This window comes from Rhizobium cerradonense (assembly GCF_030182455.1).
GTDB lineage: Bacteria > Pseudomonadota > Alphaproteobacteria > Rhizobiales > Rhizobiaceae > Rhizobium.
Genome location: NZ_JAQJCK010000013.1, coordinates 57050 through 112289 on the forward strand (window position 1 = coordinate 57050; position 55240 = coordinate 112289).

Sequence of the window (55240 nt, forward strand, 5' to 3'; positions counted from 1 at the left end):
GAATCGAATGGACGAATTCATCGGCGGAACGCTGCGAAAAGGCCCGGTCGAAGGGATATTCAATGACGGCGTTGAAGCCGATCGCCTCGAGAAGCCGCGCCTTCAGCGGCGCCGGCGTCAGGCGGAAAACCGGCTGATCAGGCCTGAAGACGGTCCGCGGATGTGGCTCGAAGGTTAGGACCAGCGCCGGCACGCCGCGCTCCCTGGCAATCTCCAGCGCGCGATCGAGCACGGATTGATGGCCGCGATGCACGCCGTCGAAATTACCGATGGCAATGACGCCGCCTTTCAGATTGTCCGGCAGCGGTTCGCGGGTCTCATTGCGATGGAAGACGGTCATCGGCTACCACTCTCCTCAGACAAGGCGCGGCATCCACCACTTCGGCGACGCCTGTTCGCGCGCCAGGAAGGCGCCAAGCGCTGCCTCGTCGGTGTGGCCGTCGACGACATATTCGCGGGCATGGATACCATGGCTTATATAAAGAAGATCGAGTCCGTAATCGAGCGCGCCGCGCACATCGGTCGGCATGCCGTCACCGATGGCGACAACGCGCGACATCGGGAATTCGCCGCGCGCTTCGCGGGCGGCTGCGATCGAGGCATCGTAGATCGGCTGATGCGGCTTGCCGGCAATCCGCGTCTCGCCACCGAGCCGATCGTAATAAGCGGCCATGGCACCGGCGCAGGGGATCATGCGGTGCCCGCGCTCGACGACGAGATCGGGATTGGCGCAGATCAGCGGCACATTACGGGCCGACCAGGCCTTCAGCATGTCGGTATAATCGTCGGGGGTCTCGGTTTCGTCATCGAAGAAGCCGGTACAGACGATGCTCTCAGCCTCATCGGCCTCGACGCGCACAACGTCCAGCCCCTCGATGATAGCGATATCGCGCTCAGGACCGAGCAAAAATACTTTCTTCGGGCCCTCGGCAATCAGGCGGCGGGTCACGTCGCCGGAAGTAACGATGCGGTCATAGGCGCTGTCGGGAACGCCGATCTGGCGCAATTGCTCGACCACTTTCGGCGCCACGCGGGGAGAATTGGTGATGAGGACGACGGTCAGCCCGTCGCCGCGCGCAGCTTCCAGCGCAACCGGCGCGTCCTCATATACCGACACGCCGTTGTGCAGCACGCCCCAGACATCACAGAGCGCGACATCATAAAGTTTGCCGATCTCGCGGAAGCTTTCGATACGCTTGCCCATGCAGTCCTCGTGGTCAAAGAAATCACGGGCTGACATTGCAAACCGGCCGGCAAATTACAAGAGCGGAGTGCAGGTTTTTGCACCGCACATAGACCGCTTCCGATTCATCCGGCGAAGCGCAGCAGGCAACCGGCCAAGGCAGATATACCGAGTACGGTTGCCACCCCTGCCCGATGACGGAAGACGAGCACAGTGGCGAGAATGAAAAGCAGCAGCGCGGAAACATCAAGCGTAGTCCAGACCGGCCAGGCAATGCCGGCGATCGGAACGTTGGCATAGTCCCCACCCTGAATCTTGACGCGGTGGCTCAAAAGAACGAGCCGCCCGGTATCGGCGAAGAGCACATGCAGGCCAAACCAAACCGACAGATTGGCCATGACGCCGACGATCGCAGCCGTTATCGCGGCAAGAGCCGCCGACAGACCGGCGTGACCGCGCAGACGCTCGATGAAAGGGGCGCCGGCGAAAATGAAAAGAAAGCTCGGTGCGAACGTCGCCCACGCCGCGAGGCTGGCGCCGAGGAACCCTGCCGTCAAAGGATCCAAGCCGAAGGGATTGCGGAAGCCGGCCATGAAGCCGACGAAACAGAGGACCAATACTAGCGGTCCTGGCGTCGTCTCCGCCAGCGCCAGACCATCCAGCATCTCGCCCGGCCGCAGCCAGGCGTAATGCTGGACAGCGGTCTGCGCGACATAGGCAAGCACGGCATAGGCGCCGCCAAAGGTAACCACTGCCATGCGGGAGAAGAAGGAGAAGATGGCGCCGAAGACATTTGTGCCGCCACTTAGCGTTTCGGCGACAATATCCTTGGGTCCATTTATGACATGGATCAGCAACAGCGGCGCCTGCCAGATCGCCAGCCAGCATAAGAGCGTGACCGCAGCGGTCCGCAGGCGGCCACTTCGCAGCGCTCCGATGCCGATATTGGTAATGGCAAGCCGAGGCAGTCGCGGCCGCCAGTGATCATCATGATAAGCGCGATAGAGAACCCGACCATAACCCGAGAGGCCGGCCAAAAGCACCACCAGCGGAAATGGCAGATCGAAGACGAAAAGCAGAGTGAAGCTTGCGATCGCAACGGCAATATGAAAGCGGGTTCTCAGCGCCCGGCCGCTCAGCCGGATCAGCGCCTGCAGCACGATCGCCAGCACACCGGCCTTAATGCCAAAAAAGACGGTCGCAAGCAGGGTGGTATCGTGAAACAGGGCGTAGAAGGCCGATAGCGCCAGGATAACGGCGAAGCCCGGCACGATGAACAGAAGCCCCGCGATCAGGCCGCCACGGATGCCATGCAGCAGCCAGCCGATATAGGTGGCGAGCTGCTGCGCCTCCGGTCCCGGCAGCAGCATGCAATAGCTCAGTGCATGCAGAAAGCGCTCTTCATCGATCCAACGCTTCTCATCGACGAGGATGCGATGCATCAACGCGATTTGCCCGGCCGGGCCTCCGAAGCTTAATACGCCAACGCGCGCCCATACACGCGTGGCCTCACTGAGGGATGGGGTCGCGGCGAGATCGTCAACCAAAACGGTTTCACTCACGATTTTTTAGCTCCATGCGATACCCAGTCATGCTTTTCCTGCGTCGCGTCGCGCGCCCAGCGATAAAGCGCGTCATAACACAACATCCCTGCATCCAACTGTTCAATATCGTCAGCACACATGCGCGACAATCCGAGCGAGACGGCAAGCAAGCCGGCCGCCTGCGGTTCGAGGTCGAGCCTGTTGGTATCGGCGCCCCTGACGATGCGGGAAAGATGATGAAGCGCCGGGAGTTCGAGCCGGAATTCCTTGACCATCGTATCGAAAGTGCAATCCTCGTCGCGATGGCTCCAAAATACCCCTTCCACGTCGAAGGGCGTCGCGCCGAAACGTTGGGCGACGCCGTCGACTTCCTGAGGCGTGACAAAGAGAAACGACGCATCGGGATCGACGAAGCGGCGGATCAGCCAGGGGCAGGCGATGCGATCGATCTTCGGCCGGGCGCGGGTCACCCACACGGTCGCACCCGACGCATTGGCCCCAGGCAGAATCGAAACCGGGATCAGCGGCAATCCCGCCGCCCGCCAGGCATCGAGGCCACCATCGAGGATTTCCGCCGCAGTACCGGCCAGCCGCAGCCAGGCGGCGACACCTTCGCTGAGCTTGCCGCCATGTTGACAGAGGCAGACGACATTGCGGCCGCGAAATTCGGCGGCCCAAGCCTGAACGTTCTCATGATCCCGACGTCGCGAGGCCGGCAGCAGATAAGGATCGGCCTCAAAATCATCGGCGTCTCGAACATCGAGTATTGCGGGCGCTTTCGGCGTACCCAGCAGACGAAGAAGCTTTTCGGGAGTGATGGCGTTGAACGAAGTCATGTTACGTCCCTTCCAAAAGAGATGGACGCGAAACTCCGGCATGACGCCTCGTGGGGTATTCGCAAACCCCATATTGAAGATTTTCCGGCAAAAGCTGCGGCAAGTCAACGAAGAGCTGTCCGAAAAAATTCACGGACACATTCTTGACTCGTTTAGCGCCCAATCCTAAATCACCGTCCGTTAGCACTCGCCGAGGCAGAGTGCTAACAAAGCCCCATACGGATCCCCCGCTGATCCGTGAATGTCATTTGATCGAGGGATTAGACAATGGCAAGCACCAATTTCCGCCCCCTTCATGACCGTGTCGTCGTTCGTCGCGTCGAGTCGGAAGAAAAGACCAAGGGTGGCATCATCATTCCGGACACCGCCAAGGAAAAGCCGCAGGAAGGCGAAATCGTCGCCGTCGGTTCTGGCGCCCGTGATGAATCCGGCAAGGTCGTAGCACTCGACGTCAAGGTTGGCGATCGCGTTCTGTTCGGCAAGTGGTCCGGCACCGAAGTCAAGCTCAACGGCGAAGACCTTCTGATCATGAAGGAAGCCGACATCATGGGCATCATCGGCTAATCCAGCCGATTTCCCCTTTTCCGATAAAGCTGACGGGCCATAAACCCGGACAACGCGAATTCAGGAGTTTCAAACATGGCAGCTAAAGAAGTAAAATTCGGCCGCAGCGCCCGCGAAAAGATGCTTCGTGGCGTCGACATCCTCGCTGACGCAGTGAAGGTCACGCTCGGCCCGAAGGGTCGTAACGTCGTTATCGACAAGTCCTTCGGCGCTCCGCGCATCACCAAGGACGGCGTCACCGTCGCCAAGGAAATCGAACTCGAAGACAAGTTCGAAAACATGGGCGCACAGATGGTCCGCGAAGTTGCTTCGAAGACCAACGACATCGCCGGCGACGGCACGACGACCGCAACCGTTCTTGCCCAGGCCATCGTTCGCGAAGGCGCCAAGGCCGTTGCAGCCGGCATGAACCCGATGGACCTGAAGCGCGGCATCGACCTCGCCGTTGCCGAAGTCGTCAAGGATCTCCAGGCCAAGGCCAAGAAGATCAACACCTCGGAAGAAGTCGCACAGGTCGGCACGATCTCCGCAAACGGCGAAAAGCAGATCGGTCTCGATATTGCTGAAGCCATGCAGAAGGTCGGCAACGAAGGCGTCATCACGGTTGAAGAAGCCAAGACCGCCGAAACCGAACTCGAAGTCGTCGAAGGCATGCAGTTCGACCGCGGCTACCTCAGCCCCTACTTCGTGACCAACCCGGAAAAGATGATCGCCGACCTCGAAGACGCGTTCATCCTCCTGCACGAGAAGAAGCTCTCGAACCTGCAGGCCATGCTTCCGGTTCTCGAAGCTGTCGTGCAGACCGGCAAGCCGCTCCTCATCATCGCTGAAGACGTCGAAGGCGAAGCTCTTGCTACGCTCGTCGTCAACAAGCTGCGCGGTGGTCTGAAGATCGCTGCCGTCAAGGCTCCGGGCTTCGGCGATCGCCGCAAGGCCATGCTGGAAGACATCGCCATCCTGACGGGCGGCACTGTCATCTCCGAAGACCTCGGCATCAAGCTCGAATCTGTCACCCTCGACATGCTCGGCCGCGCCAAGAAGGTTTCGATCTCCAAGGAAAACACCACGATCGTCGACGGTTCGGGCGCTAAGTCCGACATCGAAGGCCGCGTTGCCCAGATCAAGGCCCAGATCGAAGAAACCACCTCCGACTACGACCGCGAAAAGCTGCAGGAACGTCTTGCCAAGCTCGCTGGCGGCGTTGCCGTCATCCGCGTCGGCGGCTCGACGGAAGTCGAAGTCAAGGAAAAGAAGGACCGCATCGACGACGCTCTGAACGCGACGCGCGCTGCTGTTCAGGAAGGCATCGTACCGGGCGGCGGCACGGCTCTGCTGCGCTCCTCCGTCAAGATCACCGCAAAGGGTGAAAACGACGACCAGGAAGCCGGCATCAACATCATCCGCCGTGCTCTGCAGGCTCCTTGCCGCCAGATCGCTGAAAACGCTGGTGATGAAGCCTCCATCGTTGTCGGCAAGATCCTCGACAAGAACGAAGACAACTGGGGCTACAACGCTCAGACGGGCGTCTATGGCGACATGATCTCCATGGGCATCGTCGACCCGGTCAAGGTCGTTCGCACGGCTCTGCAGGACGCAGCTTCGGTTGCTTCGCTGCTGATCACCACCGAAGCCATGATCGCCGAGCTGCCGAAGAAGGACGCTCCGGCTGGCATGCCAGGCGGCATGGGCGGCATGGGCGGCATGGACATGATGTGATAGGGCGTCAGCCCGATCACAGGAATGTCCATAAAGCTTCGCCCATGCATCTTTGATGCTTCAGGCCGCCAAGCGGCCTGAAGTGGCGGCATGGACATGATGTGATAGGGCGTCAGCCTTATTGCGACTGTTCGTTCCGGCATCCGGAATTGACGAAGGGCGGCCCTCGGGTCGCCCTTTTCATTTATGATGAACCTGCCGCCGCGCAAGGTTCGACAGATTTTGTAACTGCGCAAATTTACGCAAATTGCCCCATTGCCGTTTTTATAAAAGCTCCTATAAATCGCAGCGCAATGACGTTCGGGGGGACTGTTGCAGAGCACACAAATTTTACTTGATTTCGGCCCACCTTATCCGCGGGCAAGCACCGTCATAACCTTTTGGATAGATAGTTCAGGTAGAATCATTACTTGAAGTGACTTGAAGCATTCAATTGACGATCCGGAAGCACGCCCGGGGGGATGGGTTCAGCGAGGATGCCTTCGCGATCCATAGCTGTGCAATATACGGAGCCACGCTCTGATCAATAAGGCATGGAATTCGATTGAAGCGCGCGCAGGGGAACCCGCGCCTCAAGCTGGGGAATATCTTGTTCAAGATCGCCAAAGCCAATCTTGCTGCACCTTTCGCTCCGGGGTCATTGGAGTTCAGTGGACATGACCCTGATCTTCTGGCGCAGTTCTGTGTCTCCGAGGGATGGACCGGTGATTTATCGAGCGGCATCATCAAGCTCGGTCAATGGGGCACGATGCTGCACGGGTTGACTTCGTCCGAATGCGGCCTGTTGAGCCTGATGCATTGCTACGACGCCCATGACCGTGCCCGCATCCTCGACCTGTTCGAGCAGGCAGCAACCGCCTCGTCCAGCTTCTGCTACTCCACCACCGCACTCGGCGTCGGGGGCCACCGCCAACCGATCTTCTGCGTCGGCGAATCCATCGGCACGGAAGGAAAACACGCCGGCAGCATGGTGGGCGTCTTCCTGTTTCCGCGTTTCAAGCTCGAGCCGGGCAGCCAGTTGGCGAGCCGGCAGTAGATCCTAAACGCAAAAGGCCGATCCTTTCGGACCGGCCTTGCATCTTGCGCGGAAATACTCGCGATCAATCCCGTTTCGGGATGTTCAGCCCGCGTTGGCTCGCCGGGCGAGCGATAGCGCGTTCAAGCCAATCCGTGACCGCCGGGAAACTTGCGAAATCGAGAACTTCCCGGCCGCCGTAAAAGACATCGACGCCCCGGACCCACGGAAAAGTGGCAATGTCGGCGATGGTATATTCGTCGCCCATGATCCACTGGCGGCCCTGCAGGCGGCTTTCCAAGACGCTCAACAGGCGCTTGCTTTCATCACGATATCGCTCGACCGGATAGGCGTTGTTGGCGACCTTGTCGGCGGCGAATTTGAAGAAGTGGCCGAACTGTCCGAACATCGGGCCAATGCCGGCCATCTGGAAGAACACCCATTGCAATGTTTCATAGCGCCCGGCCGCATCCCGGGGCATCAGCTTACCTGTCTTTTCGGCGAGATAGACGAGGATGGCACCCGATTCGAACAGGCCGATCGGCTTACCGTCAGGGCCGTTGGGATCGATGATCGCGGGAATGCGGCCGTTGGGATTGAGCGAGACGAATTCCGGCGACTTCTGGTCGTTGGTGCTAAAGGAAATCAGATGTGGCTCATAGGGAAGGCCAAGTTCTTCGAGCGCAATCGATACCTTGACGCCGTTCGGCGTCGGCAGTGAGTAGAGCTGGATAATATCCGAATTGCTGGCAGGCCAGCGCTTGGTAATTGGAAATGAAGACAGATCGGCCATGGGGCTTCCTTCTGAAAATCATGATTTGGCGAATGAATTCGCGCCAACATAATCGATATGGAGCATATGGGAAGATGTCGACCGCAGGGAGATTGTTCAACAATTGTGAACTAATCGTGCGCACTTGTTTATCTTTCCAATCGCACTAAAATCGCGAATAACGGGTCTCAGAAATTGTCGCTCGCGGCACTCACCACCTTTACAGGAGACCGTCATGTCCAACACCAATAACATCATCATCCTTGTGGCGCGCATCCTGCTCGCCTTCATGTTTATCTTCGCCGGCTTCGGCAAGCTTGCCGATCCGTCAAGCACCGCAGGCATGATTGCCGGCGCCGGCATGCCTGCCGCCACGCTTCTCACCTATCTCGCTGGTGCCTTCGAATTCGTGACCGGCGTCTGCGTTCTCGTCGGCTTCCAGATCCGCATCGTCGGCTGGCTGCTCGCCCTGTTCTGCGTCTTCACCGGCATTGTCTTCCACCTGCCGACCGTCAACGTTCCTGACTTTCCGGCTGCCGCCAATGGCTGGATCAACGGCCTGAACTTCGTCAACTTCCTGAAGAACGTCACGCTCGCTGGCGCCTACATCATGCTCGCCACCAATGGCCCGGGCGCCTATTCGCTCGACGCACGCCGCGGCGCCTACGCAGCCGCCTGATCGCTCAAGGCCTCCCAAGCATCAAAAACCCGCCGGAATTTCCGGCGGGTTTTTTGTATCGTCAAACAGATCGGCAAATATCAAAGCGCGCCGCGTACGGCGACGATGATGCGCTGAACCAAGGGATCGCTCTCATGGCTTTCCTTGCGCGCCCGGACGAGGCAGGCCTCGGAGCGCAAGATGATCCCATCAGACAGAACCTTCAGATGGTTCGCCCGCAAGGTCGAGCCGGTGGAGGTGATGTCGACGATGATGTCGGCCGAGCCGGAAGCGGGTGCTCCTTCGGTGGCGCCGAGGCTTTCGACGATGCGATAGAGCTGGATGCCGTGCTGGCTGGAGAAGAACTGCTGCGTCAGCCGCCAATATTTCGTCGCGACCGTCAGCCTGCGACCATGACGGGCGCGGAAATCGGCGGCGACGTCGCCGAGATCAGCCATGGTATCGACATCGAGCCAGATATCCGGCACCGCGACGACGACATCGGCATGACCAAAACCAAGCCTTGCGCAGAATTCGACACGGCGATCGGCCTCCGCCATGCCTTCGCGCACGAGATCTTCGCCGGTAATGCCGAAATCGACGCTGCCGTTGCCGATCTCGCGCGAGATTTCCGAGGCCGACAGGAAAGCGATCTCGACGCCGTCCCAGCCTTCGACACGGCCGCGATAGGAGCGATCATTGCCGACGGCGACGATGGGCATGCCGGCGCGCTCGAAGACCGCCGAGCAATCGTCCTTCATGCGGCCCTTGGAGGGAAGCGCTATGGTGATGGTCATCAGGCGGCCCTCGCGGTTTCGATGCGGTCGAGCCAGAGCGCGAAGCCGACGGCCGGAATGTGGTCCTTGGCGCCGAGCAGTGTCAGCAGCCGGTCAAAACGGCCGCCGCCGGCGAGCACTGCCGGCGATCCTTCCACCATCACCTCGAAGACGAGGCCGGTGTAATAGTCGAGCGGACGGCCGAAGGCGGCGCGATACTCGATCTGGGCAGCGTTGACGCCGGCCTTGGCAAGGGCCGCAACGCGGGCATCGAAACGCTCAAGCGCAGTTCCGAGCTTCAGCCCGGCCGCATCGGCAAAGCCGGCCAGCGCGGAAGATGCCTCGGCGAGCGGCAGGCGGAGCGACAGGAATTCCTCCAGGACACCGAAAGCGGCATCATCGAGCCGCGTTTCCGAGAGAACCAGCTTTTCGCGAAGACGGCGGGCGATCTCCTGCGGCGAGCGGCTGGCATTGGTGGAATAGCCGGTCGCCTTCATGGTGCTGTCGATATGCTTGACCAGCCCCTGCTCGTCGCCGCGCGTCAGAAAATCAAACACATGCGGATCAAGGCCAGTGACCGGCTGCGGGCTTGCGAGCCGTGCCAGCAGCGTTTGGAGCTGCGTCATATTGCCGAAGGCATGCACCAGGCGCTTCTGCCAGCCGGAGGGCAGACCGAGCGCCTGCACGACGGCCTCGAAAACAGCTTGATCGCCGAGCGTCACCGATAGCGCCCTGCCCGGCACCAGCCGATTGAGAATGCCGATGGCATCACCGATGAGGCGGGCGTCGGCGCCGGCGATATCGCGGTCGCCAAGATCTTCTATTCCCGCCTGATAGAATTCATTGCCGCCTTCGCGGCGCTGGCGGAAGATCTCGCCAAGATAGGAATAGCGCTTCGGCGTACCGGTCGCGGTCTCGATATGACGCAGGCAGACAGGAATGGTGAATTCGGGACGCAGGCAGAGGCTGGCACCGGTCTCGTTCTCCGTCATGAAGATACGGCGGCGCAGGTCTTCGCCCGCCATGTCGAGAAAGGGCTCGGCCGGCTGGATGATCGGCGTATCCACCCGCTCCGTTCCGCGGGCACCGAACTCGGCTAGGAGATCGCCGGCAAAATCTGGGAGGTTGATCAGGGGCATGGGAGTACCTCCTCCTTCTCCCCGGCGGGGAGAAGGGAATAGACGCATCTTCCATCGCCCTTCAACCTCGTGAAGATCGACAGGGCGCGACACAAGAGGTCGTCCCCTCGCCCCGCCTGCGGGGAGAGGGCTAGGGTGAGGGGCAAGGCCGCACACTCAGACATTGCCGGCCGCCCTCTTGCGGTCTTCCGCCTGCGCCGCCAAAATCTCCTGCACCTTGGTCACCAGATCGGCTTCCGGCGCGGTTTCCTGCGCGACGCGGGCCTCGCGCCAGCTCGCATTGTCCTCGATCTCGCCGGAGAGGCGCTTGCCCTCGATCAGATCCTTGAGTTGCACGACACCTTGCGCGCGCTCGTCGCCGCCCTGAATGATGGCGATCGGGCAGCCGCGGCGATCGGCATATTTGAGCTGATTGCCGAACTTCTTCCAATTGCCCTGAAACATCTCGGCGCGGATACCGGCGGCGCGCAATTGCTGCGTCATCCGCTGATAGCGGCCCATCGCCTCGACATCGCCGTCCATGACGGTGACCAGGACGGGGGCGATCACCTCGTCCTGACCGAGCTTGCCAAGATTCTTCAAGGCCGTCATCAGGCGCGAGACGCCGATGGAGAAGCCCGTGGCCGGAACCGGCTGCCCCATGAAACGTGAGACGAGTCCGTCATAACGGCCACCGCCGCCAACCGAGCCGAAGACGACCTTTTCGCCCTTTTCATTGGTAACGTCGAACAGGAGCTCGGCTTCGTAGACCGGGCCGGTATAATATTCGAGGCCGCGCACGACGGACGGATCGATCTTGATGCGATCGGAATGATAGCCGGCGCTGGTGACGAGCGAGCCGATCAGGTTCAGCTCCTCGACGCCTTCGCTGCCGTTGGACGTGCCGGCGACAAGCTCAGCAAGCCGGACGGCACTTTCGGCATAATCCTTGATACCGACGAAGAAGAGCACCTTCTCGATTTGGTCGGCGTTCAGCCCGGCACCCTTGGTGAAATCGCCGGACTCGTCCTTGCGGCCCGGCCCGAGCAGCAGCGCAACACCTTCCGGCCCGAACTTGTCGAGCTTATCGATGGCGCGCAGCACGTTCAGCCGCTGGCCCGCCTTGTCGTCGCCGCCGAGACCGATCGCCTCGAGCACGCCATCCAGAACCTTGCGGTTGTTGACGCGGACGACATAGTCGCCGCGCTTAATGCCAAGCGACTCCAGCGTGTCGGCCATCATCATGCACATTTCGGCATCGGCCTGCACGCCCGGCGCGCCGACCGTATCGGCGTCGAACTGCATGAACTGGCGGAAGCGGCCCGGGCCTGGCTTCTCGTTGCGGAAGACATAGCCGGCACGATAGGTGCGGTAGGGAAGCTGGATTTCGTTGAAATTCTCCGCGACATGACGGGCGAGCGGCGCCGTCAGGTCGTAGCGCAGCGACATCCACTGCTCGTCGTCATCCTGAAGCGAGAATACGCCCTCGTTCGGACGATCGCTATCGGGCAGGAACTTGCCGAGCGCATCGGTATATTCGAACAGCGGCGTTTCGACGGGATCGAAACCATAATGCTCATACACGGCCCGGATCTTGGCGGTCATTTCGTTGACGGCGCGAATATCGCTCGCCGAACGATCGACAAAGCCACGCGGCAAGCGGGCCTTGAGCTTCTGCGGTTTCTTTTGTTTATCGCTCATTTGCAGGATAATCCGGTACGGGAACAGTGGCGGTTAACTAGCGGATAGCGCGGGATGCGGCAAGGATTGTGTATGTTCTCATCTGACAAAACTGACAGTGACAGACGGACCTGAAGCATCTATATTTGGGATACACGCATCCCGACTGTTACAGGGACCAACTTTAATGAGCAAGCAGACAGCTATCCGTTTGCCAGATGAGACCTATGAGCGCCTACAGGCTCTGGCCGAACGCACCGGTCGTACAGCAACCTACTATATCCGGCAGGCGATTGAAGCACATCTGCAGGACCTGGAGGACGTGTATTTGGCTGAGCGGGCCATGGAGCGGATTAAGAAGGGCGAAGACGAGATCGTAAGCTCCGAGGAGTTCTGGCGTGGTCTGGACGATTGAGTACGCCCGATCTGCTCGCAAATTCGTTGAAAAACTCGACCCAAAGACACGCAGGAGAATAAGGGACTTTCTGGAAGAGCGTCTTCCGAGCCTGCACGATCCGCGCCAGGTCGGCGACGCTTTGCAAGGTGCAAAACTCGGAAACTATTGGCGTTATCGGGTTGGCGACTATCGGATCATTTGCGATCTGCAGGATAGCCGGCTGGTCGTGTTAGTCGTCGAAATCGGCAACCGTCGCGACATCTATCGTTGAGCGCCCCTTACTGCGGTGTGCGTGGGAATTTGAGCGGACGACCCGGACGTGGAAACCATGCCCTATGCGATCAGCCTGAAATCCACCAACAATACGGCGTTGCCTGTCCTCGATCTCTGGCGGCAGGCCAGCGCCTTTGAAACCGTGCCGTCGATGCAAGGGCTGAACTATCCTCCGCATCTGACCTTTGCCATCTACGAAGATATCTCGCCAGACCGTCTCTGCGAGGCCGTTCGCAAGGCTTTTCACGAGATTCCGGCAATGTCCGTGGAATTCTCAGGCATCCGGCACTTCAGGCATGACGTGCTGGTACTTTGGGCGCGTCCCGTCGATGATAGCGCCTTGCGACACGCCCACGAGGCTGTTCACCGAGAAATCGATCCTATCCTATGTGATGAGCATTATCGTCCCGACCATTGGCAACCTCATTGCACGATCGCGATGAAAATCCCGATGGCATCGGCCGAAACAGCGCTGACCTGGGCTGCGGAAACGCCGGCCAGGTTTACCGTGACGTTCGATGTTGCCGATTGCGTGAGATATCCTCCCGTCGAGATCCTGAGCGCGGTCAAACTGGCGCCTCGCTATGCTGCCGGGGGCCCTTGAGCCCAATCAAGTACGGCAAGTAAGTCAGAGAGTGGAGGCGGCTCTATGCCGCTTCTTTCATTGTTCGAGATGCGTACGGCGAAATACAGTATCCAACCAATCGGAAACGGCTCGGATGCGAACGAGGTGGCGAAGCTCGGCGTGTATGAGCAGCCATATCCCACGCGTCGGCGGGTTTCTGTCGCCGCTATCGACGCGACAAAGCCCATCGACATTGTCGGCCAGAATTTTCGGCAGGAGCGCGCGCCCTAATCCTGCAACAGCAGCCTGAAGCAGAGCTTCGGCATCGTTGACCGCAAGCGGACTGGAACGGCCGGATTTTTCCGCCTGCACTCAATTCATAATATCAGGCAGGCGTGCCGCCAGGAGGTCTATGACCGCACGCATCTTCAACGAGAGCTGCGGCACCTGCGGCCAAACCGCGTAGACATTGACGGCTCGACTGGAAACATTCTTCAGCGCCGGCGTGAGCGTGCCGGCAGCCACGTAGTCACGCACCAGCCAGCAAGGCAGCCACGCGATCCCCATCCCGGACGCCGCCGCGTCGGCAAGGACCTCCAGATCATCGAAGCGCAGACGCGTTTCGGGAAAATAATCAACGGCCGTGCCGTTCTCCTGCAGGAAGGTCCATTTCTTCGTTTCGCCCGATCTCGCATAGACGATGAGGTCATGGCCGGCGAGGTCGTCGATGGCCTGCGGCGCGCCTCTTGCGGCAAGATAATCCGGCGACGCGCAGAGCGTCATGCGATGAAGGGCGACCTTGCGGGCGGCAAGGCCGGCTTCATCGCGCAGCACGCCGTTGCGAATGGCCAGATCGAACCCCTCCTCAAAGAGATCGACCACCCGATCACTGAAGGAGAGATCCAGTTCGAGCTTGGGATGCATGCGGGCTAGTTCCAGCAGCAGCGGCGCGGCACAGCGGCGGCCGAAGAGGACGGGCATGGAGATGCGCAGGCGCCCCGTGACCTCGCGCTTTCCCGATTCCAGCATGGCCTCGCCCGACTGTATCTCGTCCAGTGCCCGGCGGCAGCGCTCGTAAAAAGCCTGGCCTTCATCTGTCAGGCTCTGCATGCGCGTGGTGCGATGAAACAGGCGAGTGTTCAGGCGCCTCTCCAGTCTTGCGATGGCCTTGCCGATCGCCGAGCGCGACAGATTCATGCGCGCCGCCGCCGCCGAAAAGCCGCCGGCTTCGACTGCCTCCACGAATTCCGGAATGCCGTTGAGCATGTCATTCATGACGATTGCTTCCTCATAGGAACCAGTTAGCGGAATTTATATCGCCACTGACGATCAAGAGGCAACGATATAGTGGCTCCATTGCTTCCAATTCCTCACAGGAGATCATGATGACGAAGATTATGAAGCGCTGGACCCTCGAGACAATCGCCGTCGGCGCCCCCTTGAACCTCACGGAAACAGCGGTTCCCACGCCTGCCCGCGGCGAAGTCCTCGTGCGGGTCAAGGCGGTTTCGCTGAACTATCGCGACAAGCTCGTTCGCGAGACCGGCATGGGCCTGCCGATCCAATTTCCCTTCGTGCCGGCTTCCGACATGACGGGCGTCGTCGAAGCGGTGGGAGACGATGTCACCAGATTTTCGACCGGCGATCGTGTCATTTCGACCTTCCACCCGGGCTGGATCGACGACAAGCCGCTCGGCGATGCCCGCAATCCTCCTTATAAGACGCTTGGCGGCTTCTATCCCGGCGTTCTCTCCGAATATATCGCCGTGCCGCAGGACTGGCTCGTCTCGGCGCCCAAGAGCCTCAATGACGCCGAGGCAAGCACACTGCCTTGCGCCGGTCTGACGGCATGGTTCGCCTTGGTGGAACGCGGCAAGATCAAGCCTGGCGATCGCGTGCTGGTGCAGGGAACCGGTGGCGTGGCGCTGTTCGGCCTGCAGATCGCCGCCGCCCAGGGAGCCGAGGTGTTCGTGACCTCATCAGGGCCGGAGAAGCTGGCACGGGCAAAGGCGCTCGGTGCCCATCACGGCATCGACCGCAATACCAGCGATTGGGTGGAGGAGGTCTATCGCATTACCGACGATCGCGGCATCGACCATATCATTGAAATCGCCGGCGGACCGAACTTCGCTCAGTCGCTGAAGGCGGTGACGCCTCATGGCCGTATTTCCGTCATAGGTGTTCTGGAGGGCTTCGACATTTCCGGTCCGGCGGCGCCGCTGCTTTTGAAGTCTCCCGTCGTGCAAGGCATCAGCGTCGGCCATCGCCGCTCGCTTGAAGATTTCGTACGTGCGGTGGACAGCATCGGCCTGAAGCCCGTCATCGCCCACCGCTATGCTTTCGGCGAGGTTCCGGAGGCCTTCGATCATCTCGATCGCGGTGCCTTCGGCAAGATCGTCATCGAGCTTTGATAGCAGCCGGGCCGCCGCGAAGGGCGGCACGGCCTTCGCAGGATATCAAGCCTTCGGTTCAAAAGGCTGCGGCCGGCGGGCGGCGCCTTGGCGGGGGATCATCCAGCCGGGATATTCCGCAGCCAGCGCGCTGACCTCGTCCAGCTTGGCGAGATCGTCTGCATCGAGCTTCAGCTTGACCGCTGCCAGATTCTGGTCGAGCTGGTCGAGACGCTTGGCGCCGATGATGATGCTGGTGACGAAGGGTTTCGCCAGGATCCAGGCGAGTGCCACGGTCGCGACGCTCGCGCCGTGTTTTTCGGCCACTTCGCGCATGGCGGCAACGCAGGCCCAGGCGCGATCCTTATCGACGGGCGGGAAGTCGAAGCTGGCGCGGCGTCCTTCGCCGTTGCCGGGTGCACCCGGACCATATTTTCCGGAAAGAAGACCGCCGGCAAGCGGCGACCAGACCATCAGCCCAAGCTTCTCCTCAGCCATCAGCGGCACGATTTCGCGCTCAAGATCGCGGCCGGCGATGGAGTAATAGGCCTGCACCGTTTCGAAGCGGGCAAAGCCGCGGCGTTCGGAAATGCCGAGCGCCTTGGCGATACGCCAAGCCTGCCAGTTGGATACGCCGACATAGCGCACCAATCCGCGAGAAACGAGATCATCGAGCGCACGCAAGGTCTCATCGATCGGCGTCACCGAATCCGTGGCATGGATCTGGTAGAGGTCGATATGATCGGTCTGCAGCCGCTCTAGGCTGGCTTGGACCGAATCCATGATATGGCCGCGCGACGCGCCGCGATCGTTGGGCATGTCACCCATGACACCGTAGACCTTGGTGGCGATGATGACGTCCTTGCGCGGCACGCCGACATTCTTCAGGGCCTGGCCGAGCAGCTTTTCCGAATTCCCGACGGAATAGACATCAGCGGTGTCGATGAAGTTGACGCCGGCAGCGAGCGAGCTTTCGACGATCTTATCGGCCGTCGCCTGATCGACATCGGCGATGGCACCCCAGGTGCTGTTAGGATTGGCTTCGCCGAAGGTCATCGTACCCAGGCAAAGTTCTGAGACGAACATGCCGGTATTGCCGAGTTGATTATAACGCATTTGAAGAAATCCCTTGTGATCCGCCGGAAGGCGGCTTCCGGCCGGTGAATTCTTGTCTCTTGGCTATTGACCTCGGCATGACAGCCGCTCATTCGCGCTGCCTTGGGGAGGTCCGGAGAAGGTCATCGAGGAGCGGTCTTGGCGCCGCCGTCATCAAGACAACATCGACATAATGCACCGGAATCCGATTTCAACGCGATACCCGGCACCGATCACGATGCAGTTACCAGCGCTTCACTCTTGCCTCCGTTTCGACGCGCGATAGACTCTCACATCCATTTAATCGGCAAGAGCAAGAATTTCGATGACGCAACGACCCTTGACCACGATCGGCTTCGATGCCGACGACACGCTCTGGCAAAACGAACAATTCTATCGTCTGACGGAACGGCAGTTCATCGAACTGCTTGCCGACTATGCCGAGAGCGAGAATATTTCCCAAAAACTGCTGGAAGCCGAAAAGCGCAACCTGCACCGTTACGGCTTCGGCATCAAAGGTTTCACGCTGTCGATGATCGAGACGGCGATCGAGATCACCAAGGGCGAAGTGCCGACGGCAGTGATCGCGCAAATTCTCGACATCGGCCGCATTCTGCTCGCCCATCCCGTCGAAACACTTCCCAATGTGCGGGAGACATTGGAAGCCCTGACGGGCAATTACCTGCTGGTGCTGATCACCAAAGGCGATCTTTTTGATCAGGAGCGCAAGCTTGCGCAATCGGGCCTCGGCGATCTCTTCGATGCCATCGAAATTGTCTCCGACAAGAATGCCTCCACCTATCGCCGTATTTTCTCCAAGGTCGGTGACGGGCCGGAGCGGGCGATGATGGTCGGCAATTCGCTGAAGTCAGACATCGTGCCCGCGCTCGCCGCCGGCAGCTACGGCGTCTTCGTGCCGCACGAACTTACCTGGGCCTTCGAACACATCGACGAACCGACCGAGGCGCCGAGATTTCGGAAGATCGGACATCTTGGGGAATTACATGGAGTGATCGAGGGGCTGTCCTAATCATCCTTCACCACCCCTTATTTTGCCTTCGGTGGAAACAACACGGGCGCCTGATCAGCCGGCTTGTTCGATTGTTGTGTGGCCGGCGGGTTGGGATCGATGAGGATTTCGTAGGGTGCGCCGAGGCCGCGGCGGCGGGTAACGCGGGAGTAATAGGGCTTGATCAGCCAGGTCGTGTCCTCGTTGACGGTAACATCGGCGACCATGCCATCCTCATCGGTGCCGAAGAAGGATTCGTCATCATTCGAGGAGAGATCGAAGATCGCCATATAGGCGTATTTGCTCTTCGAGCTGAAGGTGATGCGGACGTGCTGGCCCTTCTTGAGCGGCAGCGTGTAGACCTTACCTTTGCCAAACTTCGTCCAGCCCGTCAATTTCTCCACGACGGCAGGGAAACCGAGCTTTTCCACGGTTTCGCCGCGATCGAGTTGCGGAAGCGGTGTCTGCTCAGCGCCCTGGGTGCTGTCATCGTCCTGAGTATCCTGCGCATAAGCGGCTTGACCGCCGAGCAGGGCGAACGCGAGCAAGGAAAAGGCAAGCATCACGCGTTTCATGGCCGTACCAATGCACTGCGCATCGCCTCCACCTCTTTCCGGCAATAGCAGCCTTCGATGTGATCGTTGACAAGGCCCATGGCCTGCATGAAGGCATAGACTGTGGTGGGGCCGACGAAAGTCCAGCCGCGTTTCTTCAGATCCTTCGAGATGCGCACCGACACCGGCGTCGTCGGATTGGCGACGAGGGTCGGATAATCGACGAAGGCCGGCCGCTCTTCGGCTGATGGCTCGTGGCTCCAGAAATATCGGGCGAGCGAGCCGAATTCCTGGCGCAGCTCAATCGCACGGCGGGCGTTGTTGATGGTGGAGACGATCTTGCCGCGATGGCGAATGATGCCGGCATCGCCGAGGCAGCGTTCGATATCGGCCTCACCGAAATCGGCCACCTTCTCGAAATCGAAACCGGCAAATGCGGCGCGGAAATTCTCGCGCTTGCGCAGGATCGTCAGCCATGACAGGCCGGATTGAAACCCCTCCAGGCAGATCTTTTCGAAAAGCCTGATGTCGTCGATGACGGGCCGGCCCCATTCCTGATCATGATAACGCTGATACTCCGGCAGATTGCCGTGCCAGAAGCAACGGTCCTTGCCATCCTCACCGGTGATGATGCCTGTTCCGGCCATTGTTGCAGTTCGTCCCCTATTTCAGAACCCGATCCCGAAAACTGGCGGGCAGCTCTCGGATAAGATCATGCCAATCAAATACTTAAGATCGAGAGAACGATTCGAAGGCAAGTCATCCCGATTCACGGTTTACCACTTGCAAACCGTCTTTCCAAACCAAGCGGTAACCCTGACAAAGGTTTATCGGCTTCGCGGCATTTTGATGAATAGATGTTTACCATTCGCTGGCGCGCAAGTGGCACCATGTTCCTGACCGGGCGCAATTACGCCCATCCTCGGCCCGTTTGTAGAGAGTTTGTCCGATGATGAAACAATGCATTTTATTTGCCGCCGGCGCTTTGAGCCTGCTCGCCTCCGGCGCTTTCGCCGACGACCGTTACCAGTCGCGCCCGCCTGTCATCGTCAGCCCTGATCTGACCGCCCCTTGGGTGATGCAGCTCGGCGGTGCCGATGTGCAGCCGGCGGTCTATCCCTCTCGCCGCATGGTGCGCCAGGCCGTCAATCCCATGAACAATCCTGCGGAGGACCAGGCCGTCAATCCGCAGGTACGGCGGGTGATCCAGCCGCGCGGACTGTTTTCGCGTCCCGTCGTGCAGCAAGTCGCAGTCGTGCGGCCGCAATATCCGGCGGTCCGCGGCCAGATCGACCCGCAGTTCCTGCCGCAGATCGTCGACTACCCGACCAAGGAAAGGTCGGGCACCGTCGTCATCGACACCAATGATCGCTTCCTCTATCTGGTGATGGACGGCGGCAAGGCGCGGCGCTACGGCGTCGGCGTTGGCAAACCCGGCTTCGAATGGGCCGGTGCCCATACCATCACCCGCAAGCAGGAATGGCCCGATTGGACGCCGCCATCGGAAATGTTGGCGCGCGAAGCCGCAAAGGGCCATTATCTGCCGGCCCATATGGAAGGCGGCGAAGCCAATCCGCTCGGCGCCCGCGCCATGTATCTCGGCTCGACCCTCTATCGCATCCACGGCACCAACGCGCCCTGGACGATCGGCAATGCCGTGTCATCCGGCTGCATCCGTCTGCGCAATGAAGACGTGATCGACCTCTACGATCGTGTAAAAGTCGGGACACGCGTTATAGTGATGTGATTGCTACCAAGATTGCTGCACACGGCACGATCGGGCGCAGCAACCCTGTTGTAAGCATTGATATAACTCGACAATAGCGCTCTTTCGGATGCTGGAACGGGCAGCCGCTCCATCGGCTCGATCTTTGTCATCCGCGATTTCATCTTGATCCTATCGCAAGTTTCGTTAGTTTCCTGCCGGCTAACTCGAGAGGGGAATGACGGATGAAATCAATACTACCGGTCGTGGCGGCGGCGGGCATGGTTATGTCGTGCCTTATGGCGGCATCGGATGCGGCAGCTTTTAGCGCCTCTGCACCGCATGTCGCACAGGTAACGCGAACCGATGTGGTCCGCGTGGCAATGCAGCCGCAGGGACAGGTCAAGCCGCAATTTCAGCGACGGATCGTGCGGCTTGTGACCAATGAGGCACCGGGCACGATCATCATCGATACCAACAATAAATATCTCTACCTCGTCGAAGGCGACGACCGGGCGCGGCGCTATGGCATCGGTGTCGGCCGCGACGGCTTCGGCTGGTCCGGCGTCGTCAAGATCGGCCGCAAGGCTGAGTGGCCAGGCTGGACGCCGCCGCCGGAGATGATCGTTCGCGAAGCCAAGAAGGGCCATAAGCTGCCCGCCTATCAGGAAGGCGGCGAAGGCAACCCGCTCGGCGCCCGCGCCATGTATCTCTATCGCAACGGCAACGACACCGCCTTCCGCATCCACGGCACCAACCAGCCCTGGAGCATCGGGCTCAACATGTCGTCCGGCTGCATCCGCATGATGAACAAGGATGTGGTGGATCTCTACGACCGCGCTCCCGTCGGCACCAAGGTCATCGTCGTCGGCCCCGGCAACAAACAGGGCGAGGTCAGCTACGACGATCGCGGCATCGACCTGTTGCGGACGATATTCGGCGGCTGAGCAGCGCGCACTTCCCAATCACGACGTTTCGGCATGGCGGGACGTCTGATCCCCCTCTATCACTATCGTGACATCTCCCCCACCTCGGGGGGAGATGGTGACGTATGTCGCTCCCTTGTGACCGAAACGTACTCGTCCGACAACACGCACTGTGGCGCAGGTGTAACATCCCCAAACTTATCGCGTCCGGCGCCCGGCAAACTGCCCTTTTGGTTCAGTTTGGTGTCAGCTTTCCCGCCTAAGCCACTCCGATCAGGCGACGTTGCAATAGAACTGTCACATAAGCACGTTTAGATAGCGACACTTTGCCAGTTGGGGATTTTACATGCATCGCGCATTTCGCATCAGGCAGCCGGCTGTGGCCGCGCTTGCGATTTCAGCTTTCGTCTTTGCCGCCGGCTCGGCTTCGGCAGAGATGCAGTTTTCGGCTTACGGCGGCTTCCAGGGCGCAACCGGCAACAACGTCAAGACGTCTGACGGGGCTGATTTCGATCCCAACTGGTCCGGCAAATCCTTCAAGATGCCGCCCTATTTCGGTGTCCGCGGCATCTGGTGGCTGGACGAATTCAACCAGTCGAACTGGGGTGTCTCGCTCGACTACACCCATGCCAAGGTCTATGGCGATCTTGGCAATACGCCCGGCTGGTCGCATTTCGAGTTCACCGACGGCCTCAATATGCTGACGCTGAATGCGCTCTATCGCTTCCAGGATCCGAGCCGCAAGTGGACGCCCTATGTCGGCCTCGGCGCCGGCATCAACGTGCCGCATGTCGAAGTGACCCGCGCCTCCGGCCGCACCTTCGATTACGAGTTCGGCGGCGCATCGCTGCAGGCGCAGGCTGGCATCAGCTACCAGCTTAGCCAGCATTGGGCGACCTTCGTCGAATACAAGGGCAACTACAACTTCGTGAACGTCCCGATCGACAGCGGCGCCAACCTGAAGACCGATGTCTTCACCCATGCCATCGATTTCGGCGTGTCATTCAACTTCTAAATAACGTGGCCACTATTGTTGCCGAAACCCCTAAATCTGTTCCGATTTAGGGGTTTTTGTAGTAGACAATAGGGGCATGAGCTTTTCCTATTACCGATGTGACTGGATCCATCCGGAAAGCGCGGAGCCGGTCATTGTCTATTACGAAGTCGACACCGAGGGAGACGTTCCTCGGCTTATTGACGTGTTTGCCGACGGCAGCAGGGAATGTCTCTCCATTGCCGATCTCTCCGGCCGGATGTGCGACAGGGCGGGTCTCAGCAGTCTCGTTGAAGGTTCATTCTATGACGGCGTTGCCGGATTGGTCGACGGTGTCTTTATTGAGGAAGGGCAGGACCGGATAAGCCTGACGCTTATCGGCGCCGACAAATTCGAGATGGAATGGCGGGCACATCGGCCATCGCCGTCGAGCCGGCTACACTAAGCGCCTCGGCCATTTACAGGATTCGTAGAACTCTGCAATTGCTCTAAGCGGCTGCCAGCTTGAACCCCTTCAGCTTCGCCGGCATCTCTCCGCCATAGGCCCACTCCAGCAATTCGACCGTGTGCAAGATCGGCATGTCCGTTCCCGTCGCGATCTGCGTGATGCAGCCGATATTGCCGGTGGCGATGATATCAGCCTTTGTCGCCTCGAGGTTCCTGACCTTGCGCGCCTTCAGCTCGCCGGAGATTTCCGGTTGCATGATGTTGTAGGTGCCGGCCGAGCCGCAGCAGAGATGCCCTTCCGCCGGATCGCGCACGGTGAACCCCGCTGCCTTCAGCAGCAGTTTCGGCGCCATGGTGATCCTCTGGCCGTGCTGCATCGAGCAGGCGGAATGATAGGCGACGGTGATGCCGCGCGGCATATGCGAGGGCAAATCGAGGCTTGCGAGATATTCGGTGATGTCCTTGGCGAGCGCGGAGATTCGCGCGGCCTTGTCCGCATAGGCCGGATCGAGTCGCAGCATATGGCCATAGTCCTTGATCGTCGTGCCGCAACCGGACGCCGTGATGATGATCGCATCGAGCCCACCGGCTTCGATCTCGCGCATCCAGACATCGATATTGGCGCGGGCACTGGCCAGCGCCTGTTCTTCCCGGCCCATGTGATGCACCAGCGAACCGCAGCAGACCTCGCCCTCCGGCACCACCACTTCGACACCGAGGCGGGCGAGAAGCCGGATGGTCGCCTCATTGATGGCGGGATCGAGCACCGGCTGGGCGCAACCGGTCAGGATCGCCACCCGCCCACGCCGCTCCGCCTGCGGCTGGTGCCGTCCGGGCTTGGCAAGAGGTGATGGCGCCGGAATGGAGCGTGGTGCAAGATCAAGCATGGCAACGAAGGGGTTCAACCCCGGAATACGCTTCATCAACCCCTTGAAGGGTTGACCCATACGAGCAAGCTGGAGCGCCAGGCGGAACCGGCCGGGATACGGCAGGACCGCAGCCAGCACGCTGCGTGTCAACCGGTTCATCACCGGTCGCTTGTAGGTCTTTTCGATATGGATGCGGGCGTGATCGACCAAATGCATATAGTCGACGCCGGAGGGACAGGTGGTCACGCAGGCAAGGCAGGAAAGACAACGGTCGATATGCGTTACGACCTCGGCGTCGGCGGGCCTGCCGTTTTCCAGCATGTCCTTGATGAGGTAGATCCGGCCGCGCGGGCTGTCGAGTTCATTGCCAAGCGTCACATAGGTCGGACAGGTGGCGGTGCAGAAGCCGCAATGGACGCATTTGCGCAGGATCGCCTCGGATTCGGCGACATGTGGATCGGCAAGCTGGGCGGGGGTGAAGTTGGTTTGCATCAGGCTCTCCCTACCTTCGCCCCAGCGGGGAGAAGGGAAACGTGCCTTCCTCCCTCGCTTTTGCCGGCGAGAGAATCGAGGAATCGCTGCAAACAAGGTCATCCCCTCTCCCCCGCGGAGAGGGGGTCAAAGTGAGGCGGTGCCGAGCAAAAGATTCCATCCACATCATCCCATCTTCCCCGGATTGAGAATCCCCGCAGGATCGAACTTCTCCTTCACACGCGCCGACAGCAAGGCCACGGCCTCGGGCTGCGGTTGGAAGGCCAGTGTCGTCGCCCGAGCGGCCGGTGTTGCGCGCAGCAGCGTGGCATGGCCGCCGCCGAGCGCATGGATATAGCGACGCACCAATTCACCCTCCGGCTCTGCCTCCATGCGCATCCAGACCAAGCCGCCCTGCCAATCGTAATAGGCATCGACGCCCGCTTCGAGGCGCAGCGCCGCGACGAGTTGATGGCCGATGCTGGGGGCGACCGAAACGCGCCAGACAGGGCGCATCGTGTCGTCGGCATAGGGCTTCACATTGCGGATTTCTCGCCACAGACGGTGGCTCTCCGCTTCGGCAAGCCGCGTCACGGGGCCAAGCCGGCGCATGGCAGAGGCCAGTTTCTCCGCCCTCACCGCGACGGAGCCGGCCAAACCTTCCACGCGCAATACCGTCGCCGCCCCTTCCGGCAATTGGTTGTCCAGAAACGTCCAGGAGACAGTCAGCGGCAGATGCGCCGCACCGGATACGTCGACCGGCAGCGCCATGGCCGCCGCCATGACGTTTGCCGCCTCGGCATCGTTGAGGCCGGAAACGATGATCGTCTCCTCCGTCTTCGGGCGCGGCGGCACGCGGAAGGTGACTTCCGTCAGCAGGCCAAGCGTGCCGTGCGAGCCGGCCATGAGCTTGACGAGATCGAGGCCGGTGACGTTTTTCATCACCCGCCCGCCGGCCTTGACGATCTCGCCTTCGCCATTGACGAAGCGGACGCCGAGCAGGCTATCGCGTGCGGCTCCGCTTACGAAACGCCGCGGACCTGAGACATTTGCGGCGAAGACGCCGCCGATCGTCGGCTCGCCATCGGTCGCCATCAATGGCCGGTGGTCCATCGGTTCGAAGGCCATCATCTGACCGTTTTGGACCAGCGCCGCCTCGATTTCGGCAACCGGCGTCCCCGCTCGTGCGGTCATCACCATCTCACCGGGATTATAGGCAACAATACCGGTAAGCTCACACGAACGTAGCGTGGCCTCTGCGGCGAAGGCATTGCCGAAACCAGCACGGGTGTTGCCGCCGACAATGGACAATGCTGCGCCACGGGCGGCTTGATCGCGGATGATGGCTGCAGCCTCGCCTTCCGTCTTCGGCAGAAATTCTCTCATACGGCGTTGCGCCCATCCAGCGGGAAGACTTTAGAGGGATTGAGGATCCAGCCGGGATCGAACGCGGCGCGCACGGACATCATCTGGGCCAGATCGGCCTCCGCATATTGGTGTCGCATCAGGTCACGCTTCTCGATACCGACGCCATGCTCGCCTGTCAGGCAGCCGCCGGCATCGACGCAGAGTCGGAGAATGTCATTGCCGGCGGCTTCCGCCCTGGCGGCGTCCTCGGGATCATTGGCGTTGAACAGGATCAGCGGATGCATGTTGCCATCGCCGGCATGAAAGACGTTGGCGACTCGCAGGCCATAGCGATCGATGATTTCAGAGGTCTTCTTCAGGACATAAGAGAGCTGGCTGAGCGGCACCGTGCCATCCATGCAGATATAGTCGGCAATGCGGCCGGTGGCGCCGAAGGCGGATTTGCGCCCCTTCCAGATCAGCGCAGCCTCGGTCGCCGACTGGCACTCGCGTACCGTCTTCACCTCATGCGCGCGGGCGATCTCGACGATGCTTTTCAGCATATCGTCCATCTCCGCTTCCGAACCCTCGACCTCGACGATCAGCAGCGCGCCGACATCCAGCGGATAGCCGGCATGGGCAAAAGCCTCGCAGATCTCGATCGCCGGCTTATCCATGAACTCGATGGCGACAGGAATGATGCCGGCAGCAATGACGTCGGCAACGCAGGCGCCCGCCTGCTCCGAGGTGTCGAAACCGAACAGAACCGGCCGCGCGCCTTCCGGCTTGGCAATCAACCGCACCGTCGCTTCGGTGACGATGCCGAGCTGACCTTCCGAGCCGCAGACCAGTCCCAGCAGGTCATAGCCCGCAGCGTCCAGGGCTTTGCCGCCGAGATCGATCACCGTGCCGTCGGTCAATACCAGTTTCACGCCCAATAGATTGTTGGTGGTGACGCCGTATTTCAGGCAATGCGCGCCGCCGGAATTCATCCCGATATTACCGCCGATGGTGCAGGCGAGCTGCGAGCTCGGATCAGGCGCATAGAAGAAACCATCCGCCGAGACGCTTTCGGAAATATGCAGATTGGTAACGCCGGCCTGCACCGTCGCCGTGCGGTTGGCGAGATCCACGTTAAGAATGCGGTTCATCTTGGAAAGGCCGAGCACGACGGCATCTTCCTGCGGAATAGCCCCGCCGGAGAGCGACGTGCCGGCGCCACGCGGCACCACCGGAATACCATAGCGATGACAATATTTCATCACGGCCGCGACCTCGGTCGTCGAGCGCGGCAGAGCGACGGCGAGCGGCATGCGGCGATAGGAAATGAAAGCGTCCGTTTCGAAGGGCATGAGCTCGCGCGGCTCATGGACCAGACATTCCGGGGGCAGGAGATCAGCGAGGTCTGCGACGATCTCGCGGCGACGGGCAAGGACATCGGCGCGCGGCGCCAGAAATGAAATGGCCTCTGCCATGGCGTTCTCCTCTTGCACCCGAATATGGACGCCCCTCTTTTTAACGCCATATCACGCTTACCACTTACCCGAAATTGGCGTAAATGATAAGCATTTATGCCAAAATAGGAACAAATAGCGCGATGACCAATCTTGGCGATCTTGAAATCTTTGCCAGTGTCGTCACGACCGGCAGCATGTCGCTCGCCGGTCGCGTCCTTGGCTTTTCGCCGGCCGTGATTTCCAAGCGAATCAAACGGCTGGAGGATCGGCTCGGCACACGGCTTTTGCAGCGCACGACGCGGCAGATTTCGCTGACAGAGGCCGGCCAGGGCTTTTACGACCGGGTGCTTGCCATCCTCGCCGGACTGGAGGAAGCCGAGGCCTATATTGCCGGCCGTTCCGCGCAGATGCAGGGCACACTGAAGATTTCCGCCCCCACCTCGTTCGGCCGGCTGCATATCGCTCCGCATCTCAAGGCATTCATGCAGACGCATCCAGATCTCGCGATCAATCTGGTGCTGACCGACGAGTTCACCGATATCGTCGGCGGCGGCTTCGATCTCGCCATCCGCATTGCGGAGCTCACCGATTCCAGTCTCGTGGCACGGCGCCTGGCGCTGGTGCGCCGCGTGCTCTGCGCCTCGCCAGCCTATATCGCTGCCCACGGCATGCCAGAGGATATCGATGATTTGCGGCGCCACACCTGCCTGCCGCCGCACAATAACGATCCCTGGCGGCTGGATGGGCCGAAGGGCGCGCTGACCTTCAGGCCCGAAGGCAAGCTGATCACCAATTCCAGCGAAGTGATCCGCGAAGCCGTCATTGCCGGCCTCGGCATTGCGCTGCGCTCCACCTGGGATGTCGGCCCCGAGCTCCGGGACGGTCGTCTGATACAGGTGCTGCCGGCCTATGAAGGCTCGCACAGCGTCACGCTCTCGGCCGTCTATCCCAGCCGCCAGTTCCTGCCGGCAAAAGTGCGTGTCTTTATCGATTTCCTGGCGGAACTTTATGGGCCGGTTCCCTATTGGGAGCGATAGACGGCCACTACCTCATCCCCTTGGAGAGCGTCATCATGTCTGCCTTTGAAACCATCCGCTCCGATCTTTCCGCCGCTTCGAATACACGCTTCACCATCATTCTCGGCGACATCACCAAGCTCGACATCGATGCCATCGTCAACGCGGCAAACAGCAGCCTGCTTGGCGGCGGCGGCGTGGATGGCGCGATCCATCGTGCCGCGGGACCGGAACTGGTGGCGGAGTGTCGGATGCTGAACGGTTGCAAGACCGGACAGGCAAAGATCACCAGGGGATATCGCCTGCCGGCAAAGCATGTGATCCACACTGTCGGCCCGGTCTGGAACGGCGGCGGGCGCGGCGAAGACGATTTGCTGGCAAGCTGCTATCGCAACAGCCTACGCCTTGCCACCGATCACGGTCTCAAGACCATCGCCTTTCCGGCCATCTCGACCGGCGTCTACCGTTTTCCCGCCGAGCCCGCAGCCATGATCGCGACGCGCAGCGCTGTTGCCGAGAGCATGAGCGGCGATTTCGATGAGATTATCTTCTGCTGCTTTGGCGACGAAATGGCTGAGCTCTACGACCGGCTACTGCCTGATGCGCTGGCGAAGACTTAGAGCGGTTCAGCGTTTCATAGAATCGGTTTCCCGCTCTATCCTTTTATTTTACCCATTCCGGACAGGCTCGGCACTCATCGCGCCAGATCGAGATAGGCAGATGCCACCATGGCGTCGATATCGGTCGGCACGGGAATGACGCAGGCTTCCTTGCCGAGACCGCCCTTTGCCACGCGTTCCAGGCAACGGGCCTGCAGCGCGAAGCCGAGATCCATGGATTCGACTGTATTGCCAAGGGGGCGCGGGCCGGCGAGGTTGGCCATGTGGCCTGCACCGAGGATGTGGAAGGCGCGCCCGTCCCGCATGCGGACGGTCTCGATATGCTCGGCTTCGTAACGATCGATGCCGGCGACATCGGGACTGGTGCGGAAGGCTTCAACATCGATCTCGTGCGGGAAGTGACCACCGTTCATCAGGATCGCGCCATCCTTGATCAGTGGCAGGTCCGCAGCGGTGACGATGCCGGGATAGCCGGTGACAGTGATGAGGATATCGGCGGAGCGAATGGCTTCGGCGCGCAGGGGCGTGACGAAGCCGTCCAGATGCGCTTCAAGCGTCGTCACCGGATCGATATCGACCACGCTGACGGTGGCATAGGCGTTGCGGAAACAGGCGGCCGTGCCCTTACCGCAGGCGCCATAGCCGAAGACGGTGACACGCTTGCCATTGGTCGAGCGGTTGGTGAAGCGCAGATAGCTTTCAAACAGGCTTTGGCCGACCGCATGCTTGTTTTCGGCGAACTGCTTAATCGGACTATCATTGATGACGAGGATCGGCATGGCCAGCCTGTCGCGCATCGGCAGCAAGCGGGTGCGACCTGACGTCGTCTCCTCCGTACCGCCCACGAGCTTGGCATAGGGGCGCTCAGCGGCCCGCGCAAAGAGATCGCCGCCATTGTCAAGCAGCAGGTCCGGCTCTTCCGCCAGGATGGCATCAAGGCTGGCGCCGTGCTCGGCGGCATCGGTGGTCTGGGTGGCGAAAACGGTGGTTCCCTGCGCACGCAGATAATCCACGGTTTCCGGCTGGGTGCTGTTGAGATTGCCGGTGCAGACGAGGCGGGCACCGCCGGCATGCAGCGTCATCAACAGCGCCACCGTCTTCGGCTCAAGATGGATGCCGGTTCCGATCGTCAGGCCGGCAAAGGGCCTAGTCTCTCGGAATTCCGCCGCCGTCGCCGCAAGCAGGCGGCAGCTTCGGGTAACCCAATCGATACGGGAAAGAGAGGAAGGTTGGTTCATAACGCACTCCTGACGGCGGTCTGTCGTGCCTCGATCTCTCATGGGAAATGACAGGCTGTCTATGGACATTGGAATGCGCGATAGGGCAGAAAAAGTGCCATATGCACGAGGTTTATCTCGCCCCTGCTCCAACCAACCAGTCCGCCAGCCTGACAAAAGCCGCGCCCTTGGCGTCGCTACTGCGGATGCTGAGGCTGTATCCGGCGGGTCTTCGAATGAAGCCATAGGGCGCCACCAGCGCGCGGCGATCGATATCGTCAACAACGGCCGTGCGCGGGGCGATGGCGACACCAACGCCGGAGCGGGCGGCGCCGATCGCCAAAAGCAGATCTTCGAATTCGCGAGTGCGGGCGAAGCGAGCTGGCACATGGCCGCTCTCGGCAAACCAATCGTCCCAAAGGCGGGACGCGGAACGGCTGGTCAGGGCGACGGCTCCGGCGAGAGCTTCCACGCCGACGGCAAGGCCGAGGCGGGCGGCAAGGTCCGGCGTCGCCACCGGGCCGAATTCATCTTCCATGAAGCGGATTGCAGTGATGTCCCGCGCCGGCCGATATTCGCCGCCCATGATCACGGCGTCGAAATCCGGATGGAGCGCCAGCGATTCGACTGTCGCCATGGGGATGATATCGACATCGACGTCGGGAAGAGCGGCTTGCAGGTCGGCAATGCGTGGCATCAACCACCAGACGGCGAAGGCGGAGGGAACGCCGAGGCGAAGGGTCCGGCGCTCACCGGCCGCAAACTCGGCTGACGCTCGCGCCAAAATGCCAAAGGCGATGCCGACGGAGTCGGCAAAGGCCCTGCCCTTCTCCGTCAGCACCAGGCGGCGGCCATCACGCTGGAACAAATCAATACCAAAAAATGTTTGAAGTACGGCAAGTTGCTGGCGTACAGCGCCGCGCGCGACACCGAGTTCGTCAGCGGCCTTCAGAATGCTACCGCGACGAGCAACGGCATCGAAGGCGCGCAGTGCGTTCATCGGCGGGAGACGTTGCGGCGGAGAACGTTCGGACATAACGGAGATTTAGCTTATTTGCCGGTATGATAGGAAGAGTTATAGAGCGATTACGCCATCTGCGGCATGGGAATAGCATTCGATGTCGTTTACAGCATAATCACTGGCGAATATCAGGGACCGATTCCTCATATTTTTATCTATTGAGCACTCAACGAAAGTGTGTGGAAATACCATATAAAGTCATATGGAATGCACAATTTTTCCATGTAATGCTAATATGCAGATGATTCTAAACTCGAACTTTTAAAGGTGACCCGACCCTTGGCCATTCTCGCCCGTATCGCAAATGATGTGCAGCTCATGTTCCGGCGTCCGCCGCGACAGCAATATGCCGCGCTCTGCTATCGAGTGAGAAAAAAGACGGGTGAGTTGGAACTGCTGCTGCTGACCAGCCGCGATACCGGTCGCTGGGTGATTCCGAAGGGCTGGCCGATGCCGGGCAAGCTGTCGCATGAAGTCGCGGCTCGCGAAGCCTTCGAAGAAGCGGGCGTGCGCGGCACTGTGGAAACCGAGCCGCTGGGCGCCTTCAGCTATGACAAGGTGCTGAAGGACGGCATCCAGGTGCCCTGCCGGGTTCAGGTCTATGCGCTCGATGTCAGCGATCTCGCCAAGAATTTCAAGGAAAAGGGCGAGCGCACGATCGAGTGGGTTTCCTGCAGCGAGGCGGCCCAGCGCGTGCGCGAGCCGGAGTTGCGCGACATCATCCTCGCCTTCGAGCGGCGAATGACGGCAAGACTTGTCACAGCAGCGGCCCAATAAGCCGTAACATACTCCCATCACACTATACTGAAATAATTACCAGACATTGCGCGGCCTGCCGGGCAGCGTAAAACTATATATTTCGACTCAGAGAATGGCATGCCCGACCGACCGGCGAAACTGACAAAAAGGACGCTAGACAAGGACCTCGACAAACTCACCTATGTCGAGGATGCGGCCTATCATGTCACGAAACGGCTGGTCGCTCCCGGTATCGGCCTGATCTTCCTCGGTCTCGCCATGATCTTCGCCGGCATTCACGTGCTGAACCAGCCAGGCGCGACGCTGGCCATCGCCGCCGTGGCACTCGCCGGCTACATGGCCATGAATATCGGTGCCAAGGACGTCGCCAACAATGTCGGCGCGGCGGTGGGCGCGCGTGCCATCACCATGACGCAGGCCCTGATCATGGCGGCGATCTTCGAAATTCTCGGCGCCGTCATCGCGGGTGGACCGGTCATCAAGACCATCTCCTCGCATATCATCGATACCGACCGCATCATCACCAGCGGCAAGCTCGCCTGGCTGATGATGGCAGCGCTGCTGGCCGCCGCGCTCTGGATCAACTTCGCCACCTGGCTGAAAGCACCGGTTTCGACCACCCACACGATCGTCGGCGCCGTTGTCGGCGCAGGAGCGGCCGCCGTCGGGCCGGAGATGGTCAATTGGCGCGTGTTGGGAGCCATCTCCGCCGGCTGGGTCGTCACCCCTTTCCTCGGTGGCACGATCGCCGCCGGCATTCTGTTTTTCATCAAGACCTTCATCATCTATCGCGACGACAAGATCGCGGCCGCCAAATACTGGATTCCCATTCTGATCGGCCTGATGGCCGGCGCCTTTACCGCCTATCTGGTACTGCAGCTCGCGCCCAAAGACACCGTCGCGGGCTTCTCGACCATTACGATCGGCGTCGTTGTCGGTTTGGCGATCTGGTTTTCTGCAAGGCCGCTGGTGGCGGCGCAGTCCGTCGGTTGCGAAAACAAGAATAGCTCGCTGCGCAAACTGTTCCGCCTGCCGCTGATCTGTTCGGCGGCGCTGATGTCCTTTGCGCATGGCGCAAACGACGTCGCCAACGCCATCGGGCCGCTGGCGGCGATCATACGCAGCGTCAGCCTGGGAGGCAGTCTCAGTGTCGTCGGGGGCGCTGCGGGATATACCGCGCCCTATTGGGTCGTGCTGATCGGTGGCTGCGGCATTTCCGTCGGGGTGCTGCTTTACGGTCCGCGTCTGATCCGCCTCGTCGGTGAGCAGATCACCAAACTCAACCCGATGCGGGCCTATTGCGTCGCGCTGTCGGCCGCTCTCACCGTCATCGTCGCCTCTTGGTTCGGCCTTCCCGTCAGCTCCACCCATATTGCCATCGGCGCGGTCTTCGGCGTCGGCTTCTTTCGCGAATGGTACACCAGCCACTCGAAGCGCCGCCTCGCCTATATGCGAAGGAAGGCGGAAACCTCGGGCATCGCATGGGGCGAGATGGTGGAAGCCGACGAGCATAATCCAGACGAAATCCACCGCCGACGCCTCGTGCGCCGCTCGCATTTCATGACCATCATCGCCGCCTGGGCCATCACCGTGCCGGTCTCGGCCATGCTTGCAGCCGCGGTATATTGGGCTATGGTCGCGCTCTTCATTTAAGGGATTACCCATGCGCGCCAATTTCCGCATGCAGCGGCTGTACGTGGTTTCGGATATCAAAGCGAATGCCGGCATCGAAGCCGACCGGGATCAATTCAACTATCTCGCCAATGTGCTGCGCATGGAGGACGGCGCCGAGCTGTTGATCTTCAACGGCCGTGACGGCGAATGGAAGGCCGGCGTTTCCTTTCCCTCGCGCAAGCGCATCCTGCTGACGCCGATCGAGGAAACGCGGCCGCAGCCAGCCCCTTCCGACCTCTACTATCTCTTCGCGCCGCTGAAGGTCGGACGGCTCGATTATCTCGTGCAGAAGGCGGTGGAAATGGGCGCCGGCCTGCTGCAGCCGGTGATGACGCAGCATGTGCAGGGCAAGATCACCAATCTCGACAAGCTCAAGGCCAATGTCATCGAGGCGGCCGAGCAATGCGGCATTCTCGGCATTCCCGATGTGGCGGAGCCCGTAAAGCTTGCCGATCTTCTGGCACGCTGGCCCAGGGAACGCCGTATCATCTATTGCGATGAAGGCGATGCCGGACAGAACCCGCTGCCGCTCCTGGCAGAGATTAAAGAGAAACATCTCGCACTGCTCGTCGGCCCGGAGGGCGGATTTTCGGAAGAGGAGCGCGCGCTGCTGCACAGCCTCGATTTCGTCACCGCCATTCCCTTGGGCCCGCGGATATTGCGCGCCGATACGGCGGCGGTAGCAGCCATGGCGGTCATTCAGGCGGCGATCGGGGACTGGAACTAGGACCTCTTCAGGTCCAGATCGGCCTTTCAGCCGGCCAGCGCCAGCGCGGTCGTGACGATCAGCGTAGCCGCCAGGAAAATGTTTACGATGCGCGAAATGGTGGGGTTCTGAAGGAACCGCGACAGCGAGGTCCCGACCAGCAGCCAGCACAGATGAATGATGACAATCATCATGCTGAGCAGCGTTATCTTGATCACCACATCGAGGGTGCGCTGGTCCTTAAAAAGGCTGACTCCGGCGAAGACGGCGGCAATCGCCAGATAGGCTTTGGGATTGGCAACCGCCAGCAGAAAGCCGCCGGTGAAAGCGGGCGTGACGGCTTGATCACCGCGGCGTGCGAGCGGCGGAGCCATGGCGATCCTCAAGGCCAAATAGACGATATACAGGGTGGAGACGACTGTCAGTGCCGACGCACCATACGGCACCGAGAACAGGATTGCGACGACGCCGACCGCGACAGCCAGCAGCACGACGACCGTGCCGGCAATGAGACCGCTGACGTAACCGATCGACCGGCGGAAACCATAGGCGGCGCCGACTGCCGTGGCGCTGATGGTGGATGGGCCAGGACTGCCCATGATGACCAGGGACGCCAGAAGCAGCGTCAGGATCGGATAAAGGCTGGTCAGCTCGAACATCGGTATGCCCTCAGTCATCAATAGAGGGGCAAGACTATTTCCGATGTGGCTAGGCGTCTTGAACGCTTGTGCAAGCGTGTCCGATATCGGCTACCGCCCCAGCGTCACTTCCAGGCCCCAAATCCTATTTTTTTGAACTGCTCTTGAAAGAAATTCACTTGCACCGTACCTCATTCCGCGTCAATCACCCTTCCTATTGGCCTGCGGCTTGCGCGGGCCTCCTTCCGAGATCAAGGTAATACCATGGCGCGCGATACCACCGACCAGACTCCGCTCTCTTCGGTCTCGGACATGACGGCCTATTTGGCGGCCGGCAGCAAGTCGAAGGAGCAATTCCGCATCGGCACGGAACACGAAAAATTCGTGTTCTTCCGTGCCGACAACAGCCCTGTGCCTTATTTCGGCGATGCCAGCATTTCCGCGCTCTTGAAGGGCCTGCAGGAAAAGTCCGGCTGGGATCCGATCATGGATGGCGACAATATTATCGGGCTTGGCGAGCCGACCGGCATGGGTGCGATCTCGATAGAGCCCGGCGGCCAGTTCGAACTGTCCGGCGCGCCGCTCGAAACCATCCATCAGACCTGCAAGGAATCGAACCAGCACCTGGCGACATTGCGCGAAATCGCCGAGCCGATGGGCATCCGCTTCCTCGGCATTGGCGGCAGCCCGAAATGGACGTTGGCCGAGACGCCGCGCATGCCGAAATCGCGCTACGACATTATGAGCCGCTACATGCCGAAGGTCGGCACGAAGGGTCTCGACATGATGTACCGCACTTGCACGATCCAAGTGAACCTCGACTTCTCTTCGGAAGAGGACATGCGCCGCAAGATGCGCGTATCGATGAAGCTGCAATCGCTGGCGACAGTGTTGTTTGCCTCCTCGCCCTTCACCGAAGGCAAGCCGAACGGCCTCTCCTCCTGGCGCGGCGACATCTGGCGCGATACCGACAACCGCCGCAGCGGCCTGCTCGACTTCACCTTCCGCGACGATTTCGGCTTTGAAGACTACGTAAAGTGGGCGCTCGACGTTCCTATGTATTTCGTCGTCCGTGACGGACATTATTACGACTGCACCCATGTCACCTTCCGCCAGTTCATGAACGGCGCGCTGAAGGGCGAGATCGCCGCCTGGGAGCCGACGATGGGCGACTGGACCAACCATCTCTCCACCCTTTTCCCCGACGTACGCCTCAAGCGCTTCCTGGAAATGCGCGGCGCGGACGGCGGCCCCTGGCGCCGCATCTGTGCATTGCCGGCCTTCTGGGTCGGCCTGCTCTATGACGATGCAGCCCTTGCCGCCGCCGATGAGCTCACCAAGAACTGGACTTTCGAAGAGGTCAACGCACTGCGCGATGTCGTGCCGGTGCAAGGCCTGAAGGCCGGCATCAAAGGCCAAAGCCTGCTGGATGTGGCACGCGAAGTGGTCGGCATTTCCCGCACCGGCCTGAAGAACCGCGCCCGTGTGAACGGCGATGGCCAGGACGAAGCCGTCTTCCTGGCGCCGCTCGACGAAGTGCTCGCCAAGAAGGGCACGCTCGCCGATGATCTTTTGATGCTCTATCACGGCCGCTGGAACGGATCGGTCGAGCCGGTCTTCGAGGAATATCAATACTGACAGCCGGATTCGGCTTGGATTGTTGCGGCGCACACCGGCAGAAACCGGTATGCGCCGTCTTTTTTCCCGCTATACTATCAGGATTGCATGCCTTCTGATTCCGAAGCGGCATGATTGCGAGGAAAGGGACTTCGATGCTGCCACTCTTCGACATGATGATGCAGGCACAGAACGGCGCCGCCACGGAGGCGATGGCCAAGCAGTTCAATCTCGCGCAGGAACAGGCAGCGAAAGCCATGGCGGCGCTAATGCCCGCCTTTTCCTCGGGCTTCAAGCGCAGCGCGACGAACCCCTATAATTTTATGGGTGTGATGCAGGACATCACCTCCGGCAGCTACGCCAAATATTTCGAGGATATGAGTAAGGCCTTCACGCCTGAGGGCGTTGCCGACGGCAACACCGTGCTGGCCCGCCTGTTCGGCTCCAAGGACGTGTCCCGCGCCATTGCCGAGCAGGCAGCGCAGATGACCGGCATCGGCCAGGAAATCTACAAGCGGATGCTCCCCGCCATGGCCGACACGCTGATGGGCGGCCTCTTCAAGGAAACCAGCGGCCAGATGCCTCAGATGGCCAATCCTTTCCTCAATACGGCGATGGGCGATATGATGCAGAATTGGCTGCAGACCATCGGCTTTGCACCGAAGCAGCAGCCGACGCCGCAGGCGAGCATCTTCGACAACCCGTTCACGCAGGCGATGGAACTGATGTTCGGCGCGCAGCAGGTCGAGCGCGAAAAGCCCGCCGCCGCCAATCCTTTTCTCGACAATCCCTTCGCCAAGGCATTCCAGGATATGATGCGCAACTTCCCGATGCCCTCCGAGCTGCCGAAGGAAGCGCCAAAGGCCAAGCCCGCCACACCCGGCGTCGACATGGCCGCCTATACCGAGATGTTCAACGCCATGTTCGACAGTGGCCTGGAAGTGCAGAAGAGCTATCAGAAGAACATGGAAGCGATCTTCGATCACTATATGCCGGCGAACGATAAGCCTGCACCGAAACAAGGCTGAAGAGCGAAACCCATTCGTAGGCGATCCGTTCGCCACTGTTCGCAATTCCGCACAACCCGTGCGGATTGCACCCCGTTTTCATACACTCCGAGGGCATCTATTTCTATTTCATCTTGAAAGGAGATAGTCATGTCAAACATCGAACGATCTGGCAGCTTTACCCTCGGCGACCGCCGCGTCAAACGGCTCGGCTATGGCGCCATGCAACTTGCAGGCCCCGGCGTGTTCGGCCCGCCGAAGGATCCCGCTACGGCTGTGGCGGTATTGCGGGAAGCGGTTGCTTCCGGCGTCAACCACATCGACACAAGCGACTTCTATGGCCCGCATGTCACCAACCGGCTGATCCGCGAGGCGCTCCATCCTTACCGCGACGATCTCGTTATCGTCACCAAGATCGGTGCCCTGCGCGGCAGCGATGCATCATGGTTTCCGGCCTTTTCCCGCGAAGAAATGACCCAGGCAGTGCACGACAATCTCCGCAATTTGGGGCTGGACGTGCTCGACGTCGTCAACCTTCGCATCATGTTCGATATTCATCACCCAGCCGAAGGATCGATCGAAGCGCCATTGACGATCCTGGCGGACCTGCAGCGGCAGGGCCTGATACGTCATATCGGCCTGAGCCACGTCACGGCCAAACAGGTGGCGGAAGGCCAAGGGATTACCGAGATCGTCTGCGTGCAAAACCAATATAATCTGGCGCATCGCGACGACGACGCCTTCATAGACGAACTTGCCCGCGACGGCATCGCCTATGTGCCGTTCTTTCCGCTCGGCGGCTTTACCCCGTTGCAATCCTCCACCCTCTCGGATGTCGCCGCCCGCCTCGGCGCCACACCCATGCAGGTGGCGCTGGCCTGGCTGCTGCAACGCGCGCCAAACATCCTTTTGATCCCCGGCACCTCCTCTCTCGAGCACCTGCGGCAGAACCTTGCCACCGCCGAACTCATGCTGCCGGATCATGAGATCGCGGAGCTGGACCGGATCGCAAGAGTCGGCGCCGCGTAACGGGCAATTGGAAATGGTTTGGGGACGCCCTCGCTCGTGGCGGAACAAGGGCGTCCCTACGCCAATCCCACTTCCTCATTCTACGACCGAGATCTCCCTCGACAGTCCCGCAGGTAGTTCCAGCCGTCGCGATATCTTAATGCCCTCCAAAAAAACCTCATCGTGACTGACCACAAGAAGCGCGCCGTCATAGGCGCGCAGTCCGGCCTCGACCGCGGCGATCGAATCGATATCGAGATGATTTGTCGGTTCGTCGAGGATCAGCAACGACGGCGGCGCCGGTCCGCCGAGGACGCAGGCAAGCCCGGCGCGTAGCAACTGCCCGCCGCTCAGAGTGGATACGATCTGAAGTGCGGCATCTGCCCTGAACATGAACCGGGCGAGCGCCGCGCGGCAGGCATTTTCATCCGCTTGCGCGTTTATCCGCCGGAAATTGTCGCGGATCGACAACGACGGATCGAGAAGGCTTACCCGCTGGTCGAGCATGAAAACGGAGGTCATGACCCGAATCGCCCCGACCCATGGCTGTAGCTCCCCCGAGATCAGCCCCAGCAATGTCGTCTTGCCCGAACCGTTCTGACCGGTGACGGCGATGCGATCCGGGCCTGTAATGTCAAAAGAGAGATCGCTGATGATCGGCTGGCCTGGGCGATAGCCGGCGGTCACGCCGTCCATCTTCAGAACGACCTTGTTTGCGGGAAGTCCGGTCGGCGGAAGCCTGACGGACAGGGGCTGGAGGATTTCAATGCGCTCGCGAGCAGCAGCGGCGTCTTCGAGTGCCTGTGCGCGCCGACGTTCCGCGAGGCGGGCATTTTCACCGCCCGTCATCTCGCTCCGTTCTTTCAGTCCGCCCAGTATGATACGCGGAATGCCGCCCTTGGCAGCCTTCCTTTTACCGGCACCGTCCCTTCGCGCCTGCCGCTCCACCGTTGCCTGCGCGCTGCGGGCAACCTCGGCGACCCGCTTCTCGGCATCGGCGAGATCGTGTTCGGCCGCCGCAAGCTCCAAGGTTTTGCGCTCGCGATATTGGCTCCAGTTGCCGCCATAGCGCGTCGCGCCGAGCGAGGTCAGCTCGACGATGGCATCCACCGTGTCGAGCAATTCCCGATCATGGCTGACGACGATCGCGCCCGCCCGCCAATTTGCGAGCAGTTCGATCACGGCCTTACGGCCGTCGCGATCCAGATTATTCGTCGGTTCGTCCAGAATGAGAAAATCGGGATTGGTGAAGATCAGCGCAGCAAGACCGGCGCGTGTACGCTGCCCGCCTGACAAGGCCTCGAGGCGAGTCTCGGGTGCGGCAGCAAGACCGGCACGATCGAGGGCGGAAGCGATGCGCGTCTCCAGCGTCCAGTCCGCCGCAGCAAGCTCCTCCGCAGTCGCCTCGCCTGCTTCGGCACGGCAAAGAACCGCCAGCGCTTCGGTCGCCCCGAAGAGATCTGCCACGGTTTCGCCGGCCTCGACCTGGACGCTTTGGCGCAGGATGCCGAGACTACCGCTGAAGGATATCGCCCCGGATTGAGGCTGCCATTCCCGGCCAATAAGCTTGAGAAGCGTGGTCTTGCCGACGCCATTGCGGCCGATGAGGCCCGCACGCTCGGCGCCGAAACTCAGATCAAGATTGGAGAAAAGCGGCCGGTCGTCAGGCGTCGACCATGAAAGATTGGACAGAGTGATGGATGCAGGCATGGATAGGATATTCCCCGATGGCAAGGCGAGATGACGTTGCGATCGGGTTGAAATCCATTATGGCACACATCCTGTTGGTATGGCTGACGGGAGATAACCTAAGCAATAACTGCCTTCGGTTCAAGGCGGAGCGTTAGAGAGCGTCGAGGAAATGAATAACGCGGCTCCATGTAAGGTCGGCCGCCTTGGCATCGTAATCGGGCAGGCTGGCGTCGGTATAAAGGTGGCCTGCGCCGGGATAGGTGAAGACATCGGCCGCGAGTTTTGACCGCGCGGCTGCGGATCGCCACGCGGCAACATCTTCCGCAGGCTCGAAACGATCCGGATCGGCAAGATGGACCTGTATGGGCGAGCCCTCGCGGGCGTTTTCCGGGATTTGGGCGATGCTGTGAAGGAAGAGCACGCCGGCGGTCTGGAGCCGCTTCGGCCAAAGACTTGCCGCAACCGCCGCACCCATGGAGAATCCACCCAGAACCGTTGATGGCGGCAGGCCGGCCATTGCCCATTCTGCCCGCTCGCAGATGGTCGGCCAACCGATCTCATCCTTCAGCTCGAAGCCTTCGTCGATCGAGCTGGCGACCCAGCCGTCATAGAGATCGGGCGCGAACGCTTTGTGCCCTGCCGCCTGTAGGCGCTCGACAGCGTCCAGTTCGAGCGGGCGCAAACCATAAACGGAATGGAAGAGGATCACCGTTGCCATTACCACAGCCTCGCATTTTAGCTCGATCGTAACATAAGGCATTCGAAAGACATGGCAATTTCCCCGATTGTCTTTCGACAGGGCGAAACAATTCTCCAAAAAGAAAAAACCCGGTGTCGGTTGGGAACCGAACACCGGGTAAGAGGCAGGGCTTATTGGCTATCACCCTGCGGGGAAACGTTTAACCGGCCTCAGCGAGTAAGGCCGAAGAAGCGCGTCCGGCGACGCGCGGAGTTGGTCAGATGGCTGGACGGATCTTCAAAGAAGGTCGACGTGTTGAGCGCCAATGTGACGTCAAGGCGCGTCAAGCCGATGTCCATCAATTGGCTATCGTTCAGCTCACTTAGATAATTGATCTCGCGGCGATTGCGGAGTGCGCGCCAGACGGATGCCATCTTATGGAAAGCAAGCGTCAGGCGTGCCGTCGAAGGCAGCGACGGCCTTGCGTGGCCGAGATGTAATGTCTGATCTGTCGTGCGCATTTCCATGGTCCTTTCGTTCAGGCACACGCTGGCCAAGCCCCTTCCCGGAGACCCGGAGAAGGAGCGAGGTTGGGAGGAATTCGGCAGGAGGTCTGTCGATTGGTATGCTGATTTGCATTAGGAAGATGCCAAACCCCTATTGATCAGTCCAACGAATGTTTCTAATGATAATTATCAAACTCTTTTATAGGTGAGATCATGGCCGCGCCGCTTGATATCGATCAGTTGCAGACCTTCATCGCCATCGTGGATTCCGGCAGCTTCACCAAAGCGGCTGACCGGGTCTTCAAGACGCAGTCGGCGGTCTCCATGCAGATGCGCCGGCTGGAGGAACGCGTCGGCAAGCAGCTTTTCATCAAGGACGGCCGCGGCAACCGGCTGACGGCGGAAGGCGAAAAGCTGCTCAACTATGCGCGCCGCATCATCCGCCTGAATAACGAGGCAATCGCCGCATTCGACGATAACAGGCTGGAAGGCACGCTGCGCATCGGCACGCCGGACGATTATGCCGACCGCTACATGCCCGAGATCATCGGACGCTTCGCCAAGACGCATCCGAATGTCGAGCTCTATATTGTCTGCGAACCTTCGGTCGATCTCGCCGAACGCATGCATCGCGGCGAACTCGATATTGCGCTGGTGACCCACAATCCGCGCGAAAGAATGTCCGATGTCGTGCGCACCGAGCCGCTCTGCTGGGTCGGTTCGGCCAACCATCCGCTGCGCGACGATGCGCCGATTCCGCTCGCCGTCGGGCGGCGCGACTGTCAATGGCGTCAACTTGCCTGCTCGGCGCTCGATGCCGGCGGCCGCGACTATCAGATTCTGTTCACCAGCTGGTCCTGCACAGTGGTTGCCGCAGCCGTGCTTGCCGGCATGGCGGTCTCGGTCATGCCAGAATCGGCTCTACGCACCGGCATGAAGGTACTGAGCCAGGCGGATGGCTTCCCGCCGCTGCCGCCGGTGCAGATCGGCATCATGAAGCGGCCGGGCCTTTCGGTGTCGCTGATGAACGCCATCACCGCCCACATCTCCGCCTGCCTCGACAACATTACGCCGGCAGCGGTCGATGACGATCTCGAGGGCGACGTGAAGACCTTCACGCGCTACTATCCGCGCCTGCGCGCCGGACATATTCTGCCAGGCTGGTGATTTTGGAAGCCAGCCTCGTGCCATGAGCTCAGTCCAGTAAACGGATATCCCGCGCGACCTCGCTCATATCGTCATTGAGCTGGTGATCCCTGCCTTCGAGCGTGCGGACCGTGGCGTGGGGAATCGCTTTCGCATAGAGATGAACATGGGCGATTGGCACGATGTCGTCGGCCGCGCCGTGATAGAGATAGACGGGAACGCCGGGCGGAAGGCGTTCTGAAAAGTCCTGGCAATCGTCGATGTCGTCACTCGGCCACCCACCTTCACCGATGAAGGGCGCAGCGATTAGAAACAGCCCGCCGAGCCTGAATCTCGGCGGCTGCTCGGCAAGCACATGGATCAAAATCGTGCCGCCGATCGAGTGGCCCACGAGAATTGCCCCTTCCTCGAGCAAGTCGAACTCGCCTATCAGCGCAGCTCTCCAGGCCGCGTAGTCGGGATCGTCCTCTCCGGGCATTTGGGGATAGCGGACGGCATAGCTTTCACCGAGTTCGCGCTCAAGGCTCGCCACAAGCTTGCTGTCCCAGCAAGCGTGAACGCCTTCGCCGGCTCCTTGAACGAAGAGGATCTGCTTAGCCATGGCGGCATTTTATTCCACGGACGCAGACCGGCGCAACCCGCGCTGTCGCATTCCGGAGAACCGCTTGCCTAGAGCAATTCCAGGAAAAGTGCGAAGCGGTTTTCCGTCCGGAATGCGTAAAAACAAAGAGATAGAGCGGTTCAGCGTTTCCGTGAAACGCTGAACCGCTCTAGTGCCTCTTGCCCATCGGCTCACCACTCGGCTCGGCAAATAGCGTCGCGCGGATCACCTGTTTCCATTCACTCAGCATGCGGATGGCAAGGCTTCTGTCGCTCATGATCGCGAGGCGAACGGAGGCACCGATCAAGTGGCTGAAGAGCTGGGCGCGAGCCTGCAGGTCGATCTGACTGCCAGCCGGAATGTGGGGTTCGATGCCCTTCAGGAAGATTTCGGCAACGCGGTTGCTGTGCTGAATATTCAGCCTCAAGAGATCCTGGTCCATCTCCGTTCCCAGCCACACGCCCATATAGGTCGGATCGCCGCGGAATTCGCGATAGTACCAGTCGATCACGCCGCAGACGAGATCGACGGCGTGACTAAGAGATTTCACGGCGACAAAAACTTCCGTCGTCTTTTGCTGAACGAGATCGGCATGGCGGTCGAACAGTGCGGTGACGATCGCAGCCTTCTCGGGAAAATATTGGTATACGGAACCGATCGGCACGCCGGCGACGGCAGCAAGTTCCGTCATCTTCATGGCGCTCACCCCTTTTTCCGCAATCAGGTGGGCGGCGGCCGACAGGATGACATCTACGCGGTGGATGCTGCGCTCCTGCTGGGGTTCCTTGCGGAATTTGATGCGGTCGGGTTTGTCCGGGCTCATGCATTTCCCATTTTATTGTCATTCGGAACGACGCCGGGTACGTACGCCAGCTTTTATGCCACAGCCATATTCAATGCGCGTAAATGGGAAAAGTTCAATTTTAAGTGTCATGTATTGGGTGCGGCCGCGACAGGCGTCAACGGCCGAAGGAATAGCTGCGGCCGCTGTCTCGTTCAGTCCTTCGTTACCAGCCGCTAGGCCAGATATTTTTTCAGGAAATCGACCGTCCGGCCCCAGGCAAGATCGGCAGCCTTCTTGTCATAGCGGGCAGCCGAGGTGTCATTGTTGAAGGCGTGGTTGGCACCGTCATAGACGAAGATCTCGAAGGTCTTGCCGCTGGCTTGCAGCTCTTTCCGATAGGCATCAATACCCGCATTGGTGCGGTCGTCGAGGCCGGCATAGTGCAGCATCAGGGCGGCTTTGATATCGGGTACATCGGCAGCGGCTGGCTGCATGCCGTAATAGGCGACGCCGGCCTTCAGCTCCGGTGATTTGGTGGCGAAGCGGTTGATGACGCCACCGCCCCAGCAGAAGCCGATTGCGCCGACCTTGCCGTTGGAGCCGTCGAGCTTGGAGAGGTAGGCCAGGCTCGCTTCGGCATTGGCAACCGTCAGCGCCGCGTCGAGCTTGGCGAACATCTCGCGCGCCTTGTCCTCATCTTCCGGCGTGCCGCCGAGCGGCGACAGGAAGTCCGGCGCCAGGACAATGAAACCTTCCAGCGCCATGCGGCGGGCGACATCGCGAATATGCGGGTTGAGGCCACGATTTTCATGAATGACGATCACGCCACCGAGCTTCTCGCCCTCGCCCTTGGGTCGGGCGAGATAGGCTTTCATGTCACCGCCGCTGCCGGGATAGGTGACGTCCTTCGTGTCGAGACGGCTGTCATCGGCCGCAATGATCTCGGCGCTCGCCTTGTTGGCGGCAAGCAAGGGCACGATCATGGCGGCAGCCCCGGCCGAGCCTGCGAGCTTCGTCAGCTTTTCCATGAAACCGCGGCGATCGAGCGTCAGATGCGTGTATTCGTCATAGGCATTGATCATCGCCTGCGTCACGACGGGCTTGTCCATGCTCATAATGTGTTCCTCCTTGTCTTTCCCCGGCGGCCAGCATCCCAAGACAGGGCCGCCCGAGAACAAGATAGGTCAGGCGAGCACTGTGGGACCGTCAGTCAGGAACACAAATACGTTATCGCAGGTTGCTTTCCGCGAAAATGCAAGTCCCGTTAGGAGAACGTCATCCAGATGGCAAGCCAGACCCACATCCCGGCAAGGGCCACATAGCCGAGCGCGAAAAGCGGGCTGCGGTAGCGCAGGTCGTTGCTGGTGACGTGTACGTAAGCGTGAGCATAGCGCGAGGCGACAAAGATCCACGCCAGAATGACCGCGGCCAGATTGTCTGCCTGGGCGACGAACAGCGCAATGGAGCAAGCATAAAAGAGAATGGGAAGTTCGAACTGATTGGCGAGGCTGTTGCGCACAACCAGGCTTTCCGCCGGCTCATCGGCAGCAAGGTTCTCGCGAAACTGCGATCGTTTGATCTTGCCCGCCTTCACCGCACTTTGGCGGCGCAAGCCTAAAAGCGCGTAGAGAATATAGACAAGCACCGCATGGGCCACCATGGGCCAGAACATTTCATAGCCGGTCACGCCGCCAACTCCTTAGAGCAATTCCAGGAAAAGTGCGAAGCGGTTTTCCGTCCGGAATTGCTTAAAACAAAGGGATAGAACGGGAAAGCGATTCCATGAAACGCTGAAACCGCTCTAAGGATTGCTGAGCGGCAGAACCACCGCTCAGGACGGCTTGGAACCGTCCGCAGACAGGTAGCGAAGAATTGCGAAACGGGCCAGTAGAATGATCGTGACGACCAATGAGAGGAATTTTAGCCGCACGACAATCGGCAGCAGACCCGAGAGCAGCGTCACGGTCCCGTCCGACGGCGTGGCCGGCGGATAGAGCAACAGGCCGGCGATATTTTCGGCATAGTCCATCACGCCATAGAAGACCGGTAGAGAAAAAATCAGGCTGACCGCACCAGGCGGGATCGGCCGCCCGAAGAAGATGCCGCTCGGCCGAACCAGCCGCAGCAGGCAGAAGAGCAGACCGCCCAGCACCAGCGGAAAGATGAGCTCCGGCCCGAGATACATGGAATGCAGGATCGCCGCCGGATCGGGATGATCCTTGAGGTAGCGCAGCATGGCTATGACGTCGTCGCGCTCATAGCCGCCGATGCGGACGTCCAGCATTTTCTCGCCGGCTGCGGCATCGCTGAATGCTCTGACGAAGCCGGCATAGATCCAGGCAAAAAGTGCCAGGGACAAGGCTGCCAGGATCGCCGTCAGGCCCTGCAAGGACCTGACGTTGCCCTGAACGCGATCTGCCATCGATCAGCCGCCTGCACCGGGATAGTTCGGGCTTTCGCGGGTGATCGTGACGTCATGGGCATGGCTTTCGCGCAGGCCGGCGCCGGAGATGCGTACGAAGGTGGCGCGCTCCTGGAACTCCTTGAGGTCGGCGCCGCCGACATAGCCCATGGCCGCCTTGAGGCCGCCGGCGAGCTGGTGCAGCACGCCCGAGACCGAACCCTTGTAGGGCACCTGGCCTTCAATGCCTTCCGGCACGAGCTTCAGCGTGTCGCGTACTTCCGCCTGGAAGTAGCGATCGGCGGAGCCGCGCGCCATGGCGCCGACGGAGCCCATGCCGCGATACGCCTTGAACGAACGACCCTGGTAGAGATAGACCTCGCCCGGGCTTTCATCCGTGCCCGCCAGCAGCGAACCGATCATGGCAGCGGATGCGCCGGCGGCGATCGCCTTGGCGAGATCGCCGGAGAACTTGATGCCGCCATCGGCGATAACAGGGATGTTCTGGTCCTGCGCGGCCTGCACCGCCGACATGATGGCAGCAAGCTGCGGCACGCCGACACCGGCGACGATACGGGTCGTGCAGATGGAACCGGGGCCGATACCAACCTTCACGGCATCCGCACCGGCGTCGATCAGCGCCCGCGTGCCGTCATAGGTGGCGACATTGCCGGCCATGATGCGGACCGAATTGGAGAGCTTCTTGACCCGGCTGACGGCATCGAGAACGCGCTGCGAATGACCATGGGCGGTATCGACGACCAAAAGATCGACGCCTGCATCGATCAGGCGCTCGGCACGCTCGTAGCCATCGTCACCGACACTGATGGCGGCTGCGGCACGCAGGCGGCCCTGCGCATCCTTGGAAGCGTTCGGATTGAGCTGCGACTTCTCGATGTCCTTGACGGTGATCAGGCCGACGAGGCGGCTATCGCCATCGACCACCAGGAGCTTTTCGATGCGGTGCTTATGGAGCAGACGCTTGGCTTCCTGCTGCTGAACGCTTTCCGTGACCGTCACGAGATTTTCGCGGGTCATCAGCTCGTAGATCTTCTGCGAGGGATCGGAAGCGAAGCGTACGTCGCGGTTGGTGAGAATGCCGACGAGGCGGTGCGACTTTTCAACGACCGGAATGCCGGAAATGCCGTGCGCCTTCATGAGGTTGAGTGCTTCGGCGAGCGTTGCGTCGGGGCCGATCGTGACCGGATTGACCACCATGCCGCTTTCGAACTTCTTGACCTGGCGGACTTCCTCGGCCTGCTGCACCGGCGTCAGATTGCGGTGGATAACGCCCATGCCGCCAGCCTGAGCCATGGCGATGGCGAGACGGCTTTCCGTCACCGTGTCCATGGCGGCGGAGAGGATCGGCAGGTTGAGTTCAATATCCTGGGCGATGCGGGTGGCGATATTCGTCTGGCCCGGCATGACCTCGGAGTGCCCCGGCTGCAGGAGCACGTCGTCGAATGTCAGAGCATCCAACCCGGTTGACGTTTCAATGATGCGTGCCATGGCCAATTTCCTTCGTCTGTGAAAAGCAGGATGGCTCCGGAACGAATCGTCCGCCGGGCGATCTTGCAAGTGTTGCTTGGAAGTTGGCGAGGGCTGGTAACACGTCTATGACAGGAAGGGAATAGGGAAAACGCCGACATAAGCTTCCCGTCACTAAGCCGGATACCCGACTAACCTCAGCGCTCTTCCGTAGAGGAGGCAATGGACCCGACCTTTCGCTCGAGCGCCTCTACGATGCGCGCCGATAGGGCGGGGTCGGAAACAGCGCGCGCCATGGTTACGCCACCGGACAGAAGCGCCAGGAGCGCGATTGCATTTTCTTCGCGTTCCTCGGCCGAGTTACCAGTCAAACCAGAAGCCGCTTCCTCTATGACCCGGCGCAATTCGACTTCGTAGGCAACCTTCGTATCGGCGTCGGCACGCATGACGTCGGGGGACAGACTTGGCAGGGCGCAGCTCTGGCCGAGCGCGCAGGTGCGCTTCGGCCCGAGATAGTAGCTTACGAAGGCCGGTAGCCAACCCTTGCCCTTTTGAGCTTTCAAAGTCGATATGCCCAGCCGCAGTTCATCCAGTCCCGACTGAACCGCTGCCCTGAAAGCTTCGCTTTTCGATTTGAAATGCCCGTAGAAGGCGCCGTTCGTGACGCCCGCCGCCTTGGTCAAAGCATCGATGCCGGAACCGCCATAGCCTTCCTGACGGAAAAGTTCGCCCGCCGCGTAGAGAACGCGCGTGCGAGTTTCGAGCTTGTGTTCAGTACTGTAGCGCATATCAACTTTCTTTAAGAGCGATCACTCTTTATGTTTGCATAGAGAGCGATCGGTGTGTATCAATAGAGAGCAATCAGTATTTATGTAGTATCGCCAACCAAGTTTTCAAACGAGAGGATTTCCCGTTATGCCTATCACACTCACTATACCCGAAGGTTTGCTGTCGAGCGAAGCCGAGGCCCAAACCTTCGCCGAATTGACCGATGTTCTCTTGAAGGTTTCGCAACTCTCGGGCAACGCGTTCATGACCCCGAACGTTGTCGGCACCATCAATGTTCTGCCGCAGGGACGCGTGTTCTCAGGCGGAAAGGCGGCCGCGGCCGCCTTCATAGAGCTGAAACTGCCAGAGATCGCGCTCGCGACGGACGAGGCCAAACAGGCTTTTATCGAGGCGGCCACAACCATAGTCGAACGCGCTTCGAATGGTCGGATATCCCGCGAACATATCTGGACCAACATCGTTTATGCCGCGGAAGGCTCCTGGGGTATCGGCGGCCAAGTCTACGACAATACCCAGCTTGTCAGTGCGATCCAACGAGCGGCCGCGCTGTAAAACGCTTGCCAAGCGATACGGTCAGTTCCCACCCACTCGTAGCCCGTGACCAGAGCGAGTCTCGCTATGCGACTTTCCAATTATCTATTTTTCACGACGCGCTGCGAGCAGGCGCTTAATTTTTACGAGACCTGCGGCCTTGGAAAAATCGTCGAAATCACGCGCTACGGCGTGAATGGAATCCCGACGCCGCCCGGATTTGTCCAGGGCCAGATCATGCACGCGAAGTTCCAAGGTCCCGGCGTACTTTTCTACGCTTCGGACAATGACGATGCCGAGCCGATGCGCGGATCAGCACATCTGCTTGAGTTCGAAGATACGGAGCGGACGAAAGAGTTATTCGCCCGCTTGGCAAAAGGCGGCACGATTACGACACCGCTCGGCAAACAGCCTTGGAGCAATCTCTACGGGAAGCTCACCGATCAGTTCGGCGTACAGTGGATGCTTAATTGCGTTATCTGAGTCGATTTCGTTTCACTAAATTGATCGAGCCTCTGCCTTACAAATCGAACTGATAGGTTTTCGGCACATAGCGGAACCCCTCGGGCTGCTTTTCGACAAAGCCAACGGCGGGGAACGGCATGTGGAAGCCGAGGAAAGGGATGCGGTCGGTGGCGATCATGTCGAAGACACGGCGGCGGGTCTTGGCGGCCTGCGCCTTATCGGCGTCAAAGCGCACCTCCCAATCCGGGCGCCCGAGAGAGAGGAGATAGTGATTGGCCGTATCGCCGGTCAGGACCAGTTGCTTGCCATCCGATTCGAGATGGAAGACGAGATGACCGGGCGTGTGGCCGGGCGCGATCATGGCGGTCATGCCGCTGACGATCTGATCTCCGTCCTTGAGGAAGGTCATTTTCTCGGCAAAAGGCGCGACATTGGCGAGCACAGCCTTGTGACCGCCTTCGGCCGGCGTCCCTTCGCGTGACGTGTCGGTCCAGAATTCATATTCGATTTCGCCCGTGACATAGCGGGCGTTCGGAAAGGCCGGAGCGCCGTCCTCCATCAACCCATTGATGTGGTCGCCGTGCAGATGCGTCAGAGCGACGACGGTCACCTGCTCCGGCGCATAGCCGACAGCCATCAGACCGTCGCGAAAACGGCCCAAGCCGCGGGCGCGGCCGGCGGCGCCGAAGCCGGTGTCGACGACGATCACGTCGGCTCCTGTGTCGATGATAGCTGGCGTATAGCTGTTGAGGAGCTTCTCCGTCGGCAGGAAGTTCTGCGCCAAAAGCTTCCGCACCGTTTCCGGCGACTGGTTCGATCCGAAGGTTTCCCAGGGATTGTCCAGAATGCTTGCGCCATCCTTGACGACGGTGACAGTGCAGGACCCCAGCTTGAACCGATGGGTCTCGGGCGGCAGAACTGCGACGGTCATAATATCATTTTCTCCAATGGGTGTTATCGCCCTCGGCAGCGACACAGCGGATATGACCTTTCATGATCGATAATTTCGCCATGACATATCCGTCCAATTCCGCTAATACACCGAGCGACATTTTATGCGTTTAGCATTTCCATGCGTTTAGCACATGTCAAACTTGGTATCCTATACTGGGCAGCAAGCGGCATCACGAAGACGTGATCCTCGCGAAGCCAAGGGGCGGATTCGGGGATTGGCAGAGGTTGCGCACAGGACTACAGAGCTGGTGCCCGTCTCAGGCGGACCCCCTTCCCCGAAGACACGACCCACTAAGGCATATGCCTATGAACCGCATCGTTCCCCTGATTCTTGCCGTTGCTCTCTTCATGGAACAGATGGACTCCACCGTGATTGCGACCGCGCTGCCGGCCATCGCGGCGGATCTCCATGTTGGTCCGATCACCCTGAAACTGGCGCTGACGTCCTACATGGTATCGCTTGCGGTGTTCATTCCGATCAGCGGCTGGATGGCGGATCGCTTCGGGGCGAAGAACATCTTCCGGCTTGCCATCTGCGTCTTCGTCATCGGCTCGATCATGTGCGCCGCCTCGGGCGGCCTCTGGGAATTCGTCATTGCCCGTTTCCTGCAAGGTCTCGGCGGCTCGATGATGACGCCCGTCGGCCGCCTTGTGCTGGTGCGCACGACGCAGAAAAGCGATTTGGTCTCGGCCATGGCGCTGCTTACCATTCCGGCCCTCGTCGGCCCGCTTGCCGGACCGCCGCTCGGCGGCTTCATCACCACTTACGCCTCCTGGCACTGGATCTTCCTGATCAACGTGCCCGTAGGCGTTCTCGGCGTCATCCTGTCGACGATCTTTCTGCCGGCGGTCGAAGCAACCAAGCCGCCGAAGCTTGATTTCATCGGCTTCGTGCTGACGTCCGTCGCGGCGGCTGGCGTCGTCTTCGGTATGTCGGTCATCAGCCTGCCGGCCCTGCCGCCGTTCATCGGCATCTCAGCCATCGTCATCGGCTTCATCTGCGGCTTCCTTTATGTCGGCCATGCCCGCCGCCACCCGGCGCCCATTCTCGATCTGTCGCTGCTGAAGAATATTACCTTTCGCGCTTCCGTCACCGGCGGCACGCTGTTTCGCATCTGCATCGGCGCCATGCCCTTCCTGACGCCGCTGATGCTGCAGCTCGGCTTCGGCCTCAATCCGTTCCAATCGGGCCTGATCACCTTTGCCGGCGCCATCGGCGCCATTACCACCAAGTTCATCGCCCGCCGCGTCTTCACCGCCATCGGCTTCAAGACGGCACTGCTGTCGGCGGCAGGGGTCACGACGATAACGACGATCTGCACCGGCCTCTTTCAGCCCTGGACGTCGCATCTCATCATCGTCGGCGTGCTCCTGATCGGCGGTTTCTCACGCTCGTTCTTCTTCACCGGCATCAACGCGCTCGCCTATGCCGATATCAGCGACAAGCAGGCGAGCCAGGCCACGTCGATGAGTTCGGTCATGCAGCAGATCAGCCTCGCGCTTGGCGTTGCCGTCGCCGCAATGATCCTGGAAACCTCGACCTACTTCAGCGGTACGGAGCTGCAGGTTCGCGATTTCCATATCGCCTTCTTCTGCATCTCGATCCTGACCGTGGTCGCCACCATTCCCTTCATCCGCATGGACCGCAGCGCCGGCGCCATGGTTTCCGGCCATAAGGCCGGCCTGAAGCGCGTGGCCGCGATGCAGCCGCAGGTACCCCAGCATCGGCAGCCGATGGTGAAGTAGGTCGTTCGGGAAACGCCGGAAGGTTTATTCCGGCCGCTCGCAGACGGCGCTGAGTTTGTTGCCGTCGGGATCGCGCACGTAGGCCGCATAGAAATTGGCATGGAAAGAGCGCAGGCCGGGCTTGCCCTCATCCGTGCCGCCATGGGCAAGGGCTGCCGCATGAAAGGCGTCGACATCGGCGCGGCTTTCAGCGTGCAGAGCCACCATGGAGCCATTGCCGATCGTCGCCTTGCGATGATTATAGGGAACCACCACCCAGAAACGGCAGCGCGTGTCGCCATCGGCGGCATAGCCGATTTCCTCATCCGATTCGCGTTGAAGCCGATAGCCGAGGACCGGCAGAACCGCATCATAGAAGCTGCGTGCACGCGGAATATCGTTGGAGCCGAGAGTGACGTAAAGAAGCATGAATGCGCTGCCTGCAATGCCGATGGAACCGTATCATCGGACAAAAGCGACAGCTAAATCAAGCGCTCGTTGCTTCGTCGTCCGTCTTGCGTCCCTTGAAGCCCTTGGCCAGCAGAAACATCTCCACGGATTCGGCCCTGGATGCGCCCGGCTTTACATGAATGACCTGGCGAAAATTCTGCTTCAGCAGCGTCAGCAGGTCGCGCTCCGTGCCGCCCTGGAAGGTCTTGGCGAGGAAATGCCCGCCTTCACCCAGGACCTCGACGGCAAAATGCGCGGCAACCTCGCAGAGATGCATGGTTCGCAGATGATCGGTGCGCTGATGGCCGGTCGTCGGCGCGGCCATGTCCGAAATCACCAGATCCGGCGTGCCGCCGACGGCATCGATCAGCCGCTGCGGTGCGTCCGGATCGAGGAAGTCGAGCTGCAGGATGGTGACGCCCGGCAACGGCGCCATTTCCAGGAAGTCGATGGCCGCAACGCGGATATCCTCCTCCGTCGATCCCGTCACCTTGGCGGCGATCTGCGACCAGCTTCCCGGCGCGGCGCCGAGATCGATGATGCGGCGTGCGCCCTTGAGGATATGATGCTTCTCGTCGATCTCCAGCAGCTTGAAGGCGGCGCGGGCGCGATAGCCCTCAAGCTGGGCGCGCTGCACATAGGGATCGTTGATGTGCCGTTCCAGCCATTGCCGCGAGGAGGCCTTCAGCTTCTTTTTCTTGACGCGCTGGCCGAGCTTGCGCCCGGTGCGGTTGCCAGCGATCGTTGGCTTGGTCATGCCTGCGGCCCCTTCATATCCTTGGGTCGATGGCCGCGGCGCGAGCGGCCCCGCCGCCATACGCCGTCATCCGCCATCATATCGGTCAGCAGTCCTTCGCGCAGACCGCGATCGGCGACGCGCATGCGCGGGCTCGGCCAGCGGCGGCGGATCGCTTCGAGAATGGCGCAGCCCGCCAAAACGAGATCGGCACGGTCCGGCCCGATGCAGGGATTGGCGGCGCGGCCGGCGAAATCCCAGGAAAGCAGCTTCGATTGCATGGCCGTCACCTCATCGTCGGACAGCCAGACACCATCGACCCGGCGCCGGTCGTAACGCGGCAGATCGAGATGGACGCCGGCAAGCGTCGTCACCGTTCCGGACGTGCCGATCAGATGAAAATCGCCGCTGTCGCGGGCAGCGCCCTGGACCGGCGGGCAGTCGAAACGTTCGAGCATGCCCTCGACCTCGCGCACCATGGTCTCGAACAGTTCCGGCGTGACGTCGCGGCCGCCATGGCGTTCGGAGAGCGTCACGACGCCAACCGGCAGCGAGGTCCAGTGGGTGATGTGATTGGCAAGCCGGCTAGAGCGGTTTTCGCCAATGCGGATGACGGCGATTTCCGAGGAGCCACCCCCAATATCGAACAACACGACCGAGCGCGCCTCGGGGCCGACGAGCGACGAGCAGCCGGAGACGGCAAGCCGCGCCTCGGTCTCGCGGTCGATGATTTCGAGCCGCAGGCCGGTTTCTTCGGTAACGCGGGCGAGGAAAGCTTCGCCGTTCTCCGCCGCGCGGCAGGCCTCGGTGGCGATCAGCCGCATGCGGCGGATATCGCGCGTCTTCAGCTTGCCCGCGCAGATGCGCAAAGCCTCGACGGCCCGGTCCATGGCATCGCTCGACAGCCGGCCGCTGGCGCCAAGCCCTTCGCCGAGACGAACGATGCGGGAAAAGGCGTCGACGACGCGGAACTGGCCAGGCCTCGTCGGCTGGGCGATCAGCAGACGGCAATTATTGGTGCCAAGATCGAGCGCCGCGTAGAGATCGACAGGACGGTAATCGCCATCGGCATGATGATGCGACGCATGGCCGTCACGGCGCTGCGGCGACGCATTCCGGTCGTGATGATCATTGCGGGCAGGCGCGTGTTCAGCGGTGACGGGAGCGGCGGGGGCGACGATCTGCGCCGTCTTTTCGTGCACCAGCGGGCGGCCCTGCAAACCGCGCTTGCTGCGGTGCTTGCGCCTGTTCTTGCCGCTCTTGTGCGACGACGCATGGCCGTGTTCGGCCGCAGCGCGGCGTTCCTGCGCGCCGGAAGCCTGTTGCTGTGTCGGGGAAGTGTGCTGCGCACCATCATGCGCTCCGCCACGGGCACGGCGACGGCGCTTGCGCTTTTTGGCCGGAGAGCCGGCGTCGTTGTCTATTGGGCGTGTCGCCACCGGACTGGACGAGCCGGTCTGGTTGGCCTCCGCAGAATAAGCGTTCGGACGGGCGGGACCGCCACGCTTACGCTTACCACGCCGGGAGGATTTACCCTTCCTGCGCTCTGCTACCGACGCCCCGTTTGCCTGCGGCGCTCTGCCGCTGTCGGGGTCACTCACGTATCTTTTCCACCGCGCCGCGCAAGGCCCCAGGGCATGCTGCAGGCGCTCATTCGATTTTCGTTGGGCGGAGAATATCAGCAGGAAGAGTTTTCGCCAAATTCTTTTTGAATCGCGTTATTTGCGAGGGCTAACCCTTCCTGCTCGTTGGAGAAAGCCTCGATCTCAAGCCGCCAAGCTTTGCCGAACACCATCCGCCAGCGCCTTCATCCGGTCGATCGGCGAATGGCCGATCAGCATGAAGGCGTGGGTGGCGTTCGACCAGTACACGACATTCATGCCGCGGCGGTTTTCCATATCCGGTGCGGAAGCGCCCTTGCTCGAGGGGATGATGCAGAGGGCCATCGGACCGCTTTCGGGATCGAGATAGGCGATCTGCGCCAAAGGCTTGCTGTCATAATTCAAGACTTGGGCGCGCTTGAAATCGACACCCGGCAAGGCAATGGTTTCGGGCGTCAGCGTGAGCCCGAGCTTGGCGCCGACCTCGCTCAATTGCGCGGCCTGTTCCGCCCGATCGCCAGCCGGTGCGCTCAGCGTGTCCGGCGTATAGAGCGACAGATATTCGGCGACGACGGCGCGCCAGTCGCTGCCCTCTTCGGGCTTGGTGAGGCGATGGCTGATGCCGATCGCGGCGCGGTCGATGGCAACGCCCGCGATAAGGCAGGCGGCGATCGCCGACAGGAAGCCACGGCGGCTGACGCCGGAAGCAGCCTTCTTCTGCTCGCTTGTGGAGGGGATAGCGGCGAGCATGGCGTTCAGCCTGGCGCTTGGGGCGGCGGCAAGCACGGGCTCGAATGCCTCACGGAAGGGCAGATCGCTGCGCGACAGGAAATCGAAGCGTTCCGCCACCTGGGCGTCGCTTGCGATCAGTTCTTCTATCCTGTCGCGCTCGGCCGCGCCTAGCTCGCCGTCGATGAAGGCGGTAAGCAGCTCGTCCGAGGGCATTTTTTTGTTGTCCAATTCACTCATTCCCGTTCCCCAGTCGCCCACCCCCGGAAAGCCGCGCGCCATCCGCCGACCCGGCACCATCGGCAAGCTTCGCACGCGC

The 55240-nt window shown here is 60.6% G+C and carries 60 protein-coding genes (2 of these 60 cut by a window edge); 25 read left to right on the forward strand and 35 right to left on the reverse strand.

Annotated elements, in window-relative coordinates:
• The 4 genes from PH547_RS24355 to PH547_RS24370 all read right to left on the reverse strand — a co-directional run.
• Positions 1-340, reverse strand: partial view of a bifunctional riboflavin kinase/FAD synthetase gene (locus PH547_RS24355; protein ID WP_283049336.1) — the 5' portion only. It extends 644 nt beyond the left edge of the window; 340 of the gene's 984 nt are visible here — the first part of the coding sequence; its start codon is at positions 338-340; its stop codon lies off the left edge, out of view.
• A 15-nt stretch (positions 341-355) separates the two neighbouring features.
• Positions 356-1204 (reverse strand): TIGR01459 family HAD-type hydrolase, encoded by an 849-nt coding sequence (locus tag PH547_RS24360; protein WP_285169621.1) that lies wholly within the window; start codon positions 1202-1204, stop codon positions 356-358.
• 104 nt (positions 1205-1308) lie between these two features.
• Positions 1309-2745, reverse strand: a complete 1437-nt coding sequence (gene chrA, locus PH547_RS24365; protein ID WP_285169622.1) for a chromate efflux transporter — start codon at positions 2743-2745, stop codon at positions 1309-1311.
• Positions 2742-3563, reverse strand: coding sequence for a chromate resistance protein ChrB domain-containing protein (locus PH547_RS24370; RefSeq protein WP_285169623.1), 822 nt, complete (start codon positions 3561-3563; stop codon positions 2742-2744). The genes chrA and PH547_RS24370 overlap by 4 nt, the downstream gene beginning before the upstream one ends.
• 267 nt (positions 3564-3830) lie before the next feature.
• On the opposite strand from PH547_RS24370, the gene groES reads away from it, so the two are divergent.
• The 3 genes from groES (at position 3831) to PH547_RS24385 (ending at position 6879) form a co-directional block, all read left to right on the forward strand.
• On the forward strand, positions 3831-4127 hold the full coding sequence (gene groES, locus PH547_RS24375) for a co-chaperone GroES (protein WP_004109735.1): 297 nt from the start codon (positions 3831-3833) through the stop codon (positions 4125-4127).
• Positions 4128-4202: 75 nt separating this feature from the next.
• Positions 4203-5843 carry a chaperonin GroEL gene (gene groL, locus PH547_RS24380; RefSeq protein WP_104822124.1) on the forward strand — a complete coding sequence of 547 codons (1641 nt, stop codon included), beginning with the start codon at positions 4203-4205 and terminating at the stop codon, positions 5841-5843.
• A gap of 589 nt (positions 5844-6432) precedes the next feature.
• The gene (locus PH547_RS24385) at positions 6433-6879 is read left to right on the forward strand and encodes a hypothetical protein (RefSeq protein ID WP_199773562.1); all 447 of its coding nucleotides are present in this window, start codon (positions 6433-6435) and stop codon (positions 6877-6879) included.
• Positions 6880-6943: 64 nt separating this feature from the next.
• Here PH547_RS24385 and PH547_RS24390 read toward each other — a convergent pair whose 3' ends face one another.
• On the reverse strand, positions 6944-7651 hold the full coding sequence (locus PH547_RS24390) for a glutathione binding-like protein (RefSeq protein WP_104822122.1): 708 nt from the start codon (positions 7649-7651) through the stop codon (positions 6944-6946).
• Positions 7652-7865: 214 nt separating this feature from the next.
• On the opposite strand from PH547_RS24390, the gene PH547_RS24395 reads away from it, so the two are divergent.
• Positions 7866-8309: a DoxX family protein gene (locus PH547_RS24395; RefSeq protein WP_104822121.1), complete on the forward strand. Its 444-nt coding sequence runs from the start codon at positions 7866-7868 to the stop codon at positions 8307-8309.
• Positions 8310-8389: 80 nt separating this feature from the next.
• On the opposite strand, the gene hisG is transcribed toward PH547_RS24395, so the two are convergent.
• The 3 genes from hisG to hisS all read right to left on the reverse strand — a co-directional run bounded on the left by hisG (position 8390) and on the right by hisS (position 11883).
• Positions 8390-9085: an ATP phosphoribosyltransferase gene (gene hisG, locus PH547_RS24400; RefSeq protein WP_104822120.1), complete on the reverse strand. Its 696-nt coding sequence runs from the start codon at positions 9083-9085 to the stop codon at positions 8390-8392.
• Positions 9085-10203, reverse strand: coding sequence for an ATP phosphoribosyltransferase regulatory subunit (locus PH547_RS24405; protein ID WP_104822119.1), 1119 nt, complete (start codon positions 10201-10203; stop codon positions 9085-9087). Before PH547_RS24405 ends, hisG begins: the two co-directional genes overlap by 1 nt.
• Before the next feature lie 156 nt (positions 10204-10359).
• Positions 10360-11883, reverse strand: coding sequence for a histidine--tRNA ligase (gene hisS, locus PH547_RS24410; RefSeq protein ID WP_104822118.1), 1524 nt, complete (start codon positions 11881-11883; stop codon positions 10360-10362).
• Between the two features lie 166 nt (positions 11884-12049).
• On the opposite strand from hisS, the gene relB reads away from it, so the two are divergent.
• The 3 genes from relB to PH547_RS24425 are packed head-to-tail and all read left to right on the forward strand — an operon-like array spanning position 12050 to position 13136.
• Positions 12050-12277 (forward strand): type II toxin-antitoxin system RelB family antitoxin, encoded by a 228-nt coding sequence (gene relB, locus PH547_RS24415; RefSeq protein WP_104822117.1) that lies wholly within the window; start codon positions 12050-12052, stop codon positions 12275-12277.
• Positions 12261-12530: a type II toxin-antitoxin system RelE family toxin gene (locus tag PH547_RS24420; protein ID WP_104822116.1), complete on the forward strand. Its 270-nt coding sequence runs from the start codon at positions 12261-12263 to the stop codon at positions 12528-12530. Before relB ends, PH547_RS24420 begins: the two co-directional genes overlap by 17 nt.
• A gap of 57 nt (positions 12531-12587) precedes the next feature.
• A complete protein-coding gene (locus tag PH547_RS24425; protein ID WP_104822115.1) occupies positions 12588-13136 on the forward strand; it encodes a 2'-5' RNA ligase family protein in 549 nt (182 codons plus the stop codon).
• Between the two features lie 57 nt (positions 13137-13193).
• Here PH547_RS24425 and PH547_RS24430 read toward each other — a convergent pair whose 3' ends face one another.
• Complete coding sequence (locus PH547_RS24430; RefSeq protein WP_104822114.1) at positions 13194-13469, reverse strand: LysR substrate-binding domain-containing protein; 276 nt, start codon at positions 13467-13469, stop codon at positions 13194-13196.
• Positions 13470-14372, reverse strand: a complete 903-nt coding sequence (locus tag PH547_RS24435) for a LysR family transcriptional regulator (RefSeq protein WP_104822113.1) — start codon at positions 14370-14372, stop codon at positions 13470-13472.
• A gap of 110 nt (positions 14373-14482) precedes the next feature.
• Here PH547_RS24435 and PH547_RS24440 point away from each other — a divergent pair, with 110 nt between their 5' ends.
• Complete coding sequence (locus PH547_RS24440; RefSeq protein WP_104822112.1) at positions 14483-15508, forward strand: zinc-dependent alcohol dehydrogenase family protein; 1026 nt, start codon at positions 14483-14485, stop codon at positions 15506-15508.
• A 45-nt stretch (positions 15509-15553) separates the two neighbouring features.
• Here PH547_RS24440 and PH547_RS24445 read toward each other — a convergent pair whose 3' ends face one another.
• Positions 15554-16603: an aldo/keto reductase gene (locus PH547_RS24445; protein WP_104822111.1), complete on the reverse strand. Its 1050-nt coding sequence runs from the start codon at positions 16601-16603 to the stop codon at positions 15554-15556.
• Between the two features lie 304 nt (positions 16604-16907).
• Here PH547_RS24445 and PH547_RS24450 point away from each other — a divergent pair, with 304 nt between their 5' ends.
• On the forward strand, positions 16908-17612 hold the full coding sequence (locus PH547_RS24450) for an HAD family hydrolase (RefSeq protein ID WP_104822110.1): 705 nt from the start codon (positions 16908-16910) through the stop codon (positions 17610-17612).
• 17 nt (positions 17613-17629) lie between these two features.
• On the opposite strand, the gene PH547_RS24455 is transcribed toward PH547_RS24450, so the two are convergent.
• Both PH547_RS24455 and PH547_RS24460 read right to left on the reverse strand, forming a co-directional pair.
• Entirely contained in the window at positions 17630-18154 is a 525-nt protein-coding gene (locus tag PH547_RS24455) for a hypothetical protein (RefSeq protein WP_445944976.1), read from the reverse strand.
• A gap of 8 nt (positions 18155-18162) precedes the next feature.
• Positions 18163-18792, reverse strand: coding sequence for a DNA-3-methyladenine glycosylase I (locus PH547_RS24460; protein WP_104822108.1), 630 nt, complete (start codon positions 18790-18792; stop codon positions 18163-18165).
• A 302-nt stretch (positions 18793-19094) separates the two neighbouring features.
• Here PH547_RS24460 and PH547_RS24465 point away from each other — a divergent pair, with 302 nt between their 5' ends.
• From PH547_RS24465 to PH547_RS24480, 4 genes are all read left to right on the forward strand, one after another.
• Complete coding sequence (locus tag PH547_RS24465) at positions 19095-19892, forward strand: L,D-transpeptidase (RefSeq protein ID WP_285169624.1); 798 nt, start codon at positions 19095-19097, stop codon at positions 19890-19892.
• A gap of 203 nt (positions 19893-20095) precedes the next feature.
• A complete protein-coding gene (locus tag PH547_RS24470; RefSeq protein ID WP_285169625.1) occupies positions 20096-20797 on the forward strand; it encodes a L,D-transpeptidase in 702 nt (233 codons plus the stop codon).
• A gap of 325 nt (positions 20798-21122) precedes the next feature.
• Positions 21123-21791 (forward strand): outer membrane protein, encoded by a 669-nt coding sequence (locus PH547_RS24475; protein WP_104822105.1) that lies wholly within the window; start codon positions 21123-21125, stop codon positions 21789-21791.
• 76 nt (positions 21792-21867) lie between these two features.
• The gene (locus PH547_RS24480) at positions 21868-22215 is read left to right on the forward strand and encodes a DUF6881 domain-containing protein (protein ID WP_285169626.1); all 348 of its coding nucleotides are present in this window, start codon (positions 21868-21870) and stop codon (positions 22213-22215) included.
• A gap of 43 nt (positions 22216-22258) precedes the next feature.
• Here the strand turns inward: PH547_RS24480 and glcF are convergent, their stop codons facing one another.
• The 3 genes from glcF to PH547_RS24495 all read right to left on the reverse strand — a co-directional run bounded on the left by glcF (position 22259) and on the right by PH547_RS24495 (position 26379).
• A complete protein-coding gene (gene glcF, locus PH547_RS24485) occupies positions 22259-23578 on the reverse strand; it encodes a glycolate oxidase subunit GlcF (RefSeq protein WP_285169627.1) in 1320 nt (439 codons plus the stop codon).
• A gap of 165 nt (positions 23579-23743) precedes the next feature.
• Positions 23744-24943, reverse strand: a complete 1200-nt coding sequence (locus PH547_RS24490; protein ID WP_285169628.1) for an FAD-binding protein — start codon at positions 24941-24943, stop codon at positions 23744-23746.
• Positions 24940-26379, reverse strand: coding sequence for an FAD-linked oxidase C-terminal domain-containing protein (locus tag PH547_RS24495; protein ID WP_285169629.1), 1440 nt, complete (start codon positions 26377-26379; stop codon positions 24940-24942). Before PH547_RS24495 ends, PH547_RS24490 begins: the two co-directional genes overlap by 4 nt.
• Positions 26380-26501: 122 nt before the next feature.
• Between PH547_RS24495 and PH547_RS24500 the strand changes: the two genes are divergently transcribed.
• Both PH547_RS24500 and PH547_RS24505 read left to right on the forward strand, forming a co-directional pair.
• Positions 26502-27398 (forward strand): LysR family transcriptional regulator, encoded by an 897-nt coding sequence (locus PH547_RS24500; protein ID WP_285169630.1) that lies wholly within the window; start codon positions 26502-26504, stop codon positions 27396-27398.
• Positions 27399-27433: 35 nt separating this feature from the next.
• Positions 27434-27997 carry an O-acetyl-ADP-ribose deacetylase gene (locus tag PH547_RS24505; protein WP_104822099.1) on the forward strand — a complete coding sequence of 188 codons (564 nt, stop codon included), beginning with the start codon at positions 27434-27436 and terminating at the stop codon, positions 27995-27997.
• Positions 27998-28071: 74 nt separating this feature from the next.
• On the opposite strand, the gene PH547_RS24510 is transcribed toward PH547_RS24505, so the two are convergent.
• Both PH547_RS24510 and PH547_RS24515 read right to left on the reverse strand, forming a co-directional pair.
• Positions 28072-29235: an adenosylhomocysteinase gene (locus PH547_RS24510; protein WP_285169631.1), complete on the reverse strand. Its 1164-nt coding sequence runs from the start codon at positions 29233-29235 to the stop codon at positions 28072-28074.
• A 112-nt stretch (positions 29236-29347) separates the two neighbouring features.
• Complete coding sequence (locus PH547_RS24515) at positions 29348-30250, reverse strand: LysR substrate-binding domain-containing protein (protein ID WP_104822098.1); 903 nt, start codon at positions 30248-30250, stop codon at positions 29348-29350.
• Between the two features lie 264 nt (positions 30251-30514).
• Between PH547_RS24515 and PH547_RS24520 the strand changes: the two genes are divergently transcribed.
• The 3 genes from PH547_RS24520 (at position 30515) to PH547_RS24530 (ending at position 33395) form a co-directional block, all read left to right on the forward strand.
• The gene (locus tag PH547_RS24520; RefSeq protein ID WP_199773561.1) at positions 30515-31012 is read left to right on the forward strand and encodes an NUDIX hydrolase; all 498 of its coding nucleotides are present in this window, start codon (positions 30515-30517) and stop codon (positions 31010-31012) included.
• A gap of 99 nt (positions 31013-31111) precedes the next feature.
• A complete protein-coding gene (locus PH547_RS24525) occupies positions 31112-32647 on the forward strand; it encodes an inorganic phosphate transporter (RefSeq protein WP_285169632.1) in 1536 nt (511 codons plus the stop codon).
• A 10-nt stretch (positions 32648-32657) separates the two neighbouring features.
• On the forward strand, positions 32658-33395 hold the full coding sequence (locus tag PH547_RS24530; RefSeq protein WP_285169633.1) for a 16S rRNA (uracil(1498)-N(3))-methyltransferase: 738 nt from the start codon (positions 32658-32660) through the stop codon (positions 33393-33395).
• A gap of 26 nt (positions 33396-33421) precedes the next feature.
• On the opposite strand, the gene PH547_RS24535 is transcribed toward PH547_RS24530, so the two are convergent.
• Positions 33422-34033: a LysE family translocator gene (locus tag PH547_RS24535; protein WP_285169634.1), complete on the reverse strand. Its 612-nt coding sequence runs from the start codon at positions 34031-34033 to the stop codon at positions 33422-33424.
• A 243-nt stretch (positions 34034-34276) separates the two neighbouring features.
• On the opposite strand from PH547_RS24535, the gene PH547_RS24540 reads away from it, so the two are divergent.
• The 3 genes from PH547_RS24540 to PH547_RS24550 all read left to right on the forward strand — a co-directional run bounded on the left by PH547_RS24540 (position 34277) and on the right by PH547_RS24550 (position 37665).
• Positions 34277-35650: a glutamate--cysteine ligase gene (locus PH547_RS24540; protein WP_285169635.1), complete on the forward strand. Its 1374-nt coding sequence runs from the start codon at positions 34277-34279 to the stop codon at positions 35648-35650.
• Positions 35651-35784: 134 nt separating this feature from the next.
• Positions 35785-36657, forward strand: coding sequence for a DUF937 domain-containing protein (locus PH547_RS24545; RefSeq protein ID WP_283049261.1), 873 nt, complete (start codon positions 35785-35787; stop codon positions 36655-36657).
• A gap of 129 nt (positions 36658-36786) precedes the next feature.
• Positions 36787-37665, forward strand: coding sequence for an aldo/keto reductase family oxidoreductase (locus PH547_RS24550; protein WP_285169636.1), 879 nt, complete (start codon positions 36787-36789; stop codon positions 37663-37665).
• A 75-nt stretch (positions 37666-37740) separates the two neighbouring features.
• On the opposite strand, the gene PH547_RS24555 is transcribed toward PH547_RS24550, so the two are convergent.
• The 3 genes from PH547_RS24555 to PH547_RS24565 form a co-directional block, all read right to left on the reverse strand.
• Positions 37741-39354 carry an ABC-F family ATP-binding cassette domain-containing protein gene (locus PH547_RS24555; RefSeq protein ID WP_285169637.1) on the reverse strand — a complete coding sequence of 538 codons (1614 nt, stop codon included), beginning with the start codon at positions 39352-39354 and terminating at the stop codon, positions 37741-37743.
• Between the two features lie 133 nt (positions 39355-39487).
• Positions 39488-40054, reverse strand: a complete 567-nt coding sequence (locus PH547_RS24560; protein ID WP_104824994.1) for a dienelactone hydrolase family protein — start codon at positions 40052-40054, stop codon at positions 39488-39490.
• Positions 40055-40245: 191 nt separating this feature from the next.
• Positions 40246-40536, reverse strand: a complete 291-nt coding sequence (locus tag PH547_RS24565; protein WP_285169638.1) for a DUF1127 domain-containing protein — start codon at positions 40534-40536, stop codon at positions 40246-40248.
• A gap of 198 nt (positions 40537-40734) precedes the next feature.
• On the opposite strand from PH547_RS24565, the gene PH547_RS24570 reads away from it, so the two are divergent.
• Positions 40735-41688 (forward strand): LysR substrate-binding domain-containing protein, encoded by a 954-nt coding sequence (locus PH547_RS24570; RefSeq protein ID WP_104822090.1) that lies wholly within the window; start codon positions 40735-40737, stop codon positions 41686-41688.
• A 28-nt stretch (positions 41689-41716) separates the two neighbouring features.
• Here PH547_RS24570 and PH547_RS24575 read toward each other — a convergent pair whose 3' ends face one another.
• From PH547_RS24575 to PH547_RS24605, 7 genes are all read right to left on the reverse strand, one after another.
• Positions 41717-42268 carry an alpha/beta fold hydrolase gene (locus PH547_RS24575; protein ID WP_285169640.1) on the reverse strand — a complete coding sequence of 184 codons (552 nt, stop codon included), beginning with the start codon at positions 42266-42268 and terminating at the stop codon, positions 41717-41719.
• Between the two features lie 169 nt (positions 42269-42437).
• Positions 42438-43091 carry a TetR/AcrR family transcriptional regulator gene (locus PH547_RS24580; RefSeq protein WP_104822088.1) on the reverse strand — a complete coding sequence of 218 codons (654 nt, stop codon included), beginning with the start codon at positions 43089-43091 and terminating at the stop codon, positions 42438-42440.
• Between the two features lie 194 nt (positions 43092-43285).
• Positions 43286-44161 carry a dienelactone hydrolase family protein gene (locus PH547_RS24585; RefSeq protein WP_285169664.1) on the reverse strand — a complete coding sequence of 292 codons (876 nt, stop codon included), beginning with the start codon at positions 44159-44161 and terminating at the stop codon, positions 43286-43288.
• A gap of 155 nt (positions 44162-44316) precedes the next feature.
• Positions 44317-44739 (reverse strand): MAPEG family protein, encoded by a 423-nt coding sequence (locus tag PH547_RS24590; protein ID WP_104822087.1) that lies wholly within the window; start codon positions 44737-44739, stop codon positions 44317-44319.
• Positions 44740-44883: 144 nt separating this feature from the next.
• A complete protein-coding gene (locus PH547_RS24595) occupies positions 44884-45474 on the reverse strand; it encodes a hypothetical protein (RefSeq protein WP_104822086.1) in 591 nt (196 codons plus the stop codon).
• 3 nt (positions 45475-45477) lie between these two features.
• Positions 45478-46962 carry an IMP dehydrogenase gene (gene guaB / locus PH547_RS24600; protein WP_104822085.1) on the reverse strand — a complete coding sequence of 495 codons (1485 nt, stop codon included), beginning with the start codon at positions 46960-46962 and terminating at the stop codon, positions 45478-45480.
• Positions 46963-47138: 176 nt separating this feature from the next.
• The gene (locus tag PH547_RS24605) at positions 47139-47729 is read right to left on the reverse strand and encodes a TetR/AcrR family transcriptional regulator (RefSeq protein WP_104822084.1); all 591 of its coding nucleotides are present in this window, start codon (positions 47727-47729) and stop codon (positions 47139-47141) included.
• A 127-nt stretch (positions 47730-47856) separates the two neighbouring features.
• Between PH547_RS24605 and PH547_RS24610 the strand changes: the two genes are divergently transcribed.
• Positions 47857-48282 (forward strand): tautomerase family protein, encoded by a 426-nt coding sequence (locus PH547_RS24610; RefSeq protein ID WP_104822083.1) that lies wholly within the window; start codon positions 47857-47859, stop codon positions 48280-48282.
• A 66-nt stretch (positions 48283-48348) separates the two neighbouring features.
• Complete coding sequence (locus tag PH547_RS24615; protein WP_104822082.1) at positions 48349-48744, forward strand: VOC family protein; 396 nt, start codon at positions 48349-48351, stop codon at positions 48742-48744.
• A 37-nt stretch (positions 48745-48781) separates the two neighbouring features.
• Here the strand turns inward: PH547_RS24615 and PH547_RS24620 are convergent, their stop codons facing one another.
• Entirely contained in the window at positions 48782-49657 is an 876-nt protein-coding gene (locus PH547_RS24620) for an MBL fold metallo-hydrolase (RefSeq protein ID WP_104822081.1), read from the reverse strand.
• Between the two features lie 329 nt (positions 49658-49986).
• Between PH547_RS24620 and PH547_RS24625 the strand changes: the two genes are divergently transcribed.
• The gene (locus PH547_RS24625) at positions 49987-51426 is read left to right on the forward strand and encodes an MFS transporter (RefSeq protein WP_104822080.1); all 1440 of its coding nucleotides are present in this window, start codon (positions 49987-49989) and stop codon (positions 51424-51426) included.
• A gap of 24 nt (positions 51427-51450) precedes the next feature.
• Here PH547_RS24625 and PH547_RS24630 read toward each other — a convergent pair whose 3' ends face one another.
• The 5 genes from PH547_RS24630 to PH547_RS24650 all read right to left on the reverse strand — a co-directional run.
• A complete protein-coding gene (locus PH547_RS24630; RefSeq protein ID WP_104822079.1) occupies positions 51451-51834 on the reverse strand; it encodes a VOC family protein in 384 nt (127 codons plus the stop codon).
• Between the two features lie 58 nt (positions 51835-51892).
• Positions 51893-52612 (reverse strand): RlmE family RNA methyltransferase, encoded by a 720-nt coding sequence (locus tag PH547_RS24635; RefSeq protein ID WP_104822078.1) that lies wholly within the window; start codon positions 52610-52612, stop codon positions 51893-51895.
• Positions 52609-54192, reverse strand: coding sequence for a Ppx/GppA phosphatase family protein (locus tag PH547_RS24640; RefSeq protein WP_104822077.1), 1584 nt, complete (start codon positions 54190-54192; stop codon positions 52609-52611). Before PH547_RS24640 ends, PH547_RS24635 begins: the two co-directional genes overlap by 4 nt.
• A 165-nt stretch (positions 54193-54357) precedes the next feature.
• Positions 54358-55137, reverse strand: coding sequence for an anti-sigma factor family protein (locus tag PH547_RS24645; protein WP_104824991.1), 780 nt, complete (start codon positions 55135-55137; stop codon positions 54358-54360).
• Positions 55138-55153: 16 nt separating this feature from the next.
• Positions 55154-55240, reverse strand: partial view of an RNA polymerase sigma factor gene (locus PH547_RS24650; RefSeq protein WP_104822076.1) — the 3' portion only. It continues 558 nt past the right edge of the window; 87 of the gene's 645 nt are visible here — the last part of the coding sequence; its start codon lies beyond the right edge, outside the window; it ends in the stop codon at positions 55154-55156.

Bases quoted from the DNA above. Each gene is read 5' to 3' on its own strand.
- PH547_RS24360 (WP_285169621.1), bottom strand. From the start codon at position 1,204: ATGGGCAAGCGTATCGAAAGCTTCCGCGAGATCGGCAAACTTTATGAT.
- PH547_RS24370 (WP_285169623.1), bottom strand. From the start codon at position 3,563: ATGACTTCGTTCAACGCCATCACTCCCGAAAAGCTTCTTCGTCTGCTG.
- groES (WP_004109735.1), top strand. From the start codon at position 3,831: ATGGCAAGCACCAATTTCCGCCCCCTTCATGACCGTGTCGTCGTTCGT.
- groL (WP_104822124.1), top strand. From the start codon at position 4,203: ATGGCAGCTAAAGAAGTAAAATTCGGCCGCAGCGCCCGCGAAAAGATG.
- PH547_RS24390 (WP_104822122.1), bottom strand. From the start codon at position 7,651: ATGGCCGATCTGTCTTCATTTCCAATTACCAAGCGCTGGCCTGCCAGC.
- PH547_RS24395 (WP_104822121.1), top strand. From the start codon at position 7,866: ATGTCCAACACCAATAACATCATCATCCTTGTGGCGCGCATCCTGCTC.
- hisG (WP_104822120.1), bottom strand. From the start codon at position 9,085: ATGACCATCACCATAGCGCTTCCCTCCAAGGGCCGCATGAAGGACGAT.
- PH547_RS24405 (WP_104822119.1), bottom strand. From the start codon at position 10,203: ATGCCCCTGATCAACCTCCCAGATTTTGCCGGCGATCTCCTAGCCGAG.
- hisS (WP_104822118.1), bottom strand. From the start codon at position 11,883: ATGAGCGATAAACAAAAGAAACCGCAGAAGCTCAAGGCCCGCTTGCCG.
- relB (WP_104822117.1), top strand. From the start codon at position 12,050: ATGAGCAAGCAGACAGCTATCCGTTTGCCAGATGAGACCTATGAGCGC.
- PH547_RS24425 (WP_104822115.1), top strand. From the start codon at position 12,588: ATGCCCTATGCGATCAGCCTGAAATCCACCAACAATACGGCGTTGCCT.
- PH547_RS24435 (WP_104822113.1), bottom strand. From the start codon at position 14,372: ATGAATGACATGCTCAACGGCATTCCGGAATTCGTGGAGGCAGTCGAA.
- PH547_RS24440 (WP_104822112.1), top strand. From the start codon at position 14,483: ATGACGAAGATTATGAAGCGCTGGACCCTCGAGACAATCGCCGTCGGC.
- PH547_RS24445 (WP_104822111.1), bottom strand. From the start codon at position 16,603: ATGCGTTATAATCAACTCGGCAATACCGGCATGTTCGTCTCAGAACTT.
- PH547_RS24450 (WP_104822110.1), top strand. From the start codon at position 16,908: ATGACGCAACGACCCTTGACCACGATCGGCTTCGATGCCGACGACACG.
- PH547_RS24455 (WP_445944976.1), bottom strand. From the start codon at position 18,154: ATGCTTGCCTTTTCCTTGCTCGCGTTCGCCCTGCTCGGCGGTCAAGCC.
- PH547_RS24460 (WP_104822108.1), bottom strand. From the start codon at position 18,792: ATGGCCGGAACAGGCATCATCACCGGTGAGGATGGCAAGGACCGTTGC.
- PH547_RS24465 (WP_285169624.1), top strand. From the start codon at position 19,095: ATGATGAAACAATGCATTTTATTTGCCGCCGGCGCTTTGAGCCTGCTC.
- PH547_RS24470 (WP_285169625.1), top strand. From the start codon at position 20,096: ATGAAATCAATACTACCGGTCGTGGCGGCGGCGGGCATGGTTATGTCG.
- PH547_RS24475 (WP_104822105.1), top strand. From the start codon at position 21,123: ATGCATCGCGCATTTCGCATCAGGCAGCCGGCTGTGGCCGCGCTTGCG.
- PH547_RS24480 (WP_285169626.1), top strand. From the start codon at position 21,868: ATGAGCTTTTCCTATTACCGATGTGACTGGATCCATCCGGAAAGCGCG.
- glcF (WP_285169627.1), bottom strand. From the start codon at position 23,578: ATGCAAACCAACTTCACCCCCGCCCAGCTTGCCGATCCACATGTCGCC.
- PH547_RS24490 (WP_285169628.1), bottom strand. From the start codon at position 24,943: ATGAGAGAATTTCTGCCGAAGACGGAAGGCGAGGCTGCAGCCATCATC.
- PH547_RS24495 (WP_285169629.1), bottom strand. From the start codon at position 26,379: ATGGCAGAGGCCATTTCATTTCTGGCGCCGCGCGCCGATGTCCTTGCC.
- PH547_RS24500 (WP_285169630.1), top strand. From the start codon at position 26,502: ATGACCAATCTTGGCGATCTTGAAATCTTTGCCAGTGTCGTCACGACC.
- PH547_RS24505 (WP_104822099.1), top strand. From the start codon at position 27,434: ATGTCTGCCTTTGAAACCATCCGCTCCGATCTTTCCGCCGCTTCGAAT.
- PH547_RS24510 (WP_285169631.1), bottom strand. From the start codon at position 29,235: ATGAACCAACCTTCCTCTCTTTCCCGTATCGATTGGGTTACCCGAAGC.
- PH547_RS24515 (WP_104822098.1), bottom strand. From the start codon at position 30,250: ATGTCCGAACGTTCTCCGCCGCAACGTCTCCCGCCGATGAACGCACTG.
- PH547_RS24525 (WP_285169632.1), top strand. From the start codon at position 31,112: ATGCCCGACCGACCGGCGAAACTGACAAAAAGGACGCTAGACAAGGAC.
- PH547_RS24530 (WP_285169633.1), top strand. From the start codon at position 32,658: ATGCGCGCCAATTTCCGCATGCAGCGGCTGTACGTGGTTTCGGATATC.
- PH547_RS24535 (WP_285169634.1), bottom strand. From the start codon at position 34,033: ATGTTCGAGCTGACCAGCCTTTATCCGATCCTGACGCTGCTTCTGGCG.
- PH547_RS24540 (WP_285169635.1), top strand. From the start codon at position 34,277: ATGGCGCGCGATACCACCGACCAGACTCCGCTCTCTTCGGTCTCGGAC.
- PH547_RS24545 (WP_283049261.1), top strand. From the start codon at position 35,785: ATGCTGCCACTCTTCGACATGATGATGCAGGCACAGAACGGCGCCGCC.
- PH547_RS24550 (WP_285169636.1), top strand. From the start codon at position 36,787: ATGTCAAACATCGAACGATCTGGCAGCTTTACCCTCGGCGACCGCCGC.
- PH547_RS24555 (WP_285169637.1), bottom strand. From the start codon at position 39,354: ATGCCTGCATCCATCACTCTGTCCAATCTTTCATGGTCGACGCCTGAC.
- PH547_RS24560 (WP_104824994.1), bottom strand. From the start codon at position 40,054: ATGGCAACGGTGATCCTCTTCCATTCCGTTTATGGTTTGCGCCCGCTC.
- PH547_RS24565 (WP_285169638.1), bottom strand. From the start codon at position 40,536: ATGCGCACGACAGATCAGACATTACATCTCGGCCACGCAAGGCCGTCG.
- PH547_RS24570 (WP_104822090.1), top strand. From the start codon at position 40,735: ATGGCCGCGCCGCTTGATATCGATCAGTTGCAGACCTTCATCGCCATC.
- PH547_RS24575 (WP_285169640.1), bottom strand. From the start codon at position 42,268: ATGGCTAAGCAGATCCTCTTCGTTCAAGGAGCCGGCGAAGGCGTTCAC.
- PH547_RS24580 (WP_104822088.1), bottom strand. From the start codon at position 43,091: ATGAGCCCGGACAAACCCGACCGCATCAAATTCCGCAAGGAACCCCAG.
- PH547_RS24585 (WP_285169664.1), bottom strand. From the start codon at position 44,161: ATGGACAAGCCCGTCGTGACGCAGGCGATGATCAATGCCTATGACGAA.
- PH547_RS24595 (WP_104822086.1), bottom strand. From the start codon at position 45,474: ATGGCAGATCGCGTTCAGGGCAACGTCAGGTCCTTGCAGGGCCTGACG.
- guaB (WP_104822085.1), bottom strand. From the start codon at position 46,962: ATGGCACGCATCATTGAAACGTCAACCGGGTTGGATGCTCTGACATTC.
- PH547_RS24605 (WP_104822084.1), bottom strand. From the start codon at position 47,729: ATGCGCTACAGTACTGAACACAAGCTCGAAACTCGCACGCGCGTTCTC.
- PH547_RS24610 (WP_104822083.1), top strand. From the start codon at position 47,857: ATGCCTATCACACTCACTATACCCGAAGGTTTGCTGTCGAGCGAAGCC.
- PH547_RS24615 (WP_104822082.1), top strand. From the start codon at position 48,349: ATGCGACTTTCCAATTATCTATTTTTCACGACGCGCTGCGAGCAGGCG.
- PH547_RS24620 (WP_104822081.1), bottom strand. From the start codon at position 49,657: ATGACCGTCGCAGTTCTGCCGCCCGAGACCCATCGGTTCAAGCTGGGG.
- PH547_RS24625 (WP_104822080.1), top strand. From the start codon at position 49,987: ATGAACCGCATCGTTCCCCTGATTCTTGCCGTTGCTCTCTTCATGGAA.
- PH547_RS24630 (WP_104822079.1), bottom strand. From the start codon at position 51,834: ATGCTTCTTTACGTCACTCTCGGCTCCAACGATATTCCGCGTGCACGC.
- PH547_RS24635 (WP_104822078.1), bottom strand. From the start codon at position 52,612: ATGACCAAGCCAACGATCGCTGGCAACCGCACCGGGCGCAAGCTCGGC.
- PH547_RS24645 (WP_104824991.1), bottom strand. From the start codon at position 55,137: ATGCCCTCGGACGAGCTGCTTACCGCCTTCATCGACGGCGAGCTAGGC.